Below are 55173 nucleotides of genomic sequence, written 5' to 3'. Positions count from 1 at the left end.
AAGGAGAGGGATGATTGTGTTTGACCAACTCCGAGGGCTATTGAATTCTTTGTTTGGAGACATTACGTCTACATTTATCACTTTGTTCGCCATTGGGATTCTTATTTGTGGCCTATTGGCGGCATTTGGTGGAGAAGAAAATCAAGCAAAGTTCAAACGGGGGTTGTTTTTGTGCATCTCTGGGTTGATTGTGTTCTTGCTTGCTCGCCCGATCGTGTACTACTTCCAAAGCAACCTCTAATCGGAGGGGTGAATGAATTTGGCATATGAAACACAGTCGATCGCTGAACGAAGGGAACAGTTGCGGGAAGAGGGGAAGATAGAGCTACCTTTAAACGTTGATACACGAAAGTATTTACTATCGTTCATTCGGTATCGAGACGTGCTGATCTCCCTTCCTTTATTGATTGCTGGCATTGTGGCTCTGTATATCATCCATCGAACGGGAATCGGCATTAATTCGCAAAACGTGATTGTCTGCTTTGCGCCCTGGGCAACGTTCTTACTGTTGCTGACGATTCAACATCCCGATCGGAAGAACATTTCGTTTTTCGAACACCGGATTGTTTGGCGCATCAAGTACAACAACCGTCAAAAATTGTTCGTATATACAAAGGGTGATCTGATGGGAAAGAAAAAGGAAAAAGATGTTCGTGAACAGCTTGGCATTTCTAACATTTATTCCGACTGCTACGAAACAACGGACAAACGATTAGTCAAAGTGATCAAAGTGTCGAGCATTAATCTTTCGTTGCTAAATAACAAAGAGAAACGCATGATTTTTCAAGCCTACGAAACGTTCCTCAACGACCTTCCAAAAAATCTAACGATCCAAATCAGTCAGATCGCGCAACCAGTCAATTTGAAAAACTACTTCCTGTTCATCCAAGAGCAGACATTCCGAGAACAAGATATAGCGAAAAAATTGTTGGCGAAAGGATATCTTGATTTTATCGATGATATTCAAAAGTCTAAAAACATGGTATCTCGAAACCGATATGTCATTATTTCCAAACCATTCACGGTGCAGAACAGAGACAGTGTCTTGGAGGAACTTGATCGACAGGCAAAAATCCTTGTTTCTCAAATCGAGAATATGCTCGGCGGTCGCTTTCAGCTGAAAGCAGAAATCCTAAACAACGAAGAGTTATTCCATCTCATCTACACCTGCGTTGACTACGAAAATGCACAAGTCAATGCGGAAATCAAAACAAGTACATTCCCGATCACACTGGGAGAAGAGACATATAGAGAGATGAAAAAGAAATGGGAGAAAGAAGTAACGGAGAAAATCATTTAAGCCAGGGGGAAGGACAATGAGACTTACACTTCCTTTTTTTCGAAAAAAGAAAGAAGAGAGTTTGGAGGAATCGTATTACAACACTAATGAACATATTTTGAATTTGCTTTCTCCTGACAGTATCGAAGAAAAAGAGAGTTATGTCCGTTCGGGTACGAACTATACCCGAACACTTGTTGTTGTAGAGTATTCATCCATTATTGTGCAGGAATATGTTCAACGTCTAAATGATCTGAGTGATAACATTAGCGTCATTCAGTATATCACAGAGTACGATTCTTCAGAAGTGCGGAGACATCTATCGGAGAGCATTAAGCAAAACAGTCAAAAACTATATTCCAAATACGTCAATGATGCAGGAAAAGCCGAAGCACAAGCGCAGATCGATAGTGCCAGAATGTTGCTCCATCAGCTAAGTTTCAAGAACGAAAAAATGTTCATGTTTCAAATGCTGATTCACATTGTTGCAAACGACTTGAAAGAGCTGGATGCGCTGACTCAACAAGTGAAGGCCATCGTCGGGCCATTTGCAAAAACACTCACGCCGACTACAAGAATGAAAGACGCTTTTGATAGCTTCTTGCCAATCGGCAAAAACAAAGTATATGACTTGACATATCGCCCGATGAACGCGGAAGCCGTTTCTTATTTCTTTCCGTTTCATGAAAATGAGATTTTCGACGAGAAAGGTATCATCAAGGGAAGAAACATGACAACCGGAAATGTGGTAATCGTGGACGACGATTTGTTGTTAAACCGCCATGAATTTGTCATTGGGATTTCCGGTTCTGGAAAATCCACCTATATTTTTCAAGATATGATGCGGAAGTACATGTTAGGACGCAGAATCATTGTGATCGACCCGAAAGGAGAATTCGGGGAGGTATTTCGTACACTTGGCGGTGAGTGGGTGAAAATCAGCTTAAAAGGCGGGAACATCATCAATCCGTTTGACATTCCAAAGAATCAACATGGAACAGAAGAAGGAAATCCACTGATCGCTAAAATCAGTACCTTGTTGACGATGTTCCGCCTCATGTATCCGCAGATGACGGATTTACAGGAAGATGTCTTGTCAAAATTATTGCTTGAGCTATATGCCAAGTTCGGCATCGTGGAAGAAACAGACGTAAACGCACTAACGTTAACGGACGTTCCGATCATGGAAGACTTTTATCATTTTCTTGAAGAAATCAAGGAAACAAACCCTGAAGAGTATGAGCACGTAAGGGACTTCCATACCACGTTGCACGCTTATGCGAAAGGCATGTTTGCCAAAGTGTTCAATGGGCATACCAACGTGGATGTGTCGAATCCACTTGTCGCTTATGATATTTTTGACCTTCAAAACCGGGAAAAAGCACAACGAGTAGTATACTTCAATTTATTGTCTCACATAAATTATGACATTTTAAACGGCGACCGGCATCCAACGCAAGTATACATTGACGAAGCACATATTATCGCTGACCCAAAAGTGCCTCTGGCGATGGAATACGTGTATTTCATGATGAAAGTCTTACGATCGTTTAACTGCGGAGTGACACCGGCTACCCAGTCGATCAAAGACTTCCTTTCTGCAAAAGATGATAAACGAAACTATGGGGAAGCTGTCATTTCACAAGCTATTCAACGTTTGTATTTGCCGATGCAAGAAGTAGAAATCAACTTCTTGGAGAAAGAACTTGGACATCAATTTTCTGAAGAGGAACGAACGACATTAACGGTCGTTGAGGGGCGAAAAGACGAACAAGCAGGTAAGGGCATCTATTTTGTCGGCTCGAAAAAAATCAAATTGGAAGTGCAGTTGACCGATATTGAAAAACAACTATGGTTTGAACGGAAGAAAGTAAGCGAGTTGGTTCTATGAGAGATGTCGTTTATTGGTTTCTTCTTCGCAAACCACTTGTATGGATGGGTATAGGCATACTAAGTGTGGTTGTACTGATCGGCGCTATAAGTAATGCCATTTTCGGAGAGGAAGAAACCTTCTCTAATATTTCGGGCGGGATGGCGATGTGCACGAAGGGGAAAGTGGATGAAGCAAGAATTGAAGAAGTGTTATCTAACGCCGGAGTTTTTGCTGGAAAAAAAGATGTGTTCATGAGTGCAGCTGAAAAATACGGTATTGATCCCGTGCTACTCATCGCCATTGCGCTTCATGAGACCGGATATGGAACATCCAATGCGGTTAAAACCAAAAACAATCCTGGTGGCATTATGGACCCGAACACTGGAAAGCTGAAAGTATTTGATAGTCTGGAAGACGGCATCAATTTCACGGCAGGAAACCTGTATCGGGTCTATATATCTCAAGGATTGGTGACGATTCAACAGATCGGAGCGAAATATGCTCCGATTGGAGCCAATAATGACCCGACAAATTTGAACAGAAACTGGGTTTCGGTGGTCACCAAGATTGCAAATGAACTAGGCGGCCTCTCGATGAACTGCGAAGTCATGGGGACAGGAGAATTCGCGCTGCCTACCGGTTCGATGAGCATCACGTCCAATTTTGGATATCGGAGTGATCCGTTCGGAGGCGGAACGGAATTCCACAAGGGAACAGACTTCGCTTGTTCGCGAGGTGATGCAATTTATGCAGCTGACGGGGGGCAAATTGTAGTGTCCGTGAAGTCCGGATATGGTGGCGGATACGGACACCATGTCATTATCAGCCACGGCGATAAATTCACCTTGTACGGCCACATGGAACATGTGGATGTAGACGTAGGAGACACGGTGCAGAAAGGACAGAAGATCGGTACTTGCGGAACAACCGGTTCCTCAACGGGATACCACTTGCATTTTGAGGTTCAGCTAGGCGGCATCTATGGTGAAAGAGTAGACCCAATGACGTACTTCCAGCCAGCAAAGAAGGAGGAAGATGAATGAGAATCACCGTTACTAACCTTGTGTTAATCGTTCTTCTATTGATTGCAGGAAGCTTTAGCTTCCTCTTGTATACGGACCTTCAGGAAGCAAAGGAAAAGATTGAGAAGTATCAAGATATCGAAAAGCTGAATCAACGATCAGAGGATTTTATCGAAGCGTTGGTTTATGGGAAACATAAAAAGTATCTGACCGGAGAACAACTGGCGCGATATGAAGCTGGCCTGAAAGAGTATGGAGAACCAACAGAAAAAAACATGGCGAAAATAAACGAATTCAAAATTCATCAGCTGTTCACAAAAAAGCAGAAAAATAAAGATGATGAGGCGGAATCGTATGCCATTGTACAGATTCGCTATGAAACAGGAGATCCTAATAAATACGGGGATGACTACATTCATACATTAACGGTCAACTCTCATTGGGTGAAAGACGCTGGGGAGTGGAAAGTCGATCATATAGATATGGCTTTGCTTGAAGACAGCCGGGACGAAATGTTGCGGAAACAAGCTGAAGAAGCGCTGCGGAAAGCCGGTCAAACAAATTAAAGAAAAGGGGGAGAGGAAAAGTGAAACTGACGCCGGAACGGCGTAGACAGATATACGAGATCACGCAAAAAATACTCGCTGTCTACGATCGTTTTTTCTCTTTTGTACTTAAGCTGTATGAAAAGCCGGTGGAACGAAAGAAAAGAGAGTTTTTCCTTACGTATCGCACAGAAATGACGGAAGAAGAAATTCGGGAGTATCAATATCGATTGACGGTAGGGTGGACGGTTATCTTATTTATCTTCATTTTACTTTTGCTAGAGATCGGGGGGAGAATCTTTGGCTAAATTTGTTCGAGTCCTAGTCGTTGCGTTTCTGTTGTCCTTGGTGATCTTTCCAACAGCAAGTTTCGCGAAAAAGGGGGATTTTTATGAAGATAACAAAACATTTTTTGAAGAGCCAGGAAATTTAGATGATGAGAATAGATCGTCAAGTGCTTATATTGAGATTTTAAAAAACTATGATCCAAACAGTCAAACGATTGAATGTGGGAGATTTGAAGTAACATGCCATATCTATAAATTTATCTTTGAAACAGGAGTTTCAGCGTTGGAATTCATTAAAGAAATCATGAAAAAGACGGTCATTTCTCCAACAGACATCATTCAGAATCCGTTGTATGAAAGATACCAGGACGGATTGTTCACGTTGTCAAAAACGGTATTGGCGATCTTCATTGTATTTAGTATGACAAAAATCATGAGCCTTCGCATGGCGGATGCGGATGACGGCCCGATTGTCATGAACGAAAAGCTCGTAAGCATCTTTGTGATCTGTGTGTTCCTGTTCTTGTATGAATCCATCGTTCATTGGATTTTGAACTTTCAAGAAAAACTTATGACCGAAATTATCGATACAATTCAAACTGAGGATATGGTAACAAATATGATCTCTAATATTTTACTGTCTCCTGGGGTATTTGCTTTCATCGCTGTTTTAGTCATCGGAATCATTCTGGTGGTTCTAGCGCTACAGTTTTTCTATCGCATCGCCCTCGTTGCGATTTTGTATATTGTCGGTCCAATCGCCATCGTGACGAAAGTCAATGATACTTTTAACTTCTTTGATTTCTGGCTCAAGCAATTCATCAGCGCGTTTCTCACGCTGGCCTTGCAGTTGATTGCGACAGCCATTGGGCTGCAACGCTTTTTTGAGAGACCGCAGTATTTCGGTGACACAACGAATTTGTTTATCGGAACCGCCTTTTTCATTCTTGCTGTGACGTTGCCATCCCTTTTAGGTCAATGGGGATTCAGCACCGGTTCAGCACGTTCTGTAATGTCAGGAGCGAAAACCATCGCCAGAGTAGCCATGAGACGCTAGACGCTAAGGAGGATGATAGACATGAAAAAATGGATGATAATCGGCACGGCTGTTTCATTGATGTTCCTGTTTGGTTGTCAGAACGATCAAAAAGAAGTACAAAGTACGAAGGTAGAGGAAAAAACAAAGGCGAAAGAAGACAATTCGAAAGAAAAAGCAAAAAGCGTCTTCACACGAAAAGATCGTCAGATCGCAAAGGAAAAAGCCGAAAAATTTATTGTTCTTCTCACTGAGTTTCACGGGCGTTCTATTTTTAGCGATGAAGATAACAATAAAGTTCATAAAGAGTTGAGCCAAAAAGCTCGTAAACAAAAATTAATCCATCCAGAATCTGCTTTTGCAAACCCGCAATATACATTATTCGTTGAACGTACGAAAGAAAATAGTAAATTAATTCTTCGTCGAGATCGTTTCCAATTAGGTGATAACTTCAGAGAGATTTATTATACGTATTTAGATGTTCATGAGCTAAATTTACCTATCTCTTATATATCGGCTAAAGGGGTAAAACATGATTCTGTCATCCGATTTGTTAAAACAACAGACGGAGAAATTTATATTTTGGACGCGCCAATGTTGAACAGCGTAGACTTGGAGAAAAAAGATGAGGACGCCTATTATGACGAGTACAACCGTAAGGAGATAGAACAAGAAGTCAAAGAAGAGCTGAATATTCAATGAGTGAGGTGAGATCATGCAACAATTTCCGATCAATAAATACGGTGAGGTTGAAGTGGAACAAAACGAACTTCGGTATTTCATACCGATTGCGTATACAGAGGCCAGTGAACTAGATGAATTGGAAGAGGCATATCGAAGAAAAGGAAAAGAACTAATGGACTCCCCGTATTACTTGTTTGCCAACAATTTAGAAGTAGTACGAAATCGCTTCTGTTTCACGTTCCAGTTGGAGGAAATGAAAGCTTTTCATTATATTCGGCAGTTCCCGTTTGAGGAACAGTTATACTATCTTCGTTCGCTGGTGGAAATGGCGAAAAATATTGAACAGACACCAGTTTTGTGGGATAAAAATAGCCTTCTTGTAGACTTGACGGACGGAAAAATTAAAACGTTCATCTTTGGATTTGATAAACATCCGATTCATGTATCGCAAGATGTAGTGGACGGACTAAAAGAAACGATTATCCTGGCTTTGACGACGCTTCATCGTGTGTTGGGGAAACCAAGACGGATTGATTTCATCGATCAACGGGAGATCGTCATCCGTTTTGCGGAAAACATTTTGCACGGAAAATCCGTTAGTGAAATTGGGAGAGTTGTAGAAGATACGATTTTGGAAATTGAACGTCAGTTAGAACAGGAGAAAAAAGAGCAGCCGAAATCCAACGTCCTTACGGCCTTTAAAGAAAAGTGGAACGCGAAAAAAGAAACGGCTGCTACTGTTGAACAGCCAGTCTGGCGTTTCTCCAAGAAAAAATCGAATCTTCCGGCACCATATGAAAAGAAAAAGTCTTTTTGGGATAATAAATACGTGTATCTTTCTGCTTCGGCACTCGCTTTTGTCATTCTCATTGGAAACTCAACAGGGGCATTTGATTTTTCCAAACCTGAAGAAGCAAAAGCTAAACAAGAACAGACAGAAGTCATTCCATCTAACAAGCTCATCGGTATTTACCGGCAGGCAATTACGGGAGACAAACAAAAAGCGTTAGATCAATTGGAGCGATTGGGATTTGATAATCTGAGCAAGAAAGACCAAAAAGTGATGTTGAGTCTATATGAAGAGACAGGACAGCCCGAAAAAGCCATTAAGCTGAAGCCGGAATATGCAGAAAAAGTCGTGAACGACTTAGTTAGTAATCAAAAGTACGACGATCTACGAACGCTGCAAAGTAAAGTTGATAATCCAGTTGTTAATTTCGAGGTCGCTTTTTTAGATAAGAAATGGGAAGATGTAGTCCGATTAAAAGACAAAGTGAAAATGACCGACAGACGGGAAAACCAATTATTAAGCGCATATCTTCATTTGGGAAGAATGGATGAAGCTAAAAAATTGGCTGCGGAATCTCCTGAATTGAGCCAGAAAGTCCAGGATTTCGAGATGAAGAAAAAACAAGTCGAGGATTTGAAAATGCAGGTGCAACAGGTGCAAAAAAATGAAAAAGACGCGAAAAAACGTGATGAACAAGTGAAAAAACTGAATGAACAGATTAAGCAACTGGAAGCAGCGATCAACAACATCTAAAAAAAGTGGAGAGGGGCGATCATTTCACCCTCTCCACTTCTTTTTTGGGAGGCTGGATGTTCATGTCTTTCACGGGTTGCTGCATCCGTTGTATCATATTTTGAATAAACTCTTTATTGATTTTCTTAGGGATGAATCCGATTCGTTCACGAATGAGGTTTTCGATGACAAAGCATTTTCGTGTCCAGTATTCATACTCTTTAAAGGTATACTGTTCCGCATCGGAAAATTCCTTTGCTCCTTGCTTCAGCGCCTGGATAAAGATGTACCGATTGTTGTACGTATCTGATCGTTCTTTTCGTGCCAATTTTAAAAGGCAAAGTAATTCGACAGTGGATAGTTTCATCAGTTCAGGAGTTGGTTTTTTGGCGTCTTCGATCGTGGGCTGCTGTTGAGGCAGGAGATTTTTTCTTTTCCCGTTCTCCTGGACTTCGCTTCGATCAAGCTTCATTTTGCAAAAACCACAATAATAATGATGATGGTGATTTTGCACTCCACTTCCGCAGTATGGGCAAGTTTTCATATCTCTCATTCGTTCTTCCTCCTTTTGCATTCCGAATTGGTTTAGTTCCCCAAAGGGGGATCAATTTCGCCCTTTTGGCATGGAGAAGCGCAAAACACGCATAGCCAAACAGTCAAGGGTTTCAGCAAAAAAGTTTTTCCTACATTCTTTTCATCAAAGGAAAAAGTTTTTTGCCCCTTGACGGTTTGGCTCGCCGACTTATCCTTCTGGCCGGAAAGGTTCGGGTGTCCTGCCGGCCAAGAAGGTTAGTCGGCTTGCGTTGTTTTAGAACCCGGAAGGCAAAAGGGCGAAGAGGGTATTTCGCTCTCTTTTTTATTTTTCAGCCCCCCTTAAAAAAACGGCTTCTCAGATTGGCGTATAACGCGTCTTCAATTGCAAAGTAATGGTTTTATATTCGGAAGAGAAAAAGCGTCTCTATAGGGCATTTATGGCTTTTAAAACGTATCCCCTTTTGTTCAATCAAAATTTTGCTATATTTTTTCCCTGATCATTTCTTCTGTTGCTCCAATAAATGCTTGGCAAAGCTTTCAACGGTATATTTTGACCAGTATGGCGTTCCGGCTACTACTAAGTCTTCCTTTGGAAACTTTCCTCTTTTGCGATAGACAGCAATCTTGTTTTGGGGGAAATGAATTCCTTTATCCTCTAGATAGCGCGCAAAATCACTTTGGGTGTAGTAGTCCTGGGAGTCTCTAATGATCGAGAAGTTAGGGTTTTTAATCAAATACGTTTCGTTTCTGAAAAACTCCACGATTAGTTGCAACGCAAATTCCAGCCATTCATCTTCAAGGTGCTGATATAGTAATTGGAGCGAGAATGCTTCCTCATTCGGTTTTTCAAAGAATCGAGCCAATTGCAAAAATGTCTTTTCTAACTCACTTAATGTCGAGGAAGTTTTCAATACTTCTTTATTGGATTCATCCAGTAAAGGTTTTAATTGAGGAAATTGATTGATGATCTTTTGTGTAGTATTTTTCATTTAATCCACCTCTTTGTTGTAAGTTACTACAATAATAGCATAAAATGTTGTATATCACAACATTTTCCCTAAAATAAATGGCTGTTTTATTGCAACGCTTTAAAACAGCCCATTTTTGAAAAGCTCGATGCTATTCAAAAATGGAGAAAGGGGAAGAAAGAAAAAGAAGAAGGAAGGAGGAAAACCTTCCTTCAGGAAAAGAATCCTCTTTCTTTGAGGGAAGTGTATTCTGCTTTGTAGTTGATGACTAGGTGATCGAGAACTTCAATCCCTAGTATCCTTCCGGCTTCTGCTAGCCGTTTTGTCATTTCAACATCCTCTCTCGATGGAGTGACGTCACCACTTGGATGCTGATGTGCGACGATGATGCTAGCTGAGTTATTGAGGATTGCTGCCTTAAAGACTTCTCTTGGGTGAACGATGGATGAGTTGAGTGAACCGATATGGCAGCGATGAACGGCAACGACTTCGTTTTTGGTATTGAGGCACATGACTAAGAACACTTCTCTGTCGTCGTCGCCGATGAAGTGTGCTGCCACTTTTGCTGCATCCTCCGGACAACGGATTTTGTATCGCTCTTCCACCTCCTGAACGATTTGTTTGATGCGTTGGATTTCGTAGATTTTTTCCATGGTTGAACACTCCTTTCTTTGTTTGCCGGTGGGGGAATTTTTGCGCGAAGGCGGGTAGAAGGGTGCGGAACGAAGTGGAGCATACGAAGTATCAAGCGATTCGTTGACGGCTTGTGGGAAGCCCAATGACTTAGCAAGCCTTAAAAGCGATGCTTTTTAGGCTTGGTTAGCCGACTTGGCTTCCCCAAGCCGTCCGAAGAGCGCAGACCCTTTACGCGCCTAACAAGCAAAAATTATAATGGGGTGAGGCAAAGGAAGGAGCGTACTTGGGAAGGAGGTAAAAAATAAAACGCATTTTTAGCCTGTTGCATTTTTTAATGCAACGGCCTAAAAATGCACCAAGACAAACTTTTTCAATCCTTAATATTGAAAATTGATAATCGTATTAAATATAATTCACTTGCATAAAAACTAGATTGGGGGGTCGATGTTGCAGAACGCTAATAATATCCCATTCAATTTTTATGATCACGTCGCCGTACTTTTTCCTGGAGCAATAATGGTAGGTTATTTTATTTTTATCGCAAATAAGATATTCCCCAATACGTTAGATTTAATATCTAAACTTCATAATTTTTCCTCAACCTTACTCATTTTAGTACTTCTAATAATGTCATTTATTTTTGGTCATATTGCATACAGTATTTCAAAGTGGACATTTGATAAAGCTTTTTTTTCAAAAGGTAAGCCAGTTGATAAATTCCTAGATTACTCAGATACAAAGCAATTAGAAATAATATCTGAAGTAGAAAAAATATATGGTGCAGAAATAGGTAAAGAGCTAAGATCAAAATTGGATAAATATAAAAAAAATGAAATTACAGGCTCTGAATTTGGTCTGAAGAACTATTGCTACGCACTAGTTGAAAGAAAAGAAACCAAACATGATATGTTTATCGCCTTAGCAGATTTCTTAAGGAGTACAGCTTTTTTACTTGCCCTTGGAGTACTTTACCTAATAACAACATCAATATTGGATTGGATTCGGAATTGTATATCCGGTGGCTATTTAATAAAGATTATTATTTTTTCTTTATTTCCAATTTTATCAAGTTGGTTGCTCCTAAGCAGATCAATAAGAATGAGAAAGGCAGCTGATAGTGTTATATATTCACAATTCTTATTTGATGCAAAAAGACTTAATTCCAATAATCAAAAGTGAGGTTTGGTGTTATGGATATCATACCAATAAATAAAATTGATAAGTTAAGCTACTTGGAAGCTGTTGAGAAAATCATTGAACTTAATGAGCATTTAAATAGATTTTGGTCAAGTGTTATTGGATGGGCTCCTGTTGAGGCTGCTAATTTATTAAGCAAATCTAGATTAGATTGGCAGGTGTCTTTATCTTATTCCGTGAAAATGCATGCGCCCCGATGAGTCATTTTCATGCCCGGGTGGAGAGCAAAAATTGCTCATGGAACTTTTCCATGAAAAGATGGGATAAACCTCCCTTACAAGGGGCGGAGAAAGGCGACTTAATTCTCGCTTGGGCTAATCTTGGAGCTTTAGTAGAGGGAACATTAAAATTATTTCTTTCTGTATATTACAAAGATTATTCGGAAGACCCAGATAGTTATAAGGATAAAAAAGGTGATTTATTGGAGCCCGACTCAATAAAATTTGAACTACTTAGACATTTTTTTAACAAAAAGATATGGACAGATAAAGAGTTTCTTCTTTTGTTTATATGATTTATTCTATATAAATTGAAATAAAGGTTTTCTCCCGTTCCACGGCGAATAAATACAAAGAGAAAATAGGGGAACGGAGAGAAAATATGATGCCAAATCACAAAGACGAGATCGAAAAGTTGTCCACTGCCATGAAAGAAGCAAAAAGTAAACGAGCATATGAACGCTACCAAGCGATTTATCTTCATTTGCAGGGATATACCAAAGGAGAAATCGCAACGATTATTGGTCGATCCAAGAAAACTATTTATAACTATATTCATGCCTACGCCCAGCGCGGTCTTGATGGACTGGAGATGAAATACTCACCTGGCGCCCCACGTCGATTGACCCCTGAGCAGGAAAAAGAGCTGGCTTTGATCATTGAACATCAGCTCCCCGTAGATGTGGGATTCGAAGCAAAATATAATTGGACGCTTGCGATAATCGCTGAACTCATTCAACAAAAGTGGGGGCCAACATACACGCTTCGCGGAACAAGTGACATTCTGCATCGGTTAGGGCTAAGCTATACGAAACCGACCTATACACTAGCCAATGCCGATGAAGAGAAACAAAAAGAATTCGTCGAAATCACCTTCCCTGAAGTAAAAAAAACTGGTAGATGGGAACATCGCCCATGTCCTCTTTCAAGATGAGTCGATGATTCGTGATTACCAAGCGATTCAAAAAACATGGTTTGTCAAAGGAAAACAACGAATCATTCCGACGTTTGGAAAACATCAAGGGCTGAAGCTGATTGGCACGTTGAACTACGAAACAGGGGAAGTGTTTTGCATCGAAGAAGAACGCTATGACGCGGAAACATTTCTTCGATTTCTTCAACTTGTGTTAGAACGCTATCCCACAGGCAAAATAGTGATGATTTTAGATAACGCTCGAATTCACCATGCCAAACTCATTCAGCCATTTTTAAAAGAACACGAAGATCGGTTAGAGCTCGTCTTTTTGCCACCATACAGTCCGCAATTGAACTTGATTGAAGGGCTATGGAAATGGCTGAAATCAGACGTGATTTACAACGTGTTCTATTCGAGTGTGCAAGAAATTAGAAAGAATGTCCAAGCCTTTATTCAGCGAATCAACCAGAAACCAGAACAAACGATCGATCGTTTGTGTGTTCAGTTGTAAATCTTTAATTCAACTTATATACGTTATTTTATAGATTCCTTCAATCAATGATTGCAAAAAATAAGAGCGTTAGAAACGCTTCCACTTCAATTCCGATATGAGTTGCCGCACCGCCTCCGACTCCGACATGTTTTTTGTCTGACAGTATTTATGGAGAAGTTCGTAAAGCTCGTCGTCCAAGCGCACGGTAATGCGATATGACTTGGACTTTTCTTCTTTTGGGCGTCCACGTTGGAGCTTTTTGCGTTCGACGCGCAGATCATCATGGACGACAACATCGAGGTATCCGAACCGCTCATAAATGTTTTTATGTTTCTCTACGAATTCTTCCCACATTCGGGGAATTTCTTCAAGAAGCCGGAGGTACTCTTCCTGCAGCCTCTTTGTTTCCTCTGGGGACCGAGGGCGCCGCTTGCCGAATTCCTGAAGGACGAGAACCTGAAAATCGTGCCGCTCATAGCATCTTCCTTCCATCATCGCCATCACCTCTATTTTTTGTCCGACACTATTTGTGTTTATTATACCTCCAGACTTTCACTAATTCAACATTTTTCGTCTGACATAAAATTAAGATACCAGTGCCAATTTTGCCTTTCAATTTACCAATCGCTCCAACATGTTCGCTATGTGTTCAAAAGCAAAGATGAGCAACAGGCGAAACGACGCTTGAAGGCTTGGATTCATCGGTATTTGTTTTGTCCTTGTTCCGTTGTTCGTGCCATCGCAAAATCACTCGTCAAACGAACAGACGAAATGATATCGTGCATTTTATCCCATTATTCGAATGGGAAGATGGAGGGAACGAATAACAAGATCAAGCTGATGAAACGTCGGGGATACGGATACCGAAATATCCAGCGTTTTGCACTGCGGGTTCGGCTGGAAACAGCTAACATACTTTCATGACAGGTGCAAGTACATCTTTTGGTGATGAACCAATTAAATGTTATTTTTATTTTTTTATTGAAAAAAATAGTCAAATAATTTATAATATAAAATGTAATGGTAATATTTTAAAAGGAGTGGGTAACATGAAAGAAGCTAAAAAATTAACCCGTATTCACTTGGAAAGAGCAGCGAAAGAAGGTCTGGTACTGGCTGTTAACGGTGCTGCTATCTCTATCAAGATAAAATAATTTTAGTGAAAAGGGCAGTGACTTTGTTATCCTGCCCTTTTCCTATACTAGAGATGTATTGGAAGGGTTGGTATTATGACAAAGATTCCATATCAAATCAATGATAGCGGCATAGTGGCACTCCTTCCAGATGGAAGAGTAGAGTTTTTGAGTCATGAAATAAAAGAAGTGCTTGATCAAATGAATCAAGGTTTAATTTCATCTTTTGACTTTGATCCCTATATTATTAATGATCCGCTTGTTGATTTGCATGAATTTCACTTAAGTGCTCCCGCTATTGCTTTTATAGAAACTACTAACCTTTGCAATTTGCGCTGTAAGCATTGCTATGCCGATTCAGCTTTTAAACGTCCGAATGAAATGTCTACTGAAATGATTCTTCAGTTAATTGATACATTTGATGAAATGGGGGTACTCCAAGTTTTTTTGACTGGAGGAGAAATTTTTTCTCACCCCGATGCGATTAAAATTATTAATTATGCTATGGAAAAAAAATTTCTGACCCAGATTTTTACTAATGGACTGCTTATTACCGAAGAAAAACTTGCTGCTATAAAGCCTGGTGCTTCTTTCTTTATTAGTTTTGATACTGCTGATCCCGAACGGACGATCCGTGGGGGAATGGATTTTCCAAAATTGAGACGTGTTTTTGAATGGATGAAAAAGTATGGACATGTTTTTCGTACGGCTATATCTGTACACAGATATAACTTAGATGATGTGGAAGAAATTTTTCAATGGTGCGTTGATAATGATTATCCTAGACCACAATGGTTAGAAACCCATCCAGTAGGTAGAGCTTTATTACATCCGGATATCCTATTAAAACCTGAAGATATTGATCGTGTGTTTGAAATATACAAACGGTGTATGGATCGTTTTAGCCAAGGTCCAGATGACATAGATATTGGATTAGGGCAAGATGCAGAGGAAATCGAAATGTACTCGGTGCAAACGATTAGCTTCTGCCAGCGATTGGAACAAGCAACCAATCAAGAGAAATGTGGTCGATCTATTGTATACGTGAATAGTGCTGGTGACGTATATCCTTGTAGCAATTGTATGGCAAATGGCATGTATAAAGCAGGGAATTTGCGTGAAAAGTCGTTCAAAGAGATTTGGGAAGATGGATTCAGTCAATTCCGCTCCATTACATATGATGATTTTCAAGTATGCCAAACTTGTAATGTTTATAAAGAAGGAATTTGGTGTCAATTTCGCTGTCCTCCTCTAGCGAAGAATGTTTCTAATGACGAGAGAGGTTGTGGAGCTACTGAATATATTCGGGCTTTTATGCTGAAAACGGATGCTTACTGGAGAGAGAGACAGGAGGAAAATATTCGCCTTACTCTATCTGGAAATAAGAATAGGAAGGTGGATTAATATGGCGGTAAACAAAATTTCGCTGGAGAATGTAGAGCTAAATCTTGGTAAACTCTTAGAAAAACATCCTGAACTTCAGATTGAAAGAGACGACTATAATATTAACGTAACGGCCAATTATGGGAACAAATTAAAGCCTGAAGAAGTATTTGAGCATTATATTCGCCATGATGGTGCGGGAAAACCAGCACATCTTTACTTCCATGTTCCACTCTGCTCTTATATCTGTCACTTTTGTAATTATGTAAAGAAGTTACTACCTGAAAATGAAGAAAAGCAAAAAGTGTTGGATCAGTGGACAAATTTATTAATCGAAGAATCTAACCGTTATTTACAAAGCGTTTCATGGCTTGGCAAAGCTAAAATAGAGTCATTTTATATTGGTGGTGGTACAGCTTCCCTTCTCTGGAAACCCCAATTGAAAAAAATATTGGATCATGTTCGAAATAATTATGATCTGACTGACGATTGCGAGTTAACTTTGGAAGGAAACCCGGATAATTTTCAAAATGATGAGTTGGAAGATGCGTTAGAATTAGGTTTTAATCGTTTCAGCGTTGGAGTACAGTCGTTACAGGATGAAGTGACTAAGTTCGTAGGCCGCAAACATGACCGAGAAATGTCTCTTAAAGCCATCCACAAACTTCTACAAACCGGGAAACCGTTTAATGTAGATATCATCTTTGGTTTACCTTATCAAACACCGCAGTCGGTAGCAGAAGATATTCGTACATTGTGTGATCTGGGAGTTCCTACCATCACCATTTACCGATTACGCAATGCAGACAGACAAAGTATGGGAATTGGGAACCGATCTGTATGGAATATCAAATCTGTAAGAGAACGTTTAGAAGAGCAAGGATTATTCCCAACTTTGCACGAAACATATGCAATGAGAGAAGAGATCTTAAAGGTTTTCTTGGAATTTAATTATTGGCCAAGCCCCTGTGGATGGTGGAGCAAACCAGGTACATATCCTGATGGAAATATTCCTCGAGTTTCTCGAAATAAATGGCAACGTTATGATACAATGATCGCTTTTGGACCTGGTGCGTATGGATGGTTGACAGGGGGAAGTGATACAGTTATTCAGACTCACAATATTTCTGATATTTCTCAATATGTAGCTCACATGGAAAATAAAACAACTGTTCCACTTGCATTTGGACGTTTACTTTCTGGACATGAAGCGGTTGCAACTGCTCTAGGATTTAATTTTAAAGCAAATCAGCCAATTGAATTAGAACGTTATCGAAAACAATTTGGAATCGATTTGTTGGAAGACGAACCATATCGCAGTATATTTGATGAGTTATTAAATAAAGGATTGATTTCCTTAATGGAAGATAAGAGCGCTCTTCTCCCAACATTAGATGGAGAAGCATTGCATGAAGAAATCATCAGTGTTTACCTCCATCAACGGATTGGTATGCATCCTGAGCCATTGTGTCGTAGATTTTAAAGGAGAATGAGAAGATGGAAACAATTTATTTTGAATTACACGATCGCTCATATCGTGTAAAAGTAGAGATACCCGAACATCCGAGCGGATTATGTATTGTTGTGCCATCGGGTCAAATGGGTAAATTTGATCAGGAAGGAGCAGAGGGAGAAAGGGAACTTTACTCTCACCTCTTCTCTTTATTGCCTACCCAGGGAATTGGTGTCGCTCAACCAGATATGCCATTAAGGAAGAGACTTGATCTTCCGGCTGATGAAAAGCATCTTTGCGAACGTGGGTATTTGCTAAAGAAAACGTTACAGTTACCCCTTTTATCTCATTTTCCACCAGAGAGAATTGTTTTTTTAGGGGTATCATTAGGTGGATATGTCGTTTTGAACAACTTGCACAGTCGGTATGCTGGGGCAATTCTAGTCGGATGTGTGATAGAGGAAAAAATATCTTGGACTGAACCCGTAAGGAATATCCATCTCATTTATGGATCGCATGATTATATTGCCTATGGAGATGAATCGGGCGAACTAATCCCTATAGCTCCAGAAGAATACTCCAAGAAATGCGTTCAATTGCTGAAAGAGTCTGGAGTTGTGAATGTATCTTGCACGATCCTGGATGGATTTAGTCATACTCTTACTCCAAGAGTAGACACAACGGAAAAACCAGAAGAAAAAATTATGAATTTAATAAAGAAAATTATATGCGTCCCCCACTGCAGTAAAAAAATACCCAGCAGTGGCCGCGAAGCGCACCTAGGTTCTGTAAGATATCCACAAAACTGAAAAAAGGGTGTAAGGGATTTTGTTGAAAAATATTTTTTGGACACCCCTGAAAGGCTGAAAAGCCTTGATACATCAATATTTCTAGAGGGAGGAATGTTTGTGCAACAAAATGCGAGTAGCGCGAGATTCAACAAAATATCTGAACGGTTTTTAAATAGTGAAGTACATAAGATGAGTCCAACAATTCAACGGGTTCTTGAAATGAGTCGATCTTGGAAGATTGATAGCGTTTGTGATGTTGCTTGCGGAGCCGGTCATTTTGGTATTTCATTTCGAGATTCTGCTTCTTCGATCACTGTTGTGGATCCAGCAGAAAATATGTTAGAGACGGCTAAACGTTTAGCAGCTGACAAAGGAGTAGACAATTTCCAAACGGTACAGGCGTACGCAGAAGAAATCCCCTTGGAAGCTCAGTCTTTTGATCTTGTGGTTTCGCGGCTGGCTCCCCATCATTTTGTAGATATACAAAAAGCGGTATGTGAGATGGCAAGAATAGTGAAACCAAATGGATATGTTGTCGTGATTGATTTATCTGGATACGAAGATCAAGAGATTGATGAATTTAACCATCAATTAGAAATATTGCACGATCCTACCCATGTGAGAAGTTATCGTGCTTGGGAATGGAAGAACTTTTTTACAAACGCAGGACTAAACGTCGTAGAATTACATGATTGGCAAATGGAACGACCGCAGGGAGTTTCAGTAAAAAAATGGTGCGAAATAGCCTCTTCTGGTTCGGAAGCAGAAGAAAAAATACGCCAGTTATTGCGTGATGCACCACCCCATTACTTGGAAGTGATGCGGATTGAAGAGCGTGATAACGAATATTATATGCCCATTAAGACAGTATTGATAGTAGGCCAAAAAAGGGGAGAGTAGTTTTGCCAATCATCAAAATCTATAGTCCGGACAAATGCCCGTCTCCTGATGTATTATCCAGTTTGTGTAAAAAAGTTACACAAGTGCTCCAGTTACCTGCTGATCATGCTTGGGCATTTTGGCATAGGTTAACTGAGCTTGAGTTTCATCGACCGGATTGGACTGTTTCTGACAAACCAGCAGCTCCTATGGTCATGATGTATTGTAAAAGTACATACTCAGAAGAGCAGATCGAACACGTTATTTGGGTTATTAGAAATCATTTAGCTGATACTTGTCGCTGTTCTGAAAATGAGATTTATATTTCGTGCTTGCGCATTTTACCCAATCACCTTTTGGTAAGGGGAGATATTTGGCGTGGATAAAGGAGGAAGTCTTTTGTGGTAGAGATTATTTCGGTAAAACCTATTGGCATCGTTCATAGTCCGCGCAAAGAGATGAAAGATGATTTTTGGGGATCCGTAATATCAGAGATCGAATTGGATTCTTCACTATTTACTGAAGAAGCATTATATGGGTTGAAAGACTTTTCCCATATTGAAGTGATCTTTTATATGCATAAAGTGAATCATGAGAAAATACAATTTGGTGCCCGACATCCGCGTAATCGAACTGACTGGCCAAAAGTTGGAATTTTTGGTCAAAGAGCGAAAGCGAGGCCTAATCAACTTGGTGTATCCCGATGCCGACTTCTAAAAGTAGAAGGGTTAAAGTTAACGGTACAAGCATTGGATGCGATTGATCAGACACCTGTCTTAGACATTAAACCCTATATGGAAGAGTTTGGACCGATTGGTGTGGTACATCAACCAGAATGGTCAAGGGAAGTGATGAAACAATATTATGCAGAAGAGATCGAGCATGAGTAGTATTCATGCACAGCGAGTAGAATTGCTCAAAAATCGAGCATTTTTATTATATTTTATTGGAACAACAGTCTCTTATTTTGGAAATGGGATGCAATATATTGCTAACAGTTGGTTAGCCTTAGAAATGGCTGATGCGAATTATTCTGTAGGCATCGTATTAATCTGTTCAGCGTTACCAGGCATTTTGCTTTCACCGTTTTCAGGTGTCTTTGTGGATTGGATGGATCGAAAATATTTGGCAGCTTCGATGGATTTTTTCCGTGCTCTTGTCTTGCTTAGTATTCCTCTAATTTCATGGTTGGGTGAGTTAAATATTTGGCATATATATCTGATGGCGTTTTTAGTAGCAATTGGAGATTTAGTTTTTCAGCCGGCAGTCATTGCGCTGATTCGCGAGATTATTCCTAAAAACTTGCTGTTGACAGCAAACAGCACCACCCAAATTACAGCCCAAATCGGCTCTTTGATCGGTGCGGGTTTAGGTGGATTGATTGTCGCTTACTTCTCTCCTGTATGGGTGATGTTACTCAATGCGTTTACATTTATCGTCTCATGTTTATGTATTCTTGCTATGCCTAAATCAGATGGTATGAAATCTTCAGAAAGAAAAAGCTGGTCTCTGCTAGCAAAACGGTTTTTTACTGAATTAGAGACAGGGATTCAGTATATTAAACAGAATCAACAAATTTTTATTTTGTATTTGATCATGTTGTCTTATCCAATTACATTGCGTTCGATCAATTCTCTTTTGCCCATTTTCTCGAAAGATGTGTTGAAAGTAGGCGCAGAAGGCTTTGGATATATTGATGCCGCTTTTGCCGTTGGGGCGATTGTGGGAGGTTTCCTCCTCCCTAGCTTTGTCAACAAATTAGGTAACTCACTAGCTCTAATGGTAGGATTGGGAGCATTAGGAGCCAGTTTATTGTTTTTCTCGATCTCATTTGACATATGGACAGGGATATTGGGTTATTTCCTGATTGGTTGCACATTTCAATCTCGTATTTTGTATCTGACAACCATCCAACATCAGGTTGACTTAGAAGTACAAGGACGTGTTCATTCTGTTTATACTACTTTTGTTTCTGTGTTCGCACTCGTTGTTTACTTCTTGACGGGCGTGCTTAGTGAAGTGGTTTCTGCCCGATGGCTATATGCCTTGCAAGGAATAATCGTATTGATTGCTACCAGTTACTTCTGCTATTTATATACAAATAAAAAGCTAACAGAGAGTGAAGCATATGCTGAAAAAAACTGATACCATTGTATTGATTGGCTGGCGTCGTTATGCGATACAACGTGCGAAAGAATTAGGGTTATATGTGATTTATATTGAACATAACGGAAAAGTAAGACCGGAAGATGCCAAACTAGCTGATGAAGTTGTAGAAATGGATTATCGCAATATAGAGCAGTGCGTTGCTTGGGTTAAACAACGCAATCGACAAGTCCCAATAAAACTCATCATCAGTTTTGCTGAAGATGGATTAATTCCAGCCGCCAAGTGCAATGAAGCTTTAGGAATTTGTTGGAACAGTGTTGAAACAGTAGAGCTGTTAAAAAATAAATGGAAGATGAGAGATCATTTGTCACAAAATGGTTTCAGTTCAATTGAGTATAGTATAGGAAAATCATTAGAAGACATTCGGCAGTTTTATTTTAAGCTTCAACGACCGATTGTTATTAAACCGATTGATGGGACGGCTAGTCAGGATATTTACTTAATTCGCTCAGAAAAGGATATTGAAAAATTACGCCAATTTGTAGAACGGCTTCGTTATTCAGAGTTTCTCATAGAAGAATATCTTGAAGGAGAAGAGTTTAGTATTGAAACGATGAGTTTTCATGGGGAACATCTGGTGCTTGCTATTACCGACAAGAAGACGTTTCCAAACTTTGTTGAGAAAGGACATACATTACCCACGCAACTTCCTCAAGAAAAGAAAGTAATTCTAGAAGAATTCGTTAAAAACTTCCTTACTATTATTGGGCTAAAAGAAGGACCCGCTCACACAGAAGTAAAATGGACTCCTTATGGGCCAAGAATAATTGAATCTCATAATCGAATTGGTGGAGATAAAATCAACGAGTTATATAAATTAGCTTATAAGCATGATATGCTTACCATAACTTTTGCTTGGGCTAAAGGATTGAGACAAATAAAAGAACCTCCTCAGCCGGTGGCTGCTGCTTCTATTCAATTTATTTCTCTGCCACCAGGACGAGTTGTCGAAATTGAGGGAGTAGAGCAAATACGAAAACAACCATTTGTTTCTCTCGTAGAGCTATCTGTTAAAGTAAATGATGAAATTAAGGAATTGCGAAGTTCGTGGGATCGAGTTGGATGTATTATTTGTTCAGGAAAAAATCCAAAAGAAGCAATAAATCGTTGTGAAGAAATGATACAACAGTTGAAGATAAAAACAATTCCTGTTAGGGATATTGGGTAGTATGTTTGTAACATAAAAATAATAGAGTAAATTTGTATGTGGTCCACCTTATTCCCTCCTGAGTGATCAGGAGGGTTTTTTATTGTTTTTCATTATGAAATAAGGGAGTTATATTGTTCAACTAGTTTGTCTTACAAACAATTGTATATACATGCACCAAGAAATCTTAACGTCCGCATAAGCGGTGCCCACTCCGGTTATACTGCTCCTAGGAAACAAACGGAAAAAGGAGCGGAATTCTGCATGAAACGTCTCAAAATCGCCAACGATCATGGATGGACACCACGCGCTCTTCGTAAGCTTCTACTGAATCGAAAATACCTGACGGGTCGAGAGACATTTTTGACGCCGGAATAGCAGGAAGAACGGAAAAGAACTTGTGTTGACCCGCCCCCCTGCCGAACTCGGTTGGGACATTGCTTCTACGTGGAATACACGGTTTCTTCAATCCTATATCCGCGAGCACTACGGGGTGAACATGTCCCGTGGGGATTCGAAAACTCCTGCATTGAATGAAACTGTCCTAGACTCGGCCGACGTATACCTTAGACAAGGACGATGCGGAACAACAACATGCATTCTAGAAGCAGATGGACTTCATAAAAAAACTTGATCACTCCAGATCCCGGTGCTGTTGTACGTCAATGAGACCCATGTTCGTTCGTACCCAAAAAAGTTAGATGAACGAGATTTTTTCCTGTCTTTTAACGTATCATCTTATTATAAATTAAAGTAGACGTATAATTTACGTTATATGACTAACAACTCTATCTTTTTTATGATATACTCGTCATATAATGTTATTTTTTTAATCGATTATTTGCTCTTCGAATCCTTTTAAACTCGTCGTATAAGTGAAAGGATGGAAAAGATGCTCAACGAGTATGTCACTTATCTTCAAGAAAAGGGAGCTTCCCCGAACACGATCATCTCCTACACGAATGACTTGAATATCTTCTTCAACGATTTACATATTCGTCCAGGTGATTACGTCACGACGGCCGATATTCGCAAATGGATTCAGCAAATGTTGAATCCAGCCGAAGGGAAACCGTTGGCCATCTCCACGATCAATCGTCGCCTGAATGCGTTGCGGAGCTTTTATGCGTGGGCGGTCGAACATTATAAGCTCGAACAGAACCCAATGAAAGATATCCAGGATTTAAAATCGGCCGATGAAGACAACGAAAAAATTATGTGGCTGACAGAAGAAGAATTTGAGGACTTGTTGCATCGGATGCGGAAAAAACCGGTTCGCAGCAGAGGAGTGGATCCCGAGGAGAAATATCGCCGTGATCGGGCTGTTGTATATCTGCTTACCTATGCAGGATTGCGGGTCGAAGAGCTATCGAATCTCAAATTAACGGATTTAGATTTAGAGATGAAACGAATTCGAATCGTGGGGAAAGGGATGAAGGTAAGAACGGTGCCGATCTCGAATATCTTGTTGGCCGAACTCGAGGATTGGCTGAAGTTTCGCGCGGAAATGGCGAAAAAGAAGTCGCATGTGGCCGAATCGCCATACGTCTTTTACAGCCAGCGCTCGCCGAAGTTTTCGGTAAGAGGTATTCAGCGAATGATTGAAAGCTACAGCCTTCCGAATAAAAAGCTTACACCACACATGTTCCGGCATACGTTTTGTAAGTGGATGTTAAAGGCGACGAACAACGATATCGAGAAAGTGCGGAGGCTTGCTGGTCACAGCAATATCGCCACGACATCACGATACTTAAAAGACAGCTATAGTGATTTGGCTGATGCAGTCGAGGCGCTGCCGAAGTTCTAACCTAAGCAAATTTGTTTCAGAAGGGAGAAAACCAATCGATGATGGATTCATTGCAAATCATTGACGGGTATTTTAGCAATAAGGAGTTTTATATGCGCAGCGTGGCTGGATTTCCGTTAGAAGGTCGCTTCAAGGCCGCCGGCTTGCGTTCCTTGGCACGATTGATCGATGAAAACGAGCCTTTTTCTTTCACGCTAGGTCCCAACACCGTGCTCCACGTTCCTGTGGAGCTCAATCGGCAGCTGAAAAAAGAGCTATTCATGATTGCGGAGAAGCTTGATGAAAAGGAATAAACAGCGAAAAACGGTGTTTCATTTAGGGAATCTGGTGAATGACCCAAACTCGTCATTTACTGAATCATAAGCCGACGCCTCAATAGATTTTTCTCCTTTCTGTGAAGGAGATAGGGGAGAAGTCGATGAAATAATGTAATAATTATAAAGAAATTAACTTGTTAGATAGAGAGGGGAGTAAGATTGGCAAAGCAAACAAAAATTTGTGCATGTGGACATACAGTACCTATAGATTTTGATCAAGAACAAATAGAATTAACAGGTAAAGTAAGTGATCTGAATATGCTTGATCCTATAAGCTATAAAGCAGAAGCAACAGAGTTGTATAAGGGTATAGAGCTGTACTACTATTACGAAGAAGATACTTTAAAATTTATAGATGACGGGAGCGCACCTAAAGCAAAATTCAAGAACTTATGTGAATCATGTTTGTTGGAAACTTTACAAACTGATGAACCACATTATGGCGATGGTGTATATTTGACCCAACACAAGCAATTGTTTGATAATGCTACCCATGAAGAGGTGAAAAAAAGTCACGGAATTTCTTATAGAAAACACCGCGCTACATATGTTTGTCTTGATGAAAGTGTATTTCGAAAAATATATAAAACCGGAGGGGTTGTGCGTTCTTGCAAGCATACAGTACAAACAATAGGTGATAAAAAAATGGTAAGTGTAGATGATGGGGTTTTGTTTCAGCTTTACTTAGACTGGTAAGAAAGGAGGGGAGAAAATAATGATAACAGGAAAAGGAATTATTGATGATTTCTTTAATAAAAAGAATCCTATTGATAAAAAGAAGATATTATCCAATATATGTAAATATACATATATATATTATGGAATAATCCCATTTGCAAGCTGGTTTGCAAAAGATGAAAGAGGAGTATCTTATGAGGATTTGTTGTGGGAACTTTTCCGATCAGCAAATGCAGAAGAAACTTCAATTGGGGCTTTTTTATTATTGGCAGAAATAAAAGAAAAACATCCTCCTGTACCAATTGGATTCGCTCAACGGGCATTGACTATCTGGTGTCAACGAGATTTTAAGGACGATAAAGTACTGGCTTATGTATTTAATCGTTTCCCTCAAAATCGTAAAGAATGGATAAAAATATTAACTGATTATGGACGATTCAAAGGTGATATACAATTAAAATGGGGAGATTCATCTTTAGAAACTATCTTACATCTTTGTTTGACCATGATAAAAGGAGTACAGACATGTAAAATAGAGCAGATAGATTACTTTCTCAAACCTGAACTGGATCGATCTTTGAACCTTCTTACCAAACAGATAATCGGTTTAGTGAACAATAGCGAGGAAATTAGTAATCATTTTATCAATGAATTGCTGTCAGCAATTCCAAACAATAATTTGAAATTAACTACACGTATGTTAGCTTTTCAACTATTGACAATGAAAAAAATAAAAGAACGAGTTGAACCATCACACATTGCCAGAGTTTTTTTTAGTTCTTCTGTAGATGCTCCGTCTCCCCTTGGAGCTTTATTATATAATACAGCAAAAGAAATAAGTGATTTGGCAGAGGATATTCCAATTCCTTTAAAGTTGGTAGCACGATCAAACCGTTATATGAATGAAGACTACAGCCAAATCAAGCCTGAGGTATGGAAGGAAATTCTTCATGCCTTTCATACTGAAATAAAAAGTAATCACAGTATAAAGAAACTTCAATATCCAGAAGGATTTACAAATGATATGATTGTCAGATCACTGTTAAGAGAAACAAAAGTACAATCACCTATTGATCCGTTTGAATTATGCGATCAATTAAATATATTGGTTAAGACAGTAGAATTACCTCATAACATAGAAGCATTTACTATCAAAAGTGAATCGGCTGATAAGGGAATGATTGTACTGAATTGTAATTTTCGAGAAACAAATAGGCAAAAGTTTACGTTAGCACATGAGATCGGTCATCTTCTAAAACACTCCTTTCCAAATGGAACTAATGTTTTAGTGGATGAACGTGTAGAAGAGTTGCTTTCTAATCAATATACACCGTGGAATCAATATGTTAATCTGCAATGGGAAAGGGATGCAAACGATTTTGCGCATCGTTTGTTATTACCTACGGGATCGATTGAAGAAAAGCAGTTAAAAAGGATTCAATCCAATTTTGTAAGTAATATATCGTTTTTTTCAAAAAAATGGGGAATTTCTATGAGTGTCTTATCATCGAGACTAATTTCTGTTACAGATATAGAGATGATACTTATTATCTCAGAAAATGGGGATATTGTATTTTGTCAAGTTTCACCTTCCTGGGAAGGAGAAACAGTGTCATTAAAGAATTGTACTGTCCCTGATAATTCTCTTACGTATGATTTCATCTACTGTGAAAAATTTAGTTATACATCGCGGCCAGGTCAAACGAATTTAAATATTTGGTGTAAGGAAGCAGATGATATCTTTCTAAAAGAAGAAGTATTTGCCACTGGTTATGGAAAAGTGTATACATTTTTGTATAAGTAAAGTTTAAATAAAGTGTAATATTAAAAGAAGAAATGAGAGCTAACGTCAATTCTTGCTGCTCTCATTTCTTTGTGATTTGATCAATTTGTTAAGTAATGGAGTTTAAGCGTTGTACGGTCCGATCGATTTGTTGTTGTATTCTCCGTTTCCATTCTGGAGCGTCATTATTGCTTTCAACGAGACAGTCACGAAGCACTTGTTCTAACAATTTATAATCCAATCGTCCGTTTATTCGGAATCCAGTTTCAAATAAATGGATAAACTGTTCTAAGGTTAAAGGAACAATTCTTAAGGCCATTCGCGAATCGTCTGGTCGATACCACACACCGATTCGGAAGGTTTCGGCAGTATTTGTATCGATTTTATTTGCAAGGAATAGTCCATAAACTCGCTTCCCATGTTGTTCATAGTGATCTACTATTTCCGCAACATGCCTACGTACTGGTTCCCCTTCCGCAGCCTCTTGACGTGAAGACTGCGTTAGAGTGACCTCAACTACTATAACGAAATCATCGAATTCAAAAATCATATCTGGTCCATTACCAGGGGCTGGATGTAATGGCAGAAAGTCTTGGTCAACTTTAAATCTCCTTGCTTCCCACGGCTCATTACAAAGCGAATTTATTGCTAAAAAGGCTCGCCAAATTGACCATTCGAAATATGCAGCACCTTCTCCTTGTGGAATTATACTATTACGTCGAATTGGTTGAGTTAAGGCTTGAAGATACTGCAATATATCCTGCCATTGATTAGCCTGATCTTGCGCATACTGCTTTTCAAGAACTTTCAACCAATCATCTTCCAATTCAAGGCGCAAACGAGAGAGATCAGGTACTCCCATCTCTTCAAGGTTAGGAAGTTCTACTGTTTGGCCACTTTCTGTGAGAAGCTGAGCTGTTGTCTGAATCACCTCGATAGCCTTAGGAGCATTGTCGGTAGGTAGCTTTGCTCCATTCCAAAGTGTCTCAAGATACTCACTTTCTGGTATCGGAGTGTACGGTTCTTCAAGAATTTGCTCAATGATGGTTTTTTTATGGCTTGCAAAACGAAGTTTGTTTCCCTTTTCTACAAAAAGACCGGTTAACTTCAAATATCGGAAGTTCGAGTCAGCATAATCCATAAGCGTATTTGCGCTTTGACTCGCAGTTACAACTGATTGTAGATGTTCTCGAATTAACTCTTTTCTCATCCTTGCACTAGTAGCTGTAGCAAGTTTCTCACGATATCTAACAATGCGATTGACCACATCATCAATTTCTTCTAAAGACGTTGTTAGTTGAACAATTGAGGCCATCTCGTGCTTGCTAATTTCAGCTTCTAACCCCCGACGTTCTAACGCAGCTATTATTTCCAGGACTATGCGAAGCGGGCTAAAAATAGGTTCGTGAAAAGATCTTTCGATGTCTGAAGGAATTTGATAGGCTAGTAATGCTCGCAAAAAACATTCCTGTTCACTAGGCATAGTCCTTGATTCCACGAGTCTCATTCCATTTGGAGTGATCGTAAATGGATCATCTGCAAAAAAGGGTTTGATAAATCCAAGCTGCATTAAAGCAGCACGCCATTTTCTTCCTACGTCGCTGGCATCACTACTTGGTGAATCATTGAGTCTTTTAACAAAAACGATACCTTCATTATGAAGGAGTTTGGCAAACTCCTGCTCTTTTTCTCTTCCGATTAGGTTCCCATGCAGTGGAGAGTTCAAGAGGACTCTCAATCCATCTTTCAAACGTTTAGCGTTGCGCACAGTTGTATTGCCGATGTACCATGCTTTTTGCGTCATGAATTGTTCCCCCGATAAAACCTAAAATCCGACAAATAGATACTCTTGAACTTGGTTGTTGTTGTCTCCAACTTTATGTCCTTGGTTGCCAAACGAGTATCTATGATCTATGGACACAACTTCGACCCTTTTTTTGTATTTAGCCATCAAAGCAAGCATTTCGTCTTTTGTAGGTAACGAGTTAGAGGAATAGGATACTATCAAGATGCTGTTTTGATGGCGTTTGAACAAAAGATCAAAAGCATCATGAGCACCTTTGATGGAACTAAATGGAGTAGGGTAGCTCTTGAATTTCTTTGTTTTTGTATGCCATTGCATTTCTACTCCTTTCCAGTTCCGAGCGATTCCTTCAACAAAATGATAGCGACGAACATAATCGTTATCTGACAATGGACTGTAGTAAGGTGGATCAATATAAACTAAATCTGCTTTTTGTCGACAATCCATTGCATCACCATAACGAGATTTACTCATTTTCCCATTATCAAAAACTGCTCCATTCACTTGTGTTACCGCCTCGAGAAATTGTTGCTGTAAAGTCAGAGTTAAATCGCGTCTACCGTCGTCGTAACGATATCCCGTATAAGTAAAAATACCTCGAGGACGTTTTTTAAGACACGCTCTGACTAGTGCTGATATAGCAATAGCTCGTTTATATTCGTTTTTTAATCTGTCTAAATTTGCACGAATAGTATCAATAAACTCATTATCCTCATCGTTGAAATACAGGTCCTTGAATGTCTCGGAAACAAAGTTATCACGTGGAGTTGACTTATCAAACAAAAGCTCTATATCTTGATCGGTTAAGGTTACAAAACTATTCTCGACCATCGCTTTTGTAAAGTAATGCGAAAAGGCCATATAGTCATTGCTGAAAACCTGCTTTCCTTGAGTTTTAAACATATAACTAACTACGCCACTTCCGCTGAACAGATCCAGAACGCTATCGAACTGGAAATGAGAAGCAACAGACCAGATATGTTCTAAAAGGTTCTGTTTGCTCCCCATAAAACGAGTCGGAGGATATTTGTCCATTTGGCTTGGGAGTTTGACGGGTTCTGGAACGATAAAAATACGTTGTTTTGGTTCGACCTTTACCATGACGTCCTCTCCTGTCCTTTTTGAAGCGTCGCTATTTATGTTTCTCCGAGTCTTATGAACGCTAATTGCGTATTTTCCATACAGTTCATGAACTAAAGGGTGATTCGAGTTTGTCAGTATTACATAACACCCTAACTCATGAAGCCTGTCAACTTCTTGGGCAAGTTCAATATGATCTTCTTCGTAAAACTGTTCCTTCGTATATCTTTTGAAGTCAGAATACTTTCCAACGGGCAGATACGGCGGGTCGAGAAAAATAAAATCGCCCGGTCTCGCGTGTTCTCTCAAAACGTCTTTATAATCGCCTTCAACAATGAGGACGTCTTGAAGTGCGTTACTAGCCGCACGAAGATTTTCTTCATCACAGATTTTTGGATTTTTGTATTTCCCATAAGGAACATTGAATTGTCCTTTTCGATTCACTCGATATAATCCGTTGTAGCAAGTCCGATTCAAATATATAGTTCGAGCTGCTCTTTCAACCGGAGACAGTAAATCTGGGTCAAGACCTCGAATTTCATAATAGAAAGATTCGTCATTTTTCATTTCTTTCAAAATTGAAATCAGTTCTTCGACATTGTCAGCAACGACACGATACAGGTTTATCAGTTCAGGATTAGAATCCGCAATAATTGCGTCTTTTGGGGTGAGTGCAAAGAACAAAGCACCTCCACCAAAAAACGGTTCTATATATCGGTTATATTGTTTTGGTACTTGTGGCAACAACACGTCTAGCATTTGTTGCTTTCCGCCAGCCCACTTCAATATTGGTTTTGGTTTCACCATAGTTCTAATTTCTTCTGAAGCCTGTGGTTTCATTCTGTTTTCTCCTATCAACTATCAGTAATCTTTCTATCAAAAATAATAACATATATATGGGATGTATTGAATTATGCGGTTCTGGTGCGAAGAAAATTCACAAAAAACATAGGACATGAATTTCCTGCTAACTTACGGATTATGGAGCAATATGGATGATTTAGGGCTGATGATGTTTTTATTTGGATAAATTTTGTTTTTCTATACTAATCATGCCCTTTTTTAGATTAGTAGTATCAGTATGTCTAAGTTTGACAATTACTTACAATCAGCCTAAGGTTCTTTGCACCAGAACCATATACGAAACAAGCAATTCCCGATATAAAGTACTATAAGCACCAGACCGGATGTATCCGGTCTTTTTTAATAAACATATGGCTCCTCTTCATCATAACACCTTATTTTCCCAATAACATCTTGACTTTTTTAACAAAATATAAGAACATATATTCGTAAATAGAACATATGTTCTTAAAAAGGGGGTCTTGCGTCGATGTTGCTTGATATTTCTCGTCTGCCAAAAAATAAAATTTTATGTATCGACATGAAAAGTTTCTATGCCAGCTGCGAATGCGTCGATCATGGACTGGATCCGTTTCGAGTGGGAATGGCCAAAAAAAGAAACTTTATGTTGCAGCATCTCCATATGTCTTTTATAGTCAACGATCACTGAAATTCTTACTAAGGGGCATTCAGCGAATGATTGAAAGCTACATCCTGCCGAATAAAAAGCTCACGCCCCATATGTTCCGGCATACGTTTTGTAAGTGGATGTTAAAAGCGACGAACAACGATATCGAAAAGGTGCGCCGGCTAGCCGGTCATAGCCATATCGCTACCACATCGCGGTACTTAAAGGACAGCTACAGTGATTTGGCGGATGCGGTGGAGGCGTTGCCAAAGTTTTAATATTGTTGTATGTGGAAAAGGGAGAAAAAACAGCAATATATCAGGGTGACATTGTTGGTTTACTGGTTTGACCCCGGTTAACTCCGACGCCACCGAAAAAGCCGGAGGTCGATTTGTCCTGGCTGGCCGTGTCACCGCACACTCTGGGGGTCGTGTGGATGTCCTGTGTTGACTCTGGGATGTCCTCAGGAGGAGGCAGACGCCGCCACGAAGGATACCCATGGTGTCTCGTTCTCCCCCCATCCGGCGTTTCGTGACGTCAATGACATCACGCCCCTAATCCCGACGCTTACCGTCCGGCTCGTTTTGTGGGAACAAGACGGACAGTTGCGTCAAGGGGCGCTGGCATTATCCGATGATTCGGTGCCGTTGCCGCTCGATCGCGTCTCACTGAACCGAGACACATGTCGTCCGTCAAGGGCATCGATGAAGTCTTGTGTGAGCCGCTGTCCATACCGGAAGATTTGCTACTCGGCGGGGATGACAACCCGATTGACCGGCTGAACGCTGAAGAAGGCTTGGTATCCTTCGCCACACCGTTTGTAGCGCACTTCCACTTCCTCGCCCACACAGCCAAGGGGGCATTTCCGCGACATCCTATGTCTCCGACGCGTCCCTTGATTGAGTCTGCCCTGCATCATCCAATCCTACAAAGCCTCCCTTTCCCCAAAAACGTCTGTATGAGCGCATTAGGTCGGTTTTTAGCGGTGTTCTTCTTTTATCCAGTGATCCGGCTTTCAGCCATCGGACGAATGGATACCACGGGCAACAGACGCCCAGCAGTCGCCACGATAGCGGCCACTCGCTTCGTACCTTGATTGAGTCCACGATTGAGTCCACGAAGGTTGATCTTCTCCATCATTACAATGACGAGCCGCCAACCACCCATCATTAGTCGCCACACGCCTCTCACTGAAGGACAGAAGATGACTCTAACAGACAGGGGTTTCCCATGCCAGAGACAAAGAACGCCTCAGCGCTCCCTTGTTTTGGGAAAATCGTTTATATAAAAAAATGAGGTGTTACTCCTCAAACACCTCATTCATCAACTCTTCAATCTCTTTCCACCGCTTCTCTGTTTCTTTTTTATCCACTCGGAACTTTCCGTTCTCTTGTACAATCACATCGCCGGCGCGGGCGTTTTTGGGTAGCTTGCTTTTCTCAATATCGATCATTTTGCCATCCTCCGCCTCACAAACTGCCCATTTACCCTCGAAGCGATCAATGATATATTTCATTTAACCACCTCTTAATAAATTGGTTTTACGTTGAAGGTAAGCGTTGTTCCGTTGGTTGTTGCGATAATCGTTCCTTGTTTGTCGGTACGGAATACCTTGACTTTATAAGATTTCAACCGATTTAAAACTTCCGATGTTGGATGGCCATAGGCATTCTTGCCAACCGAAATTACCGCATATGTTGGTTTTGCAGCTTTTAAAAGCGTTGCGCTGGTCGATGTTTTCGCACCGTGATGACCTACTTTCAACACATCAGCGCGCAAATCCTTTTTCGCTTTAACCATATCCGCTTCTGCTCGAGTCTCGGCGTCGCCTGTAAACAGAAACGACTTTTTGCCGTAGGTTACTTTCAAAACAGCGCTCCAGTCATTTGTATCGCTAGTGCTGTACGATTTTACAGGTCCAACAAACTTCGCAGTCACACCTTTGATTGGCAGAACAACATCTGCTTTAGCAACTTTGATGGTAAGTTTCTTATTTTTCACAGCGACCAAGAAATCTTTATATGCTTGCGTTGTATTACCGACTTTTGGAGCATACACACTTTTCACAGGGAAAGCCTTGAGAACCTCATCAAGACCGCCAATATGGTCGGCGTCTGGATGAGTCGCGATCATGATTTCGATGTCCTTTACCTTCTGCTTTTTAAGATAGGCGACGACATCACTGCCATCTTTATTTCCTCCATCAATGAGAATGTCCTCTCCATTTGGCGCTTTAATGTAAATACTGTCACCTTGCCCAACATTGATGAAGTGTACATACATGTTTTTTGGGGCTGCGTCTGTTACAATTCCCGGTAGTATTGCTATCATAAATACAATTACAGCTACCATCAGCATCTTGATTTTCCTCATTGAAAACTCCCCCTTTTACTTTTCAAGAAGATTATACCATCAATTGAGCTAAGAGGGAGTATAGAAAACAAACAGGAGGCGAAAAAATGTTCGATATTATTAGAAGACTAAGGTGTCCGGTATGCTCAAAAATTGTCCGCCCTAGCGATAAAGTGTTCTTGGATATAATCAATACAATCATCCACCAGAGATGCTACTATCAAAATTTGTCCCGTAAATTCCTCCCATTCAAAGACAAAGGAACATTTCAACATATGTTGCTGAAGTATCCGTTTTTACTTGATGATCATGATAATGAAAGTGTTTAATTTTTTGTCTGACAAAAAATAAATTAAGTTCGTTTTTTCAAGACACGATGATATGCTGTGTCCTCAGAATCCCCCGACCGGGGACACCCACTGTCCATATTGTCATGGGAGACACGTTTATTATTTCGGTCTGTCGCGATTCATTGTCCATCGTCTCCGGCGGCCGCTAATCCATCGGGACATCTGTCGCGACACATTCCACATCTTGTCCTCTGTCAGACAATTACTGTCTTGACTTAAGACAGGAAACAAATTTATGTCACCTGGTTGTCTTGTTGTTCATGATTCACCCTACTCCTTTTTGTCTTCACCAAGGACAAGTGAGAAAACAACAGGAGTGGCCGTTGTCCTCCGACGGAATGCTTTCGCGACACCTTGTCGCAACTGTATATCTTAGTTGCATAGATTTTTGATTGATCGAGGAACAGGGACACGATCCTTGTCCTCGTCTTTTATTTCAATACCGCCCTTCGCGTCATTCCAGTGTCCTCACCTTCATTCGCTCCCCTGATTCTAAGCAGAATTTTTATCTTATTGGTGAATTTGCATTGAGAATTATGTTCTAAATAATCATATCATCACCAATCAAAATCTAATCAATAAACCTATCCCCTTTATAATAACTACTAACTGGCATTTTCACCTTGCAGCTATGCGTCCAAAATCAATCTTTAAAATCCCTTTTACCATCCTTTTTGCGACGATCCGCTTGCATTTCACCCTTCATCGAAGTGAAAATCTGAAGTTTAAAACCCTCGGGACTCCCCCCACCAATCTAATGAGGTATTGGAACAAAACCAATTTGGTTTATTCTTTCTTTATGGTCGCGGGAGCAAGCAGGCTGACGCCCATAATATAAGGGCGACGAACCATTTCACGGGAACGTCAGTTCTTGACCAACCTCTTAAGCTGCTGGACACGCCGCACCGATATCTGAAGCATCATGGCCAGCTGCTTATTTGTCGCGTCAGGGTGTCGCTCCATTGCCTTCTGCAGTTGCCATGCCTTGTCCTCCGTTCGCTCCCGTTGTTCCTCGAGGTACTCCTCCCTTGTCTTCGCCCCTTGTCCCCGGCGCAACTCCCCTGTCCTCGCCCTGTCGCGTTCCCGTTTCCGCCGGCGCTTCTCATTGGCGTCAATAATGGTCTGCAAGTGTCGCTGTTCCTCCGGCGTGATGTCCAGCCATCGAATGATCGTAGAGTTCTTCAGATTATAGCCGGCGCCGGGATAGCCTTTTTTCCTCGCCTCCTCATTCGCCTTCGCATCATTCTTAGCCATCCACGCTTTCTCGGCGCTTTTTGTCGCCCGGATCACCTCTTTTTCAGACAGCGGCTCCTTAAATCCAGCGTTCAGCTCTATCATCTGTCTCAGCGCCTCATCGGGATCATCAGTGAGGCAACAACTCCAGTATCGATATAAAAAACAAAACAGCTCCCTGTATCCCTTCAGATCATAATTTCTAAGCTCCGCAAGACGGATCAAATCCAGTAGCCTGGCATAGTGCAGCGTCTGGATATTATGTAGCCGGACAAGTTTCCCTTTTCTTCCTTTCTTCCCTGTCTCCGCCCTTGTCAATTCCGGCAAGTACTCATATGCGCCTAACAAGCAAAAATTACAATGGGGTGAGGCAAAGGAAGAAGCGTCCTCAGGAAGGAGGTAAAAAATAAAACGCATTTTTAGCCTGTTTCATTTTTTTAAATGCAACGGCCTAAAAATGCAACAGGACAAGGCTAAAGAATATTGCTTTTATAGCGAAAGAACCTCTCTTATCGTTCTAGTACGCTTGATTTTTCTCGGAATTTTTCTAATGATTGATATTTATCGGGATGGGGTTGTGGGTCAGGTTTTAATTGCAAGAACGGATTCTTCCATAAAGCATAAAATTTCACATCCTCCCGAATCCATTCCTTGGCTTTCTTCGGTTCTTTCCAGTCTTCTCGAATTTCTTGCAACGATTTCTTTGTGGCAAAAGTATGCGTGAAAGTGCCTTTATCTCCTTCTAACTGTACGGATAGAATATGTAAATGATTCCTCTTTTCCAACAATTGAATCGCCTTCACTCTAAATTCTTCGTTTCTCACAAACTCGTATTGATGATTCCCGCGATCATCTCGCATAAACTGCATTTTCTCGGCCAGTGTGACCTCTTTGAAAAAACCCATGAATTTTGCATAATAAGGATTTTCTTTCTCCATTTCAAGAACATGAATCGGGCGATTCTTGATCGTTTCGTGAATATCAATTAATTGTATCTTCGTTTCTAAGGGCAAGCTGCCAACTTTTAATATCATTTGTTCCTTTCGGATAAGGGGAAAACGATGAGCTTTAATCACCCCTTTTAAAGCAATATCAGCTCGATCGCTAATAATATTGGCAGGTACTCTTAATTCGTTTTCCTTTAATCGATAATAGGGCTGCTCTGTTTTTCCTCCTTTAGTGACAATGGCGTGGGCAGGAAGAGTGGCGTATCCGCCCCTGAAATTTCCGATCACAACAGCAAAACGGGTTTTCGTAGGGGCGGCGTTGGCTTCTTTATATTGAGGATTGGGATAGTCCCTCACTAACACAATATCTCCTGTACGAATGGACATCCAATCATTCTTATTCACGGATTCCCCACGCTTTCTTTACGGCGTCGGCTAATTTTTCTTCATCGTTTTCGTCCAACGCTTTTTCGATCTCCCTCACTATTTCTTCTGGTACTCCTTCATCTACAGCTTCTTCTAAATACTCAACTAAGTAAAAAGCATACGAAGGATTCGGACGTCCCTCTTTCTCATGGATTTCCACCCTTGATTTTAAATAGTTCAAGGCCTCGTCAAGATACTTTTCTTCTTCCTCCGTAATTTCTAAGTCTTCGATCAGTTGCTCTCTTGTTTTATCAAAGGTCGTGTAACTCCATAAAAAATCATAATATTCGTCTGGGGTCATTTTGCAGAACGGTTTTGTCTTTTCCATATTCATCACCTCATTATTAACGTTGCAGCTGCATCTCTTTATCTTTTTCGTTTTTATTGTTTTTGTCTTGATCTTTAGATGACTCATGCATCTGACGCAATTCTTTGATTCGTTCTTTCATCAACTCGTCAATTTCTTGGATAATACCCTGGGCGACATGCTGAATCTCTTTCATGGCCTGTTTCGCCAACTGAATGTCTTTAGCCCAGGTCGCAATATATCCAGCGCTGTATGGTTCTGTGTCCAATCCGTAATATTTGGAGACGATAAATGCAACAGCTTCAGCTTGTGCTTCTTTGTGTCCTCTAGGCAATTTTTGCATATCACTGTCTTTATGATGTAATTGAGCGTGGGCGTATTCGTGAATGAGCGTTTTGAATTTCAATGAAGTATTTTCAACAGACGCATTAATACGAATAAGGTGCTTTGCTCGATCATAGTACCCCTTTGTATTCGGGTCGTCCAATACCTCTTCTTTCACCTCAATTCTGTTTTTATTCAAATGAGCCAGAAAATGCTTGTAAAGCGACTGAATGTGCTCGCTTTCTTTTAAATCTTCACGAATCAATTTTCGGATATCAAACAGCTCTTTTCCTTGGGTTTGGCTAATATCAAAGACGTTGACAAAGCGAAAACCTTTTAGAATTTCTTTCTTTTCCATCACTGTTCGCCCTTTTTCATCACGGACAGGCTCGTTCGTTTCAGGATCAATTTTGGGTTGCAACTTCTTCTCGAAGATCGGCGCAAAAATCTTAATGGCCTTTTCGCCTTTTTGAACGTGTCTGCCAAGCTCCTGCCACGCTTTGTATCCCATAACCAACGTGGCATTGGGTTTCTGTGATAAAATCATCATGACATTGTGAAGGCTGTACTTTGGAAACCTCGCAACCACCTCTAGGTATCGTTGAAACTCTCCATTCTTGAAAATGCGCTCAATGGCTCGATCAACTTCTTTTTGGATTTTGTTCAGCTTTTCTTTGTATTCATTCGATTGTTGGTAATAACTCATGATTCATCCCTCACTATGGCGTACAGTGGCTCATACAGTTTTTTCCCGTTCTCTTCATATTCCAGATACCCTACTATCTCATAACCAATGAGAAATTCTCCTGAAGGAATCTCAGAAATGGTCTTAAGACCCGGCGGCTTAGTGCGATAAATCGGCTTTTCGCTGCCCAGGATTTCATGGTACTCGTACATAATTGATCATCCTTTCTTCAAATGGTCTTGGTTTATTGGAATGTGAACTGGATTTCCCCTTTTTGGAGTGTCAAATAGGCGTCAAAGGTCTTTTTCCCTTTGAATCCCTTGATCTTATTGGTTTTTCCTTTTTCACAAAGCTGCTTAACGTGTGTCTTAGTGATGTTTTTTCCTAAAATGGACTTCGGAAATGTCTGCTTACACCCGTTGGCATACTCTGTACATCCGTAGAATGTCTTTCGATCGACAATGTATCCTTTTTGACAACGAGGGCATGGGGCGATCGTATTTTCCTTCTTGATCTCTTCAAGCGCCTGTTTGGCATCGATACGTTCAACATCCTGAGAAGCCTGTTGAATCAGCGCATAACATAGCTTTTTCGCCTGCTCAATAAACACCTCTTTTGATCGGTTGCCTTTCCCGATTTCTTGCAAAAACAGCTCCCATTTCGCTGTCATTTCTGGTTTGGATAGGATAGTTCCTTTGACTGCTTCGCAAAGGATTTCTCCTTTCTTCGTCACAAACACTTGGTTTTTCTTTACTTCGATTAGTCGCCGTTGAATCAAGGTATCAATAATGGCTGCTCTTGTGGCTTCGGTTCCTAACCCCTCAACCTGATTCAGCGCTTCTTTCATCTCCCGATCTTCTACGTACTTTCCGGCTGTTTTCATTAGTGTGATAAGCTGTCCTTGGGTATACGGCTTTGGTGGTTGAGTCATCCCCTGCTTAACGGAAATATCGGCTTTAGCCGATTCTCCTTCTTTAACTTCAGGTAAAATAGCTACTTGTTCCCCTTCACTTTCTTCGTCTTTTTCGTTTTGATACAGAGCCTTCCATCCCATCTCTTTCTCTGTTCGTCCTTTAGTGACAAATTCTTGTTTTCCAACAGAAGTAATGATGACGGTTTCGTCATAAACATAATCAGTCATGAACATAGCCAGGGCGCTTTTTAATATTTCGTAATACACTTCTTTTTCGTCAGACGAAAAAGTTTCAAACGCCTTAGTGTCAGGGACTTTTTCTGTTGGAATAATGGCGTAGTGATCGCTCACTTTCTCTGGATTTACATAGCGTTTAGAAGGCTGAAGCGAACGAATAGGAACATGAATGCCTAGACACTGTTGATATTGGTCCACATGCTTTTGTAAGTAGGTGTATTCTTCCTCGGTGATATATTGCGAATCGGTTCGAGGATACGATACATATCCTTTCTCGTATAAAGATTGCACAAGCTCCAATACTTTCGTTGGACTGAACTTTTTGGTTCGGTTGAGCTTGCTTTGCAGCGTTGATAAACTGTGCAGTTTCGGAGCTGGTGTTCGTTTTTCGCTGATTCGTACGCTCTTAATCACTGCTTGGTACGTCTGTTGCTCTTTCGTGATGTCGGGACTGACAGCTTCGTACAATTCATCGGGAGACGAAAAACGCTTGTTCAGTTTCCCCCGGTATGTTCCGTTCTTGACTGTAAACTGTCCCTCTAATTCGTAAAACGGTTCCGGTCGAAATTGTTCAATTTCTTTTTGGCGATCGTAAATCAGTTTCAAAACAGGAGTCTGCACCCGTCCGACGCTAAATACATCCCGGATGCCCTTTTGCTGAAGAAGAAGCGTATAGAGCCGACTAGCATTCATTCCTACTAGCCAGTCGGCGATCTGTCTCGCCTGGGCTTCATGAAACAAATGGATGGTTTCTTTCCCGTCTTTCAGTTCAGCAAACCCTTTTCGAATGGCATTTTCGGTTAGAGATGATGTCCAAAAGCGCTTAATCCGTTTTTTTGAGCATCCGGCCATGAGGATAAGCAGACGAGCGATATTTTCTCCTTCCCTGGCTGGATCGGTCGCAATAATGATTTCATCAGCCTCTTTAAGCAGCTTCTTAACGGTTTGAAACTGTTTCGCTTTATCCTTCGACACTTTGTACTCAAACTGCCCAGGAATAATCGGCAAAGTGGCCAAGTCCCATTTTTTCCATTCCGGACGGTATTCCTCTGGCTCTTTTAGCTCGACTAGATGGCCAATTGCCCAGGTCACTGTTGCCCCGTTCGGAAATTCTTTACACGACTGAATAGAAAGAAAACCGTTTCCTTTGGTATGTGGAAACGGTGATGCGAGTTTTCGTGCCTGGTCGGGTTTTTCTGCAAGAATGACGATCATGAAAGCATCCCCCTATCGATTTCAAATTGGCAGCTCGTCGGCGATTTTCTGATTGCTTTCTTCTTGCTCTCCTTCGCTGTCATCGCTGAATTCGCTGAATTCTTCAATGATCTCCATTAAGTCCTCCTCGGTGATCTCATCTTCCATTTCATCGAATGCGTCTAATTCTTCCTCAATTTCATCTAAAATCGATTGTAGTTCTTCTGCTTCTCCCACTTCTTCGGATTCGTTTTCTTCATCTTCGTTTTCATCCTCAACGTTGCCAAGTAATACCCTCAATTCCTCTTCGGTAATCTCTTCGTCCTCTTCGTCTTCGTCAATCTTATTGATCTCATCGATCATTTCGTTAAGCAATACCACATCCGACTCTTCTAACTCTTGCTTGACTTCTTGGATGTCTTGGGCAGCCGAATCTTCTTCATCCCATACCCATTCTCCATTCCACAACGGCGCAGTATATCCTAAACGGCTTCGGTATTTTTCATAGTTGCTCAATAAATCGCCGTAAATATCGAACTGCCACGCTTTTTCTAGCTTCATCGGGTAAGCCCCAGATACGAATAAATAACAAGTGTTTTTGTCCATGTTCATAAGTTCGCCCGGCGTAATCAATGAGCGCTTTACATATTGCTCTGAAATGCTTTTGCTGCCTTCCTTACGTCCATAGGAAGCACTTTTCTGTTTGTGCTTCACCGTAGTCTCTCCGGCGAGTTCGCTAAAGTATTTCGCTGTTTTCGTGTCTTTCGTTCGCAGAAACAACTGAGTATCGTGGTTATTGATGATCGAACGAGCCATTTCCGGGCCATATCGTTTTTTGTCCTCTAGCTGTCCGATGTCCTGGATAATCGTCATCATGGCCATACCAAGTCCGCGACAGGTTGCCAATACTCGCGGATATTTGTTGATCGTGCCGATGTTGGCGAATTCGTCCAACAGAAAGATAGTGGGAATCGGTAACTTCGAGTGATTCTTGTCAGCAATGTCGTACAGAACAGCGATCAACTGTTCAAAGAACGTGGCGGTCAATTGAACAAACGGGTTTTCATCCATGCGAATCTTGATGTACAAAACGGATTTTTCTTTCTGCAAGTTATGAAATTTAAAATCGCTCTTAGCAGTCATTTTTGCGATCTTTTGCATTGCGAAAATGGAGATTTGTTGCGCCAAGGTCGCCATAATGCCAGCTCTAGTGTTTCCACTGCTCATGTTTGCAAGGGTGAACATATGATACGCTGGATGGTCTGGGGACATATTTTTAATGATTTCATCCAAATATTCTTCATCTTTTCCTGCTCTCGCCACCATTTCAACGACATGGCGCATATTGGCCTTGTCTTTGTATTTTTCCTTCACGTACAGGATGAATGCTGACAGAAAGGCGACAGCTGATTCACTCCAGAAATCGCGTTTTCCTTCGTCAACCGAGTTAGAAGCGATCGTATTAGCAATTGCCCTAGCATCCTCATCATCCTCGACGTAGTCTAATGGATTGTATCGATCGCAATTGACGAAATTGATAAAGTCCACCTGATAGACTTTGTATCCTTGGTCCCTTTTGATCTGATGGGTAGCTTCATATATTTCCCCTTTCGGGTCTGTCACAATAATGGTTTCTTCCGTATGGTTAATCATGTTAGGAAAGACGAATGATTGACCTTTCCCAGACCCCGACGAACCAATGACCAAGACATTTCGGTTATCGATCGTCGTGTTTCTCGGAATGATGAGAAGTTCCCGTTTTTTTGGTACTTTGCCAACGATAATCCCTTTTTCCATCTGAAAAGCGTCAACAGGGTCTGTCGTATACGAGTTGTTTTTCGAGAACATCTTGCCGTCGATGACTTCATCCGGCGTTCCCCACCGGGAAGTTCCATGCAAGCCAAAGTCGCTAGCATATTCTAACTTCGGAACAATAATGGATGACCGAAAAGTGTATAGCAGCGCTGCTAAAATCACAAACGGAGCCAATGAGAAAACCGTTTTTAAGTTCTCTTCCGTGTAAACAAACGTGATTAACTCTTTCGGTCTTAATAAAATTTCTTTTAAGTCGCCTCCGTTCCCGATCATATAAAACAATCCCATCAGAACATAGGCAGCTATAACGGTCAACACAACACTAGCGAATATCGGCTTCCAAGCATCTTTTTTTAAGTTCATCGTGATTTCCTCTCCCCCTTAGCGTTCAAATTCTTGACCACGATATCTTCTGCGTTGCCGTTTCTTCGTTGGATCTTTCTCATATTTCTTGCGATCATTCGCTCGTTGCGCTTCTTCTATCGCTTCTAACAAGCCATCAGCCACATGTTGCCGGTATTGATACTCCATGATCTGCGCTTCTGTTTCAGGTTTTGGCATACGTTCGAGTTTTTGTTGTTCGCTAACGTGGATACGGCGTAAATCTGCTTCAAGGTCTTTACTGCTTTCTCCACGTTCCACCAACTCATGCAACTGCAACAAGGCTGCCGTGTTCGTGATCGATACATCTCTGCCGTAATGCTCGCTCAAAATGGCTTGCAAGACGGCTTTGTTTTCCTCAAGCTCCTTGCTCATCTTTTCTTTTCTTAACATGCATTGCTCGATCTTCCGGCTCGCTTCAAAGGCCTGCTCAAAGTCTCTTACCTTCAACGCCTCCATGCGCTCTTTCGATTGCTTTTGAATCGTGCGATTCAAAACGAAGAGACTTTGATACATGTTTCGGGTTTGCTCCGCGAAGGTTGGCATCCGATGAGTCTCTTGCTCTTTCTTCGCCGCATAAGCAGGAATTTCACTCTCTGGCAGCACGCTTCCCGTGTCTTTAAAGTATTGGACGGCATGATATTTTTCCTCAATCCGGAAGTCAGCTCCGGCATGAGGATACAAGACTCGGAACTCTTCTTCTGTTAGCCGTTTTTGCACTTCCAGTGCTAATTCGGCTTTCTTCAGAACCGCTTCGTATTTGGTCAATTCGTTTTCAAAGGATTTCTCCATTTCTTTGAGTTGCGCGATTTTTTCTTTCAGCTGCTCGTTAAATTTGCCAGGATAGAAACCATATTGAATGACTTGTTTTGGTTCTTGCTGATACACATGATACGCCTTATTGATGACATTCTTAAGCGCTCGCAGCTTCAGCTGCTGGCTGTCGATTTTTTTCTTCCAATTGCCTTCGGCCAGATCATGATACACACGTCTTGCTACAGCAAAATCAACATACGATTTTGCTCGCTTGGCAACCAAAAGCAGTGATGCTTTTTCTACATCGTTTAGAGAAGCATTTTTGCGAATAGATTCGATCGTTTCATTGAGCGATTTTTCTTCTTGATAATCAGAAATGGATACAACTTTTTCTTTTTGTTTTAGTGCTTTTAGTTCTTGGTTGATGCGCTGAATTTCTTGATTTAGCTTTCCATAATAGGTAACTGGTTCATATGGTTTCCCTTGTTTCTCAGCTTCTCTTTTCATTCGTTGTTCGTATTGATATGCCTCACGAGAAAGACGAATTTGAGGCACTTTATCGATTCCTTGTTTCTCATAGCTTTCATGAGAAACGCGATCATCGATTCCTTTTTCTTTAAATTTTTCGTTGATCTTATCGGCGAAGTTTTTCCGCCATTTCAGCAGCGTTTCTTTATCATTCCAGTTTGTTAAATGAACGGATTTTCCGTTCACTTTTTTACGTTTCTGTCCCCACGTTCCATCCTCGTTAAACGGGCGCATCGTTAACATGATGTGAGCGTGTGGATTATGTTTTTTATCACGGTGAATGGCGATGTCTGCTACCATTCCTTCATCTGCAAAATTCTCTTTACAAAAGTCCAAAAGTAATTGCGTTTGCTCTTCATTGGTTAATTGTGTTGGAAGAGCGACAATGATTTCTCTAGCTAATTGAGCGTTATGTTGTTTTTCAACTTTCTCCACTTCGTTCCATAAACGTTCGCGATTGTAGACCCACTCTGGAGCATGTTTTGGCGCAAGAATATAAGTTTCCGGAGGAACGTCACGATGGCCGTATTTTTTCGTTAATCCATCCCGTTCTGAATACAATGCTTCTCCACTTCGATAGGCAGCGCAAGCAACGGCTGAACGATTTGATTTACTAATGATTTGTGTACGGAATAGAAAGTATGCCATCGTCATTCCTCCTTTCTTAATTTTTTTAGCCCCTGCGGGTCATTTGTCGAAGACAAACTTTTTATCGAGCGAAGCGAGTTCCCATTTACCCCTGAAAGGGGTATAAATGGGCACTCATTTCATTCGTGACTTCATTATACCATAATTTTCTTATTTTGGATAGACATAAAATTCCCCATCATGTAAAATATTCTTAAGAAATATTCAAAGAAGAAAGGATGAATGAAATGGCAAGAAAAGACCCTTTGTCCAGAGCACAAGAGATTGAGGAACAGATCAAAAAATTGCAGGAGAAGCAGCGAAAATACATCGAGCAAGCTCAAAGAGAAATCGGTCAGTATCTAATGGAAACGTGGGATATTGAAGATATCGAGCAGGCGAAATGGTTGATTGACAAATTCAAAGAAGAAGCAAAAAAATATTTCGGTAGTGGTCAAAACACGGAGGGATCCAATGGACAAAAAACGTCCGATCAGTGATCTGCAAAAACGAATTGAACAACTGGAAGAAAGAAAACGACAAATATTAAGATTGGCAAAAGAACGTGAACGTAAAAAAAGAGCGCATCGGTTGATACAAACCGGCGCACTAGCGGAAAAGTACTTTGAATTGGAACACTTGACAATCCCAGAACGAGAAGAATTGTTTAAGATTTTCGCGAACTACATTAATGAAAAAAAGCCGGATAAATTTAAGAAAAAAGAATAAGGAGGCCACAGTTAATATGGACTCCCGAGATCACATCAACCAAAGTTTGTATGAGATACTTGAAGAGATTTTGGAAAAGGCTAAACGGTCACGAAAGTTAAATCCTCCCTCTCTTGAAAAAAGCGAATTGGAAGAAACTAAATCAAACGAAAAATCACTTAAAACTCTACTGAAGGCAAAAGAAAACCTGAACGATCTTAAACAGAAGCTGATGGAAAACCCGAAAAAGAATAAAAAAGAATTGGAACGCCTACAACGCATAGAATCGAAACTAGAAGTGAGCATTCGAAAAGCAGAGAGACGAGAAATCGCAAGAGCGCTAACTTCATTAAAAAAAGACCCAAAACGAACCGTTTTTCGTTTAGTGGAAGCTAAAGACAGGTTAATGATTTTGAAAACAAAACTACAGGAAAATCCTCGGCGATACAAAGCCGAATTGCAGCGAATGGAGAAACTAGAACAACGGCTGAATCAAAAAATTGAAAACGCTCGGTTAAAAACACTTAGAAGAGCCATCATGTATATTGAAAAAAATCCTAAACGATACAAGGAAGAGCTTCAGCGCTTCAACGAATTGGAAGCAAGACTGAAACAAGAGTTAGAAGAAAAACGAACGCAGGAAAAAGCTAAAACTAAAGAAAAGGATTTAGAGTTAATCCGATGACCCTTTTCTTTTATACACCAATCTGAGAAGCCGTTTTTTAGGTAATTTTATTTTTGCTTCTGTTAAATTTTAATGTTGATTTTTAAACCACAGAAAAAGACCGAAATCAATCGGTCTTTTTGTATGTTCACCTCTCTGATCCTCTTTCTATTGCTTTCCATTCATTCCGATAATCCTACCTATTTTATAAATAGATGAATGAATAAAACATTCAATTTGAATGAATATAGAATGATAATACCCCTAATAAATGAATAATGAATTTAAAATAAATTAAATATGAATGAAAAATAATAGTGAATCTTATATAAATTAAATTTGCATTTAAAATACATTTAAAAATATTTATTTTTTAAATTCATTTTGATTGATTATATAACATTAATGCTTTATAATGTAGATAAGAATTAATTATAAATTTAATTTGAATGTAAAATGAATTATTAGGGGGAGTTTAAATGAAATTAGTGGTGGCTAATGATATTGGGAATTCGGAAACAAAAATGATCGTGAACGATACGCTCATAAAACAACCATCGGTGGTCAAACGTCTGTTATCCAAGCCAAATGTGATGGAAACAAATGTGGAAAAAAACATTGCTAATTTGTTGGATGAATTGATTGTTCATGTAACAAGTAACGCTATTAAACGAAGTGGCCTATACTTCATCGGAAAACGCGCCAATATGACGGCCGATAAAGTAGAAAATATGAATATCAAATTAGGGAATAAATCAAAACACGATATTCCAGTCCTAATGACGCTATCGATGCTTGCTGCTCGATCAGTTCAATTAGCATATCAAGAAAATCAAGAGCTTCCTTCATCAATTTCAGTAGATGTCTCAATGACAACAGCAATCCCTGCGTCAGAATATAGTGCCGATCAAGCCAGATACCTTGAAGGACGTTTCACTAGCAACGATCATGTGGTGATTGTATATGTCGGAGAAACTCCTGTGACCGTCACACTCCATTTTCAGACTGTGAAAGTCACTCAAGAAGGCATTCCAGCTCTATATGCCTTATTGGAAAGTGAAAATGAAATTCTGAAGAATTATAACGAGCACTATAAAAAACAAGCTGTGCCAAAAGATTTCGCTAACAAACGAATTCTCCACGTGGATATTGGCGATGGAACAACGGAATATATCTATACTGTTGGAATGAATCCTGTAACAGATGTTTGTTCAGGGGAAAAACGAGGAGTGGGTCATGCCACGGAAGAAGCTACTCAATTGCTGAAAGAGGAAGTTGGCGGCTTTTTGAACCTAAACCGCCAGCAGTTTATGGACATTTTTAGAGATCCATCCCATCATCTTCACGATTTAGCCGTTCGCTTCATGCAAGAAGCACGGTATTCGCAGGCTCAACGTATTCTAGAAGACATTCAAGAAAAATACAGCGACATCGCCGGAAACGTGGATGTAATTGCCGTGTATGGTGGAGGCAGCATCCAGTTCAAAGAAGAGCTATATGAGGAGCTATTGGACTTTGCAAATACCGTACACTGTGAAGTCCTTTGGATTCCAGAAAAATATGCCGTGGACATGAACGTAAACGGGTTGCATGTCATTAACGAAAAAATTCTATTTAAGCAACACGCTTGATCGAGGTGAGTGATCGTCGTGGCAAAACGAAAAATCGTCACTTGGAGGGTGGCTGACACCCCTCAAAGTGACTTGATTAATGAATGGCTGGACAAGCAACAAAATATTCAAGTCTCTCTTACTAACATTGTTTTACACATGATTAACCGTTTCGGAATCAAAGACATCATGGATTACGACATACAAAAAATACTGTATCAAGAGTTTTCTTCCGGTACATCCAAAGAGAACAGAACAGTATCAAACCAAAATGAAGAAGCAGAGAAAGCAGACAATGAAGAGACAGAGAAAGTAGCCGCGAAATCCTTAAACAATCCCGATTCGAAAAAAGCCCAAGATAAAGAAGGCCAAGATGATGATAATGATCTCTATAAAAACGTGGATATAAACAATCTCTTCTAAACAGGCTGATTCTAAAGTTTTGACCTTCAGGTCAGCCTGTTTTATATTCACTATATTTTCCATTTCAGAGTTTGGATTAACTCCCGAATCGCTGCTGATAATTCGCTGTTTTTCGCCGTTTAAAAACGCTAAACCCGTTGTCGCTCTAGGCACGAAGCGTTGCCGATACCTTTCCGCAAATTTACCGATAGATACCCGAATTTTTCCGCGAATTTACCGATAGCAAAAACGCCCTGGGCGCACACCCGGGCGACTGTTTCGCGTCTACCATTCGATTGGCTCAGCTTCAAAGCGTTTGTGCATTTCGCGTTTGTACGCGAGCAGACGGCGTTGACGTAATGGTTTGCGGTGTTCCGGTAAATTCCAGAATTACACAACTTTCCTTGTGTAAAAAGCGATGCGTTTAGCGTGTTTCATTGATAACGACCTCCCTCTAGAAATGTTGATCTATCAAGGCTTTTCGGCCTCTCAGGGGTGTCCAAAAAATATTTTTCGACAAAATCCCTTACATCCTTTTTCAGTTTTGTGGATATCTTACAGACCTAGGGTGCGCTTCGCGGCCACGGCTGGTTATATTTTCCTGCCGCGGGGGGAAGCATATTCGATGCACCCTTTGGATCTCCGCGTCGCTGATGAGGACGAACCCTCCCATGTCTCCGGGCGTCTTCGCGCCAACATTCCCTCGTTCGGTCTCGTCATCAGGCGGAGGCCGGCCAAGCTCCTTTAGGGACTCAAGGTCGAATGGATGAAATCACGCCAGCTTCTCCGGTGTCATCTCGTTGTCCAACGATTCTTCCGTTCGCAGGGGGGAGTCCTTAGGCCGCCCGTTGCACCTGGGACAAGACGTCCTGTTTCATTCGCTCCGCGTCAAACGCTTGTTTCTTCGTACAAATCGCAAACAGCACATTCAACAGCTTCCGGCACAAGGCGACGATGGACTGCTTTCCGGTCAGCGGATTGACGGATCGGGTCGTATAATACTCATGCAGCTCGCGAAACGCCTCGTTATGCCGAATCAGCGGAATCATCGCCCGAAACAGCACCGAGCGCAACCGTTTCCGTCCCCGTTTGGAGATGTGCTTTTGCCCTTTGCGCTGGCCGGAGGAGTTCTCCTTGAGCGTCAGGCCCGCCAACTTCACCAATTGGCGCGGGTCCCGATAATGGGCGAAGCTGCCGATCTCCGCCAGCAGATCGATGATCGTGGCGTCTCCCAACCCGTCGACCGTTTTCAACCATTGGTACTCCATCGTCGTTTGAACCAATGCCTTCAACTCGGCGTCCAGTGCAGCGATCTCCGCCTCCAATTGGCGGTATCGGCGGACGAGCGCGGCGATCTCAAACCGGGCCATCGCTGTCCCTTCCGTCACCCCAATCGAGTCCTTCGCGGTGTTGATCAACGCCTGAATTTTGGCCTTCTGCGGGCATTTCATCCCTTCGCTTTGCCGGTACACCTCAAGAAGCTCCTCCACCGTCCGGCCGGCCATATCAGCCGGAAGCGGCGTCCACTCCAACACCGAAAGCGCCGTTTTCCCCAAGTCACGAAACACGGTCCAAAACTCTGGAAAATACCGATCCGTCCAGCGGACGATCGCGTTTTTCACCGCCGTCTGTTCCTTGCGGAGCTTCTCTTTGAGCGTGCTCCCCACGCGCAAATCGGCTTCAATCTCGTGCAGCAGCCGGGGAACGAGGAATCGTCCGTCTTTTGCCAGTCTGGCAATGACCAGGGCGTCTTTGGCGTCGTGTTTCGTCGGCAGGTTGTCATCAAGTTCTTTCGACCGGCACACATGCGCCGGGTTGACCATGACCAACGGGATCCCGTGCTCCTCGAGGAAGTAGGCCAGGTTCAACCAGTAGTGCCCGGTCGGCTCCACGGCGACGATCACCTCTGACTTCCCGAACGCTTGCATCGCCCCCTGAATCGCTTTATACAGCTGTTGAAACCCCTCTTTCGACTGGAAGATCGGGAACGATTTGCGAAGCACGCGCCCCCGGTCATCCACGAAGCAGGCGTAGTGGGTTCGTTTCGCGATATCAATACCCACGACAGGCGTTTGTTCGGTTACTTGATCAATTTTATAGTTTTGTGTACAATTCATCTGAAGTCCTCCTTGGTATGGTGAGTGATGTGGTTGACACCCCTGCATCATACCAAGAGGGCTTTTTTTGATCAAGTCCCCGGAAAAGCTCCTAACGGGAATGCTCCTTTTTCGGTTCTCCATATTCACGCAACATCGCTTCTTTCGATACTAACCACGCTTTTTCTGTTTTTCTTATTAATCCATACGGAATGTATTTTTTTAAGCGACTGCGGTTAATAGACTGACGTGTTTCTCCCGGTGTTAATCCCCATAGTTCGTCCGCTTCTGACGTCGTTAACCACTCGGCCGCGGTTATATCAACCATTTCGATTACTCCTGCTTGCTCACAATATTTTTCGGTTCTATCACCGCGCAACTCAATTAAAATCGAACGTTTAGCGATGTCATGTCGAATGATTACACCGTTCACTGTCTCGATAAAGTAAATATCACGACCGATAATTCCATCTGGAAGCTGTTGTGTACATAGCTTTTTTAATTTTTCATATGTTGTGGACTTTGGCAACTCAAAAGAAGTGTGATTCACGATTTCTTGAATTTGCATATTGATTCCTCCTTAAATTTCGATTCCAAGTTCAAAGCAATTTTTAATCCATTTCAACGTAGCCTCAGCTTTACCACCTCTCTCGATCCACGCTTTTACAAATTTTCCGTTAGCGTCAAACTCAAAATATCCAAGTTTTGTCGCATATTCATTGAAGTAAATACGGCGTTTTCCATGTTTCTCCCACACATTAGCTTGAAGTGATACACCATCTTCTTTGCGAGCAGCGTCTTTAATACGAGAAGCGATTGTTTCTAAACCGTTTTTTATTTCTGTCCATGCTTGACGAAGTGCTAACGCTAACCGTGCTACATAATGACCTTCCATCACCTCTTAATTACTCGATATCGTGTATCTACTTTTATTATACACGATAATGTGTAAAAGTAAACACTTTTTTAAATTTTTTTGTTTTGGTTTCCCCCTCGCGCTCCCCCTTCCGTCGTTCGCGTTCGCTCACTCTTTTAACGAATTGGCTTTTTAGCGCTATTCCTACGTTTCTACTAGCACTTTCCTGTTAGATTACTTTTCCGAAACATTGTTATTGAAACGTTGCTACAACGTTGCTTTTTCGTTGATCGGTCGATTTTAACGGATATTCGACGAGAAAGCTACAACGTTATTGCTTCGTCGCTTTTGTGTTAATAGCCTATGCGACACTGCTTGTCCAAGTTGTCACTTTTTTGCGTTAGGTTTAAAAAATGACATCTCGGACAAGAATGGTACCGAGGAGGTTTATAACTATGTTCAATTGGCTAGGACTTGGAAAGAAACGAAGTAAATTCGGCAAATGGCTTGACCGCGAGGGAATATCACAATTAGAACTGGAAAGGCGGTCAAAGCTAAGTCGCGGTACTATCTCGCGGTTGTGTAACGATGACTCGTATCGGCCTAAACACTCGACGATAGCAAAGATTAAAAAAGCGCTGAAACAACTCGGTAAAAACGTACCAGACGACTTTTTTAACGTGTGATAGCTATGATTGAGTACGTTGTCTTTTTCGGGTTAATTATCGTTGGTATTGTCTTCTTTGTACTCGATTTGAGGAGACCACAAACACAAACCATTTTGGTCGATCAAGAGCGTTTAAAATGCGAAAGTCCCATCGAACGCCACCTTTACGATACACTTCGAGTACTAGGTTATTACGTACAAACACAAGTACCTTGCGGCAAGTACCGCATTGACCTAGCATTACCAGTGTACAAAATTGCCATAGAGTGCGACGGCAAAGCATATCACTCCACGCCTGAGCAAAAAGCCCATGATCGGCGAAAAGACGCTTATTTGCGCAAAAATGGCTGGAAAGTGCTACGGTTTAGTGGGCGCATGATCTACCACGACTTGCCGAAAGTGATTGCGCAGATTGAAAAGGAAATACAGAACTAACTCCAGGCAAAAGCTGGCGCTCGCTGGTTCCTTCGTGACATCGTACCAAATATTAAGCCGGCAGGTTTATAGTCTGTCACCTCGGTTGGCTTGCGGCGAGCTTTTTCGGCTTTAGCCTTCGTTTTCACACGTTTCATTGAGTCGTTAAGAGTCTTATCGATGCTAGTCTCATTGGTTATTCGTCTCTATATTTTTTCAACCGTTCCTCAAGTTCCCGTCGTGCCTGTTCAACGTCGAAATCCTCATCATCCTTCGGTTGGTTGTAGTCCATCTTCAACCAATCCGGTACTAATTCTTTACGTATCGGTTTCTGAATGTTTTGCCCTTCGCTAGAATTAGAGTCTACCATTTTCTTGACGGTTTCAAATGTCTTTTCTATGTAGGCCATGTATTTGAATCGTTTTCCTTTTAGTTTCTCCAACAGTTTGTTTTTCAAGTCATCATCATCAATCTTGTTGGCTTGTAGAAACTCATGGATCAAGTCGGATTGTTGCTGGTTGAATCCTTCGATCAAGGGATGATGATGATTTGAATCATTATTTATATCATTTGAATCATTATTTATATCATTTGAATCATTATTAGGTTTCTCTTCGAAACCACCCCTGGTTTCCGTGGGAAACCACCCCTGGTTTCCGTGGGAAACCACCCCTGGTTTCCGTGGGAAACCATCCGAACTTTCGTTCTGTTTTCTGCCGCCTTTTTTGGCAAAAGTTCTGCTGCTTGTTTCATATTCAGTATCGTAATCACGAATCTTTTCAAGTGGCTGATATTTCTTTTGAATGTCGTTTTGCGGATACTCATAAACTACAATATTTACAGGTTTGTTACCTGGCTGTTCGCTATCTTCATATGTGACAAGATCAATCAAACCATAATTCCATAAAGGCCGGATGATCTCATTGTAGAATTTTTTCTTTCCAACCCCTAAACGTTTCATGACTTTGGAAAGGCTTGAAGGAATCACATCATTATCTTTGTCTTTTCGCTGATCTGAACGATCACACCAACTATAGAATTTTAGCCAAGCCGCGAAGGCTTCAGGACCAAGTTTATCAATCCAATCATCAGCAACAACAAAATGAAGAATTGGAAGCTGCAATTCGTTTCTGTTTTTCTTTGCTCTAGTAAACTCTACTTTTGCCATATATATTCTCCTCCTGTTTCCCCCGAAATTCGGGACAAACAAAAGAGCGTGCCGCCGTACGTTTATACGTAGGCAAACACGCTCTCATCGGAGGAAAAACGAAAATTTCCAGGCGTTTCGCTCTTGCGTTAAACACATTTATGCATTAAAATGAAGACAAGGCATAAATATGTTAACACAAGAGCTTTCGAGCAGGTGTTTGCCGTAGGATGGGTACGGCGAACGGTGTAAGGGTGTTGGCAGCACCACTTACACACGCTTCGGAAGCTCTTCTATTTTGTCCCGTTCATATTAACTTATTTATATTTTACTATTACTTCCTGTGTCGCGACAAGGTCTATTTTCCAAAAATTCGTGACAACCATCTCCGCTTTTTTGTCCTCTTGTCCTCCGTTGTCGCTGCTGTCTCCAACGTGACCTTCTCTTGTTTTTGCGTTTCTTTCAGTAACGCTTCATATTGACGATCAATGCGACCTATATCGCTTTCGTCTATCATTTTCAACTCATTTTCTAGTGGTGTAGCGACTTCCGATTCGATACGAATCGGGTCAGATGCGTCATTTTTTTGTTCATTGACAAGCATTGATGCGGTCCGATCTACTGGCATCCCTCCTGTATCATTGGACATTTCTTTTATACGTTCAAATATTTGAATTTCCTTATCAGAAAAGATACGAAATCCTTGCGACAAGGTCTATTTTCCAAAAATTCTCGACAGCCATCCCCGTTTTTTTGTCCTCTTGTCCTCCGTTGTCTTGTCCTCCGTTGTCGCTGCTATTTCCAATGTGACCTTCTCTTGTTTTTGCGTTCCTTCAATCATCGCTCTTTTTTGTTCCTGTAGTGCTCGAATCGATTGCAGAAGTAACTCATCTCGTGTATTCAATCGTTCATCTATATATTTCTGTTGCGCTATCACTATTTGTTTGAGTTCCTGGATTTCTTTCAGCAACGCTTCATATTGACGATCAATGCGACCTATATCGCTTTCATCTATCATTTTCAACTCATTTTCTAGTGGTGTAGCGACTTCCGATTCGATACGAATCGTATCAGATACTTCATTTTTTTGTTCATTGACAAGCATTGATGCGATCCGATCTACTGGCATCCCTGTATCATTGGACATTTCTTTCATACGTTCAAATATTTGAATATCCTTATCGGTAAAGATACGAAATCCTTGATCGTTCTTTATGAATGTATAACCTGCCTTTTCGAGTGCTTGAGCATATTTGCGAACGGTTGGAGTCGCTATACCAACGATATTCGCTATATCTTTTGTAGAATATTCCTTCATTCGCATTCGTTTTCGCCTCCTCATACGATATACATTCGATACAATCCATATTGAACCCTTTATAACAAAGGGTCTAGCTTGTCGCCGTAGTGCGTCATAGCGCGAGGTACATCTGACTCCCGGGCGATGTCCTCCGTTTTCTGGACACCACTAACGACTTTGTTCGCCGCGCTTTCAAGCGTCATTCTCTCGTCTTTAGCGCGGCAATGTCTGTCCCCGTGTCTTCGAGCATAGCGCTCCATTTCCACTAGGTTGACGCAGCGATCTCCAAATCACTTGGACAGGTAAATATTGTATATTGTTTTTAAAACTGGTATAATTAGATTAACTTTAGATTTAAAGTTAATCAAAAATCAAGGTGAAGGGTTGGGTGTATTGGTATGAGATTGACGATCTCCATCAATCGTGAAATCAATGAGTTAATCGGGAAGATTGCTGAACAAATGGGAACAAGCAAGAGGAACGTTATCGCGTTTGCCTTGGCAGAAATTCTGCAAAAAGGATATAGTTTCGAGCAACTGGAAGCGTTGAGAGAAAAGATCAATCTCGATTCCCAGACGACGATTTTTTTGACGGAGGAAATGGCGCAAAAAATTGAACAAATCGATCGTTTTGGTTTATCAAAAAGAACTTTTTTTGGGCTGTTAGTTTCTGATTATTTTAAAAAGAACGAAAAATATTTCCCCTTAGCCGGAGATATAGAAGCCAAAGACAACGATGTAAGTCGTGACTATATCAACACCAATATGGACGAGGAGCTAAAAAAAAAATAACTGATTTCTGTAAGTCGAACTCTATTGCAATGAGTTTCTTGTTTTCGTATTATCTCTTGGCTAAGAATGTGCAGATACGCCCGTTCCAAATAAAGAAACGAGAATATCTTCATCTAAATATGAATACACGCACAAAAAAGGTGCTAGATAAAAAAAGTAGTGACATCAACGTAACTAGGCAATTTTATCTACATTTAATCGCTTTGCAAATCTGTGAGGATTTCAATTTGTAAAATTTAAAAAAATAGCGAAAAAATTCGCTATTTTTTATTTGCATTTTTCTTCGATTATGATATAATTTACATATAATCGAAAAAGAAAAATAATTCATATTTGGA

57 protein-coding genes and 2 pseudogenes are annotated in these 55173 nt (G+C 40.9%); 36 read left to right on the top strand and 23 right to left on the bottom strand.

Going from position 1 to position 55173, the window contains the following annotated elements:
* The 9 genes from GC56T2_RS17945 to GC56T2_RS17395 all read left to right on the top strand — a co-directional run.
* Positions 1-241 (top strand): hypothetical protein (locus GC56T2_RS17945; RefSeq protein ID WP_255516161.1); only part of this gene is annotated, 241 nt, incomplete at its 5' end.
* Positions 242-253: 12 nt separating this feature from the next.
* Entirely contained in the window at positions 254-1300 is a 1047-nt protein-coding gene (locus GC56T2_RS17430; RefSeq protein ID WP_044736710.1) for a hypothetical protein, read from the top strand.
* 16 nt (positions 1301-1316) lie between these two features.
* The gene (locus tag GC56T2_RS17425; RefSeq protein ID WP_044736711.1) at positions 1317-3170 is read left to right on the top strand and encodes a VirB4 family type IV secretion system protein; all 1854 of its coding nucleotides are present in this window, start codon (positions 1317-1319) and stop codon (positions 3168-3170) included.
* On the top strand, positions 3167-4195 hold the full coding sequence (locus tag GC56T2_RS17420; RefSeq protein ID WP_044736712.1) for a peptidoglycan DD-metalloendopeptidase family protein: 1029 nt from the start codon (positions 3167-3169) through the stop codon (positions 4193-4195). Before GC56T2_RS17425 ends, GC56T2_RS17420 begins: the two co-directional genes overlap by 4 nt.
* Complete coding sequence (locus GC56T2_RS17415) at positions 4192-4740, top strand: hypothetical protein (RefSeq protein WP_044736713.1); 549 nt, start codon at positions 4192-4194, stop codon at positions 4738-4740. The genes GC56T2_RS17420 and GC56T2_RS17415 overlap by 4 nt, the downstream gene beginning before the upstream one ends.
* A gap of 20 nt (positions 4741-4760) precedes the next feature.
* Positions 4761-5027, top strand: a complete 267-nt coding sequence (locus GC56T2_RS17410) for a hypothetical protein (protein ID WP_044736714.1) — start codon at positions 4761-4763, stop codon at positions 5025-5027.
* Positions 5020-6063: a conjugal transfer protein TrbL family protein gene (locus GC56T2_RS17405; protein WP_044736715.1), complete on the top strand. Its 1044-nt coding sequence runs from the start codon at positions 5020-5022 to the stop codon at positions 6061-6063. The genes GC56T2_RS17410 and GC56T2_RS17405 overlap by 8 nt, the downstream gene beginning before the upstream one ends.
* A gap of 21 nt (positions 6064-6084) precedes the next feature.
* Entirely contained in the window at positions 6085-6744 is a 660-nt protein-coding gene (locus GC56T2_RS17400) for a hypothetical protein (protein WP_255516160.1), read from the top strand.
* Between the two features lie 13 nt (positions 6745-6757).
* Positions 6758-8269, top strand: a complete 1512-nt coding sequence (locus GC56T2_RS17395) for a hypothetical protein (RefSeq protein WP_044736717.1) — start codon at positions 6758-6760, stop codon at positions 8267-8269.
* Positions 8270-8288: 19 nt separating this feature from the next.
* Here GC56T2_RS17395 and GC56T2_RS17390 read toward each other — a convergent pair whose 3' ends face one another.
* The 3 genes from GC56T2_RS17390 to GC56T2_RS17380 form a co-directional block, all read right to left on the bottom strand.
* Entirely contained in the window at positions 8289-8801 is a 513-nt protein-coding gene (locus tag GC56T2_RS17390) for a hypothetical protein (protein ID WP_231578624.1), read from the bottom strand.
* A 478-nt stretch (positions 8802-9279) separates the two neighbouring features.
* A complete protein-coding gene (locus GC56T2_RS17385; protein WP_012301104.1) occupies positions 9280-9771 on the bottom strand; it encodes a hypothetical protein in 492 nt (163 codons plus the stop codon).
* 191 nt (positions 9772-9962) lie between these two features.
* Positions 9963-10403, bottom strand: a complete 441-nt coding sequence (locus tag GC56T2_RS17380; protein WP_075261696.1) for a JAB domain-containing protein — start codon at positions 10401-10403, stop codon at positions 9963-9965.
* A 430-nt stretch (positions 10404-10833) separates the two neighbouring features.
* Between GC56T2_RS17380 and GC56T2_RS17375 the strand changes: the two genes are divergently transcribed.
* From GC56T2_RS17375 to GC56T2_RS17360, 4 genes are all read left to right on the top strand, one after another.
* Entirely contained in the window at positions 10834-11565 is a 732-nt protein-coding gene (locus tag GC56T2_RS17375; protein WP_144977486.1) for a hypothetical protein, read from the top strand.
* 11 nt (positions 11566-11576) lie between these two features.
* A complete protein-coding gene (locus tag GC56T2_RS17370; protein WP_144977482.1) occupies positions 11577-11783 on the top strand; it encodes a hypothetical protein in 207 nt (68 codons plus the stop codon).
* A gap of 50 nt (positions 11784-11833) precedes the next feature.
* Positions 11834-12097 carry a hypothetical protein gene (locus GC56T2_RS17365; RefSeq protein ID WP_052523787.1) on the top strand — a complete coding sequence of 88 codons (264 nt, stop codon included), beginning with the start codon at positions 11834-11836 and terminating at the stop codon, positions 12095-12097.
* Between the two features lie 86 nt (positions 12098-12183).
* A protein-coding gene (locus GC56T2_RS17360; protein WP_015374552.1) for an IS630-like element ISBs2 family transposase occupies positions 12184-13228 on the top strand; the annotation gives its coding sequence in 2 pieces (ribosomal slippage) (positions 12184-12687 and positions 12689-13228; 1044 coding nt in all).
* Positions 13229-13297: 69 nt separating this feature from the next.
* Here the strand turns inward: GC56T2_RS17360 and GC56T2_RS17355 are convergent.
* Entirely contained in the window at positions 13298-13711 is a 414-nt protein-coding gene (locus GC56T2_RS17355; protein ID WP_255516159.1) for a DUF6290 family protein, read from the bottom strand.
* Between the two features lie 111 nt (positions 13712-13822).
* Between GC56T2_RS17355 and GC56T2_RS17350 the strand changes: the two are divergent.
* The 14 genes and pseudogenes from GC56T2_RS17350 to GC56T2_RS17285 form a co-directional block, all read left to right on the top strand.
* Positions 13823-14134: pseudogene (locus GC56T2_RS17350) on the top strand (transposase); the annotation flags it as partial.
* Positions 14131-14364 (top strand): hypothetical protein, encoded by a 234-nt coding sequence (locus GC56T2_RS17940; RefSeq protein ID WP_222427780.1) that lies wholly within the window; start codon positions 14131-14133, stop codon positions 14362-14364. The pseudogene GC56T2_RS17350 and the gene GC56T2_RS17940, both read left to right, overlap by 4 nt.
* A gap of 75 nt (positions 14365-14439) precedes the next feature.
* Positions 14440-15747, top strand: coding sequence for a radical SAM/SPASM domain-containing protein (locus GC56T2_RS17345; protein ID WP_044736719.1), 1308 nt, complete (start codon positions 14440-14442; stop codon positions 15745-15747).
* A 1-nt stretch (position 15748) separates the two neighbouring features.
* Positions 15749-17209 carry a coproporphyrinogen-III oxidase family protein gene (locus GC56T2_RS17340; RefSeq protein WP_144977479.1) on the top strand — a complete coding sequence of 487 codons (1461 nt, stop codon included), beginning with the start codon at positions 15749-15751 and terminating at the stop codon, positions 17207-17209.
* Between the two features lie 14 nt (positions 17210-17223).
* Positions 17224-17988, top strand: a complete 765-nt coding sequence (locus GC56T2_RS17335; RefSeq protein WP_044736721.1) for an alpha/beta hydrolase — start codon at positions 17224-17226, stop codon at positions 17986-17988.
* A gap of 99 nt (positions 17989-18087) precedes the next feature.
* Positions 18088-18870, top strand: coding sequence for a class I SAM-dependent methyltransferase (locus GC56T2_RS17330; RefSeq protein ID WP_052523790.1), 783 nt, complete (start codon positions 18088-18090; stop codon positions 18868-18870).
* A gap of 2 nt (positions 18871-18872) precedes the next feature.
* Positions 18873-19235, top strand: coding sequence for a hypothetical protein (locus tag GC56T2_RS17325; protein ID WP_144977476.1), 363 nt, complete (start codon positions 18873-18875; stop codon positions 19233-19235).
* A 24-nt stretch (positions 19236-19259) separates the two neighbouring features.
* Positions 19260-19739: a tRNA (N6-threonylcarbamoyladenosine(37)-N6)-methyltransferase TrmO gene (gene tsaA, locus GC56T2_RS17320; protein ID WP_144977492.1), complete on the top strand. Its 480-nt coding sequence runs from the start codon at positions 19260-19262 to the stop codon at positions 19737-19739.
* On the top strand, positions 19732-20994 hold the full coding sequence (locus tag GC56T2_RS17315; RefSeq protein WP_044736722.1) for an MFS transporter: 1263 nt from the start codon (positions 19732-19734) through the stop codon (positions 20992-20994). The genes tsaA and GC56T2_RS17315 overlap by 8 nt, the downstream gene beginning before the upstream one ends.
* Positions 20978-22186, top strand: coding sequence for an ATP-grasp domain-containing protein (locus tag GC56T2_RS17310; RefSeq protein ID WP_044736723.1), 1209 nt, complete (start codon positions 20978-20980; stop codon positions 22184-22186). Before GC56T2_RS17315 ends, GC56T2_RS17310 begins: the two co-directional genes overlap by 17 nt.
* Before the next feature lie 871 nt (positions 22187-23057).
* Positions 23058-23972 (top strand): tyrosine-type recombinase/integrase, encoded by a 915-nt coding sequence (locus tag GC56T2_RS17300; RefSeq protein ID WP_144977472.1) that lies wholly within the window; start codon positions 23058-23060, stop codon positions 23970-23972.
* A 38-nt stretch (positions 23973-24010) separates the two neighbouring features.
* A complete protein-coding gene (locus GC56T2_RS17295) occupies positions 24011-24265 on the top strand; it encodes a hypothetical protein (RefSeq protein ID WP_012301086.1) in 255 nt (84 codons plus the stop codon).
* A 183-nt stretch (positions 24266-24448) separates the two neighbouring features.
* Positions 24449-24985, top strand: coding sequence for a hypothetical protein (locus GC56T2_RS17290; protein ID WP_011229485.1), 537 nt, complete (start codon positions 24449-24451; stop codon positions 24983-24985).
* A gap of 19 nt (positions 24986-25004) precedes the next feature.
* The gene (locus tag GC56T2_RS17285; protein ID WP_012301085.1) at positions 25005-26771 is read left to right on the top strand and encodes an ImmA/IrrE family metallo-endopeptidase; all 1767 of its coding nucleotides are present in this window, start codon (positions 25005-25007) and stop codon (positions 26769-26771) included.
* An 88-nt stretch (positions 26772-26859) separates the two neighbouring features.
* Here GC56T2_RS17285 and GC56T2_RS17280 read toward each other — a convergent pair whose 3' ends face one another.
* Together GC56T2_RS17280 and GC56T2_RS17275 are read right to left on the bottom strand one after the other, a co-directional pair.
* On the bottom strand, positions 26860-28554 hold the full coding sequence (locus GC56T2_RS17280) for an AlwI family type II restriction endonuclease (RefSeq protein ID WP_011229483.1): 1695 nt from the start codon (positions 28552-28554) through the stop codon (positions 26860-26862).
* A gap of 21 nt (positions 28555-28575) precedes the next feature.
* On the bottom strand, positions 28576-30474 hold the full coding sequence (locus GC56T2_RS17275) for a Dam family site-specific DNA-(adenine-N6)-methyltransferase (RefSeq protein WP_044736724.1): 1899 nt from the start codon (positions 30472-30474) through the stop codon (positions 28576-28578).
* A gap of 612 nt (positions 30475-31086) precedes the next feature.
* On the opposite strand from GC56T2_RS17275, the pseudogene GC56T2_RS17270 reads away from it, so the two are divergent.
* Positions 31087-31383: pseudogene (locus GC56T2_RS17270) on the top strand (tyrosine-type recombinase/integrase); the annotation flags it as partial.
* 467 nt (positions 31384-31850) lie between these two features.
* On the opposite strand, the gene GC56T2_RS18265 reads toward GC56T2_RS17270, so the two are convergent.
* The 11 genes from GC56T2_RS18265 to mobQ all read right to left on the bottom strand — a co-directional run bounded on the left by GC56T2_RS18265 (position 31851) and on the right by mobQ (position 44201).
* Positions 31851-31979 carry a hypothetical protein gene (locus GC56T2_RS18265; protein ID WP_255211305.1) on the bottom strand — a complete coding sequence of 43 codons (129 nt, stop codon included), beginning with the start codon at positions 31977-31979 and terminating at the stop codon, positions 31851-31853.
* A 426-nt stretch (positions 31980-32405) separates the two neighbouring features.
* Complete coding sequence (locus GC56T2_RS17260) at positions 32406-32621, bottom strand: DUF3006 domain-containing protein (protein WP_008881774.1); 216 nt, start codon at positions 32619-32621, stop codon at positions 32406-32408.
* Positions 32622-32632: 11 nt separating this feature from the next.
* A complete protein-coding gene (locus GC56T2_RS17255; RefSeq protein ID WP_011229479.1) occupies positions 32633-33478 on the bottom strand; it encodes a ComEC/Rec2 family competence protein in 846 nt (281 codons plus the stop codon).
* 1193 nt (positions 33479-34671) lie between these two features.
* Positions 34672-35367: a hypothetical protein gene (locus GC56T2_RS17245; RefSeq protein WP_231578626.1), complete on the bottom strand. Its 696-nt coding sequence runs from the start codon at positions 35365-35367 to the stop codon at positions 34672-34674.
* A gap of 182 nt (positions 35368-35549) precedes the next feature.
* Positions 35550-36392, bottom strand: coding sequence for a hypothetical protein (locus GC56T2_RS17240; protein WP_231578627.1), 843 nt, complete (start codon positions 36390-36392; stop codon positions 35550-35552).
* Positions 36385-36741, bottom strand: coding sequence for a hypothetical protein (locus GC56T2_RS17235; protein ID WP_012301130.1), 357 nt, complete (start codon positions 36739-36741; stop codon positions 36385-36387). Before GC56T2_RS17235 ends, GC56T2_RS17240 begins: the two co-directional genes overlap by 8 nt.
* A gap of 16 nt (positions 36742-36757) precedes the next feature.
* Positions 36758-37750 carry an ArdC family protein gene (locus GC56T2_RS17230; protein ID WP_044736726.1) on the bottom strand — a complete coding sequence of 331 codons (993 nt, stop codon included), beginning with the start codon at positions 37748-37750 and terminating at the stop codon, positions 36758-36760.
* Positions 37747-37941 (bottom strand): hypothetical protein, encoded by a 195-nt coding sequence (locus GC56T2_RS17225; protein ID WP_044736727.1) that lies wholly within the window; start codon positions 37939-37941, stop codon positions 37747-37749. Before GC56T2_RS17225 ends, GC56T2_RS17230 begins: the two co-directional genes overlap by 4 nt.
* A 32-nt stretch (positions 37942-37973) precedes the next feature.
* Complete coding sequence (locus GC56T2_RS17220) at positions 37974-40094, bottom strand: type IA DNA topoisomerase (RefSeq protein WP_012301124.1); 2121 nt, start codon at positions 40092-40094, stop codon at positions 37974-37976.
* Between the two features lie 21 nt (positions 40095-40115).
* Positions 40116-42251 (bottom strand): VirD4-like conjugal transfer protein, CD1115 family, encoded by a 2136-nt coding sequence (locus GC56T2_RS17215; RefSeq protein ID WP_144977469.1) that lies wholly within the window; start codon positions 42249-42251, stop codon positions 40116-40118.
* Between the two features lie 18 nt (positions 42252-42269).
* Entirely contained in the window at positions 42270-44201 is a 1932-nt protein-coding gene (gene mobQ, locus GC56T2_RS17210; RefSeq protein ID WP_144977466.1) for a MobQ family relaxase, read from the bottom strand.
* 227 nt (positions 44202-44428) lie between these two features.
* On the opposite strand from mobQ, the gene GC56T2_RS17205 reads away from it, so the two are divergent.
* From GC56T2_RS17205 to GC56T2_RS17185, 5 genes are all read left to right on the top strand, one after another.
* Positions 44429-44680 carry a hypothetical protein gene (locus GC56T2_RS17205; protein ID WP_144977463.1) on the top strand — a complete coding sequence of 84 codons (252 nt, stop codon included), beginning with the start codon at positions 44429-44431 and terminating at the stop codon, positions 44678-44680.
* A complete protein-coding gene (locus GC56T2_RS17200) occupies positions 44655-44909 on the top strand; it encodes a hypothetical protein (protein ID WP_042385881.1) in 255 nt (84 codons plus the stop codon). Before GC56T2_RS17205 ends, GC56T2_RS17200 begins: the two co-directional genes overlap by 26 nt.
* A 16-nt stretch (positions 44910-44925) precedes the next feature.
* The gene (locus GC56T2_RS17195; protein ID WP_060476346.1) at positions 44926-45573 is read left to right on the top strand and encodes a V-type ATP synthase subunit I domain-containing protein; all 648 of its coding nucleotides are present in this window, start codon (positions 44926-44928) and stop codon (positions 45571-45573) included.
* Positions 45574-46031: 458 nt separating this feature from the next.
* Entirely contained in the window at positions 46032-47183 is a 1152-nt protein-coding gene (locus tag GC56T2_RS17190; protein ID WP_044736702.1) for a ParM/StbA family protein, read from the top strand.
* An 18-nt stretch (positions 47184-47201) separates the two neighbouring features.
* Positions 47202-47585 carry a hypothetical protein gene (locus GC56T2_RS17185; RefSeq protein WP_231578621.1) on the top strand — a complete coding sequence of 128 codons (384 nt, stop codon included), beginning with the start codon at positions 47202-47204 and terminating at the stop codon, positions 47583-47585.
* A gap of 815 nt (positions 47586-48400) precedes the next feature.
* On the opposite strand, the gene GC56T2_RS17180 is transcribed toward GC56T2_RS17185, so the two are convergent.
* From GC56T2_RS17180 to GC56T2_RS17170, 3 genes are all read right to left on the bottom strand, one after another.
* Complete coding sequence (locus tag GC56T2_RS17180) at positions 48401-49681, bottom strand: IS110 family RNA-guided transposase (RefSeq protein ID WP_044736703.1); 1281 nt, start codon at positions 49679-49681, stop codon at positions 48401-48403.
* A gap of 91 nt (positions 49682-49772) precedes the next feature.
* Positions 49773-50228 carry a helix-turn-helix domain-containing protein gene (locus tag GC56T2_RS17175; protein ID WP_044736704.1) on the bottom strand — a complete coding sequence of 152 codons (456 nt, stop codon included), beginning with the start codon at positions 50226-50228 and terminating at the stop codon, positions 49773-49775.
* Between the two features lie 12 nt (positions 50229-50240).
* Positions 50241-50555, bottom strand: a complete 315-nt coding sequence (locus tag GC56T2_RS17170; RefSeq protein WP_044736705.1) for a hypothetical protein — start codon at positions 50553-50555, stop codon at positions 50241-50243.
* A gap of 416 nt (positions 50556-50971) precedes the next feature.
* On the opposite strand from GC56T2_RS17170, the gene GC56T2_RS17165 reads away from it, so the two are divergent.
* Together GC56T2_RS17165 and GC56T2_RS17160 are read left to right on the top strand one after the other, a co-directional pair.
* Positions 50972-51202: a helix-turn-helix domain-containing protein gene (locus tag GC56T2_RS17165; RefSeq protein WP_042409949.1), complete on the top strand. Its 231-nt coding sequence runs from the start codon at positions 50972-50974 to the stop codon at positions 51200-51202.
* The gene (locus GC56T2_RS17160) at positions 51199-51618 is read left to right on the top strand and encodes an endonuclease domain-containing protein (RefSeq protein WP_044736706.1); all 420 of its coding nucleotides are present in this window, start codon (positions 51199-51201) and stop codon (positions 51616-51618) included. The genes GC56T2_RS17165 and GC56T2_RS17160 overlap by 4 nt, the downstream gene beginning before the upstream one ends.
* A gap of 175 nt (positions 51619-51793) precedes the next feature.
* On the opposite strand, the gene GC56T2_RS17155 is transcribed toward GC56T2_RS17160, so the two are convergent.
* The 3 genes from GC56T2_RS17155 to GC56T2_RS17145 form a co-directional block, all read right to left on the bottom strand.
* On the bottom strand, positions 51794-52765 hold the full coding sequence (locus GC56T2_RS17155; protein ID WP_044736707.1) for a hypothetical protein: 972 nt from the start codon (positions 52763-52765) through the stop codon (positions 51794-51796).
* A gap of 337 nt (positions 52766-53102) precedes the next feature.
* On the bottom strand, positions 53103-53456 hold the full coding sequence (locus tag GC56T2_RS17150; protein WP_144977460.1) for a hypothetical protein: 354 nt from the start codon (positions 53454-53456) through the stop codon (positions 53103-53105).
* A 3-nt stretch (positions 53457-53459) separates the two neighbouring features.
* Positions 53460-54068: a MerR family transcriptional regulator gene (locus tag GC56T2_RS17145; RefSeq protein WP_231578622.1), complete on the bottom strand. Its 609-nt coding sequence runs from the start codon at positions 54066-54068 to the stop codon at positions 53460-53462.
* 374 nt (positions 54069-54442) lie between these two features.
* On the opposite strand from GC56T2_RS17145, the gene GC56T2_RS18260 reads away from it, so the two are divergent.
* Positions 54443-54835 (top strand): hypothetical protein, encoded by a 393-nt coding sequence (locus tag GC56T2_RS18260; protein WP_255516158.1) that lies wholly within the window; start codon positions 54443-54445, stop codon positions 54833-54835.
* The last annotated feature ends 338 nt before the right edge of the window (positions 54836-55173 follow it).

The sequence above is a fragment of the Geobacillus sp. C56-T2 genome, assembly GCF_007829715.1.
GTDB lineage: Bacteria > Bacillota > Bacilli > Bacillales > Anoxybacillaceae > Geobacillus > Geobacillus icigianus.
The sequence above is the reverse complement of the archived record's forward strand: the minus strand, read 5'-3'. Positions and strand labels throughout refer to the sequence as shown.

Excerpts from the sequence above, each read along its gene's own strand:
- GC56T2_RS17430 (WP_044736710.1), top strand. The coding sequence starts at position 254 with ATGAATTTGGCATATGAAACACAGTCGATCGCTGAACGAAGGGAACAG.
- GC56T2_RS17425 (WP_044736711.1), top strand. The coding sequence starts at position 1,317 with ATGAGACTTACACTTCCTTTTTTTCGAAAAAAGAAAGAAGAGAGTTTG.
- GC56T2_RS17420 (WP_044736712.1), top strand. The coding sequence starts at position 3,167 with ATGAGAGATGTCGTTTATTGGTTTCTTCTTCGCAAACCACTTGTATGG.
- GC56T2_RS17415 (WP_044736713.1), top strand. The coding sequence starts at position 4,192 with ATGAGAATCACCGTTACTAACCTTGTGTTAATCGTTCTTCTATTGATT.
- GC56T2_RS17400 (WP_255516160.1), top strand. The coding sequence starts at position 6,085 with ATGAAAAAATGGATGATAATCGGCACGGCTGTTTCATTGATGTTCCTG.
- GC56T2_RS17395 (WP_044736717.1), top strand. The coding sequence starts at position 6,758 with ATGCAACAATTTCCGATCAATAAATACGGTGAGGTTGAAGTGGAACAA.
- GC56T2_RS17390 (WP_231578624.1), bottom strand. The coding sequence starts at position 8,801 with ATGAGAGATATGAAAACTTGCCCATACTGCGGAAGTGGAGTGCAAAAT.
- GC56T2_RS17385 (WP_012301104.1), bottom strand. The coding sequence starts at position 9,771 with ATGAAAAATACTACACAAAAGATCATCAATCAATTTCCTCAATTAAAA.
- GC56T2_RS17380 (WP_075261696.1), bottom strand. The coding sequence starts at position 10,403 with ATGGAAAAAATCTACGAAATCCAACGCATCAAACAAATCGTTCAGGAG.
- GC56T2_RS17370 (WP_144977482.1), top strand. The coding sequence starts at position 11,577 with ATGGATATCATACCAATAAATAAAATTGATAAGTTAAGCTACTTGGAA.
- GC56T2_RS17365 (WP_052523787.1), top strand. The coding sequence starts at position 11,834 with ATGAAAAGATGGGATAAACCTCCCTTACAAGGGGCGGAGAAAGGCGAC.
- GC56T2_RS17355 (WP_255516159.1), bottom strand. The coding sequence starts at position 13,711 with ATGGCGATGATGGAAGGAAGATGCTATGAGCGGCACGATTTTCAGGTT.
- GC56T2_RS17940 (WP_222427780.1), top strand. The coding sequence starts at position 14,131 with ATGACAGGTGCAAGTACATCTTTTGGTGATGAACCAATTAAATGTTAT.
- GC56T2_RS17345 (WP_044736719.1), top strand. The coding sequence starts at position 14,440 with ATGACAAAGATTCCATATCAAATCAATGATAGCGGCATAGTGGCACTC.
- GC56T2_RS17340 (WP_144977479.1), top strand. The coding sequence starts at position 15,749 with ATGGCGGTAAACAAAATTTCGCTGGAGAATGTAGAGCTAAATCTTGGT.
- GC56T2_RS17335 (WP_044736721.1), top strand. The coding sequence starts at position 17,224 with ATGGAAACAATTTATTTTGAATTACACGATCGCTCATATCGTGTAAAA.
- GC56T2_RS17315 (WP_044736722.1), top strand. The coding sequence starts at position 19,732 with ATGAGTAGTATTCATGCACAGCGAGTAGAATTGCTCAAAAATCGAGCA.
- GC56T2_RS17310 (WP_044736723.1), top strand. The coding sequence starts at position 20,978 with ATGCTGAAAAAAACTGATACCATTGTATTGATTGGCTGGCGTCGTTAT.
- GC56T2_RS17300 (WP_144977472.1), top strand. The coding sequence starts at position 23,058 with ATGCTCAACGAGTATGTCACTTATCTTCAAGAAAAGGGAGCTTCCCCG.
- GC56T2_RS17295 (WP_012301086.1), top strand. The coding sequence starts at position 24,011 with ATGATGGATTCATTGCAAATCATTGACGGGTATTTTAGCAATAAGGAG.
- GC56T2_RS17285 (WP_012301085.1), top strand. The coding sequence starts at position 25,005 with ATGATAACAGGAAAAGGAATTATTGATGATTTCTTTAATAAAAAGAAT.
- GC56T2_RS17280 (WP_011229483.1), bottom strand. The coding sequence starts at position 28,554 with ATGACGCAAAAAGCATGGTACATCGGCAATACAACTGTGCGCAACGCT.
- GC56T2_RS17275 (WP_044736724.1), bottom strand. The coding sequence starts at position 30,474 with ATGAAACCACAGGCTTCAGAAGAAATTAGAACTATGGTGAAACCAAAA.
- GC56T2_RS18265 (WP_255211305.1), bottom strand. The coding sequence starts at position 31,979 with ATGTCGCGGAAATGCCCCCTTGGCTGTGTGGGCGAGGAAGTGGAAGTG.
- GC56T2_RS17260 (WP_008881774.1), bottom strand. The coding sequence starts at position 32,621 with ATGAAATATATCATTGATCGCTTCGAGGGTAAATGGGCAGTTTGTGAG.
- GC56T2_RS17255 (WP_011229479.1), bottom strand. The coding sequence starts at position 33,478 with ATGAGGAAAATCAAGATGCTGATGGTAGCTGTAATTGTATTTATGATA.
- GC56T2_RS17235 (WP_012301130.1), bottom strand. The coding sequence starts at position 36,741 with ATGGAAAAGACAAAACCGTTCTGCAAAATGACCCCAGACGAATATTAT.
- GC56T2_RS17230 (WP_044736726.1), bottom strand. The coding sequence starts at position 37,750 with ATGAGTTATTACCAACAATCGAATGAATACAAAGAAAAGCTGAACAAA.
- GC56T2_RS17225 (WP_044736727.1), bottom strand. The coding sequence starts at position 37,941 with ATGTACGAGTACCATGAAATCCTGGGCAGCGAAAAGCCGATTTATCGC.
- GC56T2_RS17220 (WP_012301124.1), bottom strand. The coding sequence starts at position 40,094 with ATGATCGTCATTCTTGCAGAAAAACCCGACCAGGCACGAAAACTCGCA.
- GC56T2_RS17215 (WP_144977469.1), bottom strand. The coding sequence starts at position 42,251 with ATGAACTTAAAAAAAGATGCTTGGAAGCCGATATTCGCTAGTGTTGTG.
- mobQ (WP_144977466.1), bottom strand. The coding sequence starts at position 44,201 with ATGGCATACTTTCTATTCCGTACACAAATCATTAGTAAATCAAATCGT.
- GC56T2_RS17205 (WP_144977463.1), top strand. The coding sequence starts at position 44,429 with ATGGCAAGAAAAGACCCTTTGTCCAGAGCACAAGAGATTGAGGAACAG.
- GC56T2_RS17200 (WP_042385881.1), top strand. The coding sequence starts at position 44,655 with ATGGACAAAAAACGTCCGATCAGTGATCTGCAAAAACGAATTGAACAA.
- GC56T2_RS17195 (WP_060476346.1), top strand. The coding sequence starts at position 44,926 with ATGGACTCCCGAGATCACATCAACCAAAGTTTGTATGAGATACTTGAA.
- GC56T2_RS17190 (WP_044736702.1), top strand. The coding sequence starts at position 46,032 with ATGAAATTAGTGGTGGCTAATGATATTGGGAATTCGGAAACAAAAATG.
- GC56T2_RS17180 (WP_044736703.1), bottom strand. The coding sequence starts at position 49,681 with ATGAATTGTACACAAAACTATAAAATTGATCAAGTAACCGAACAAACG.
- GC56T2_RS17175 (WP_044736704.1), bottom strand. The coding sequence starts at position 50,228 with ATGCAAATTCAAGAAATCGTGAATCACACTTCTTTTGAGTTGCCAAAG.
- GC56T2_RS17170 (WP_044736705.1), bottom strand. The coding sequence starts at position 50,555 with ATGGAAGGTCATTATGTAGCACGGTTAGCGTTAGCACTTCGTCAAGCA.
- GC56T2_RS17165 (WP_042409949.1), top strand. The coding sequence starts at position 50,972 with ATGTTCAATTGGCTAGGACTTGGAAAGAAACGAAGTAAATTCGGCAAA.
- GC56T2_RS17155 (WP_044736707.1), bottom strand. The coding sequence starts at position 52,765 with ATGGCAAAAGTAGAGTTTACTAGAGCAAAGAAAAACAGAAACGAATTG.
- GC56T2_RS17145 (WP_231578622.1), bottom strand. The coding sequence starts at position 54,068 with ATGCGAATGAAGGAATATTCTACAAAAGATATAGCGAATATCGTTGGT.
- GC56T2_RS18260 (WP_255516158.1), top strand. The coding sequence starts at position 54,443 with ATGAGATTGACGATCTCCATCAATCGTGAAATCAATGAGTTAATCGGG.